Source organism: Mesorhizobium sp. M0018, from assembly GCF_040323955.1.
Lineage (GTDB): Bacteria > Pseudomonadota > Alphaproteobacteria > Rhizobiales > Rhizobiaceae > Mesorhizobium.
In genome coordinates this window covers 1-56749 of record NZ_JAMYVL010000026.1, presented here as the reverse complement: position 1 = coordinate 56749, position 56749 = coordinate 1, and the positions used below count along the sequence as shown (strand labels likewise).

50 protein-coding genes (1 of these 50 cut by a window edge) are annotated in these 56749 nt (G+C 63.2%); 19 read left to right on the top strand and 31 right to left on the bottom strand.

The annotated features are described in order from the left end of the window. The 3 genes from NKJ81_RS27645 to NKJ81_RS27635 all read left to right on the top strand — a co-directional run. Positions 1-674, top strand: the 3' portion of a protein-coding gene (locus NKJ81_RS27645) for a stage II sporulation protein M (protein ID WP_352473664.1). The gene continues 358 nt to the left of window position 1, outside the view; the window shows 674 of its 1032 coding nt (coding positions 359-1032); its start codon lies beyond the left edge, outside the window; it ends in the stop codon at positions 672-674. 64 nt (positions 675-738) lie between these two features. Next, positions 739-1527, top strand: a complete 789-nt coding sequence (locus NKJ81_RS27640) for an RDD family protein (protein WP_352457151.1) — start codon at positions 739-741, stop codon at positions 1525-1527. A gap of 244 nt (positions 1528-1771) precedes the next feature. Next, entirely contained in the window at positions 1772-2701 is a 930-nt protein-coding gene (locus tag NKJ81_RS27635; protein WP_352542369.1) for an IS110 family RNA-guided transposase, read from the top strand. Between the two features lie 220 nt (positions 2702-2921). Here NKJ81_RS27635 and NKJ81_RS27630 read toward each other — a convergent pair whose 3' ends face one another. Continuing rightward, a complete protein-coding gene (locus NKJ81_RS27630; protein ID WP_352457149.1) occupies positions 2922-3608 on the bottom strand; it encodes a D-lyxose/D-mannose family sugar isomerase in 687 nt (228 codons plus the stop codon). 245 nt (positions 3609-3853) lie between these two features. Here NKJ81_RS27630 and NKJ81_RS27625 point away from each other — a divergent pair, with 245 nt between their 5' ends. Further along, a complete protein-coding gene (locus tag NKJ81_RS27625) occupies positions 3854-4912 on the top strand; it encodes a D-TA family PLP-dependent enzyme (protein WP_352542368.1) in 1059 nt (352 codons plus the stop codon). 103 nt (positions 4913-5015) lie between these two features. Here the strand turns inward: NKJ81_RS27625 and NKJ81_RS27620 are convergent, their stop codons facing one another. The 8 genes from NKJ81_RS27620 to hutI form a co-directional block, all read right to left on the bottom strand. Then, a complete protein-coding gene (locus NKJ81_RS27620; protein ID WP_352465476.1) occupies positions 5016-5768 on the bottom strand; it encodes a heme ABC transporter permease in 753 nt (250 codons plus the stop codon). Between the two features lie 350 nt (positions 5769-6118). Then, positions 6119-7888, bottom strand: a complete 1770-nt coding sequence (locus NKJ81_RS27615) for a glucan ABC transporter ATP-binding protein/ permease (protein WP_352490123.1) — start codon at positions 7886-7888, stop codon at positions 6119-6121. 363 nt (positions 7889-8251) lie between these two features. After that, on the bottom strand, positions 8252-16822 hold the full coding sequence (locus tag NKJ81_RS27610; RefSeq protein ID WP_352542367.1) for a glycoside hydrolase family 94 protein: 8571 nt from the start codon (positions 16820-16822) through the stop codon (positions 8252-8254). 267 nt (positions 16823-17089) lie between these two features. After that, positions 17090-17677 carry a HutD/Ves family protein gene (locus tag NKJ81_RS27605; protein ID WP_352542366.1) on the bottom strand — a complete coding sequence of 196 codons (588 nt, stop codon included), beginning with the start codon at positions 17675-17677 and terminating at the stop codon, positions 17090-17092. An 8-nt stretch (positions 17678-17685) separates the two neighbouring features. Further along, on the bottom strand, positions 17686-19356 hold the full coding sequence (gene hutU / locus NKJ81_RS27600) for a urocanate hydratase (RefSeq protein ID WP_352542365.1): 1671 nt from the start codon (positions 19354-19356) through the stop codon (positions 17686-17688). 32 nt (positions 19357-19388) lie between these two features. Next, positions 19389-20207 (bottom strand): N-formylglutamate deformylase, encoded by an 819-nt coding sequence (hutG, locus tag NKJ81_RS27595; protein ID WP_352542364.1) that lies wholly within the window; start codon positions 20205-20207, stop codon positions 19389-19391. A gap of 409 nt (positions 20208-20616) precedes the next feature. Beyond that, positions 20617-22152, bottom strand: coding sequence for a histidine ammonia-lyase (gene hutH, locus NKJ81_RS27590; protein ID WP_352542363.1), 1536 nt, complete (start codon positions 22150-22152; stop codon positions 20617-20619). Beyond that, positions 22149-23399 (bottom strand): imidazolonepropionase, encoded by a 1251-nt coding sequence (gene hutI, locus NKJ81_RS27585; protein ID WP_352542362.1) that lies wholly within the window; start codon positions 23397-23399, stop codon positions 22149-22151. Before hutI ends, hutH begins: the two co-directional genes overlap by 4 nt. Before the next feature lie 98 nt (positions 23400-23497). Here hutI and NKJ81_RS27580 point away from each other — a divergent pair, with 98 nt between their 5' ends. Continuing rightward, positions 23498-24847, top strand: a complete 1350-nt coding sequence (locus NKJ81_RS27580) for a formimidoylglutamate deiminase (RefSeq protein ID WP_352542361.1) — start codon at positions 23498-23500, stop codon at positions 24845-24847. After that, positions 24844-25605 (top strand): histidine utilization transcriptional repressor HutC, encoded by a 762-nt coding sequence (gene hutC, locus NKJ81_RS27575; protein ID WP_352449230.1) that lies wholly within the window; start codon positions 24844-24846, stop codon positions 25603-25605. The genes NKJ81_RS27580 and hutC overlap by 4 nt, the downstream gene beginning before the upstream one ends. A gap of 406 nt (positions 25606-26011) precedes the next feature. Here hutC and NKJ81_RS27570 read toward each other — a convergent pair whose 3' ends face one another. Continuing rightward, on the bottom strand, positions 26012-26356 hold the full coding sequence (locus NKJ81_RS27570) for a RidA family protein (RefSeq protein WP_352542360.1): 345 nt from the start codon (positions 26354-26356) through the stop codon (positions 26012-26014). A 210-nt stretch (positions 26357-26566) separates the two neighbouring features. Here NKJ81_RS27570 and aztA point away from each other — a divergent pair, with 210 nt between their 5' ends. The 4 genes from aztA (at position 26567) to NKJ81_RS27550 (ending at position 29679) form a co-directional block, all read left to right on the top strand. Next, a complete protein-coding gene (aztA, locus tag NKJ81_RS27565; RefSeq protein ID WP_352542359.1) occupies positions 26567-27379 on the top strand; it encodes a zinc ABC transporter ATP-binding protein AztA in 813 nt (270 codons plus the stop codon). Continuing rightward, the gene (aztB, locus tag NKJ81_RS27560) at positions 27379-28254 is read left to right on the top strand and encodes a zinc ABC transporter permease AztB (protein ID WP_352542391.1); all 876 of its coding nucleotides are present in this window, start codon (positions 27379-27381) and stop codon (positions 28252-28254) included. The genes aztA and aztB overlap by 1 nt, the downstream gene beginning before the upstream one ends. Positions 28255-28276: 22 nt before the next feature. Continuing rightward, complete coding sequence (gene aztC / locus NKJ81_RS27555) at positions 28277-29218, top strand: zinc ABC transporter substrate-binding protein AztC (RefSeq protein ID WP_352473647.1); 942 nt, start codon at positions 28277-28279, stop codon at positions 29216-29218. 122 nt (positions 29219-29340) lie between these two features. Further along, entirely contained in the window at positions 29341-29679 is a 339-nt protein-coding gene (locus NKJ81_RS27550; protein ID WP_352473646.1) for a protein tyrosine phosphatase family protein, read from the top strand. A 93-nt stretch (positions 29680-29772) separates the two neighbouring features. On the opposite strand, the gene NKJ81_RS27545 is transcribed toward NKJ81_RS27550, so the two are convergent. Then, on the bottom strand, positions 29773-30240 hold the full coding sequence (locus NKJ81_RS27545; RefSeq protein WP_023674409.1) for an Lrp/AsnC family transcriptional regulator: 468 nt from the start codon (positions 30238-30240) through the stop codon (positions 29773-29775). Positions 30241-30381: 141 nt separating this feature from the next. On the opposite strand from NKJ81_RS27545, the gene hppD reads away from it, so the two are divergent. The 3 genes from hppD to NKJ81_RS27530 all read left to right on the top strand — a co-directional run bounded on the left by hppD (position 30382) and on the right by NKJ81_RS27530 (position 32165). Then, positions 30382-31497, top strand: coding sequence for a 4-hydroxyphenylpyruvate dioxygenase (hppD, locus tag NKJ81_RS27540; RefSeq protein WP_352542358.1), 1116 nt, complete (start codon positions 30382-30384; stop codon positions 31495-31497). 69 nt (positions 31498-31566) lie between these two features. Then, the gene (locus NKJ81_RS27535; protein ID WP_352542357.1) at positions 31567-31791 is read left to right on the top strand and encodes a type II toxin-antitoxin system Phd/YefM family antitoxin; all 225 of its coding nucleotides are present in this window, start codon (positions 31567-31569) and stop codon (positions 31789-31791) included. Then, positions 31788-32165: a type II toxin-antitoxin system VapC family toxin gene (locus tag NKJ81_RS27530; protein WP_352542356.1), complete on the top strand. Its 378-nt coding sequence runs from the start codon at positions 31788-31790 to the stop codon at positions 32163-32165. The genes NKJ81_RS27535 and NKJ81_RS27530 overlap by 4 nt, the downstream gene beginning before the upstream one ends. On the opposite strand, the gene NKJ81_RS27525 is transcribed toward NKJ81_RS27530, so the two are convergent. Genes NKJ81_RS27525 through hmgA form a run of 6 tightly spaced genes read right to left on the bottom strand, consistent with a single transcriptional unit; the run spans position 32166 to position 36592 of the window. Continuing rightward, complete coding sequence (locus NKJ81_RS27525; RefSeq protein ID WP_352542355.1) at positions 32166-32720, bottom strand: DinB family protein; 555 nt, start codon at positions 32718-32720, stop codon at positions 32166-32168. A gap of 4 nt (positions 32721-32724) precedes the next feature. Then, the gene (locus tag NKJ81_RS27520; protein ID WP_352542354.1) at positions 32725-33018 is read right to left on the bottom strand and encodes a hypothetical protein; all 294 of its coding nucleotides are present in this window, start codon (positions 33016-33018) and stop codon (positions 32725-32727) included. After that, positions 33015-34037 (bottom strand): fumarylacetoacetate hydrolase family protein, encoded by a 1023-nt coding sequence (locus NKJ81_RS27515; protein WP_352542353.1) that lies wholly within the window; start codon positions 34035-34037, stop codon positions 33015-33017. Before NKJ81_RS27515 ends, NKJ81_RS27520 begins: the two co-directional genes overlap by 4 nt. Positions 34038-34054: 17 nt before the next feature. Then, positions 34055-34408, bottom strand: a complete 354-nt coding sequence (locus NKJ81_RS27510; protein WP_352542352.1) for a DUF7660 family protein — start codon at positions 34406-34408, stop codon at positions 34055-34057. Between the two features lie 2 nt (positions 34409-34410). Continuing rightward, positions 34411-35268, bottom strand: coding sequence for an MBL fold metallo-hydrolase (locus tag NKJ81_RS27505; protein ID WP_352542351.1), 858 nt, complete (start codon positions 35266-35268; stop codon positions 34411-34413). A gap of 10 nt (positions 35269-35278) precedes the next feature. After that, complete coding sequence (hmgA, locus tag NKJ81_RS27500) at positions 35279-36592, bottom strand: homogentisate 1,2-dioxygenase (RefSeq protein WP_352542350.1); 1314 nt, start codon at positions 36590-36592, stop codon at positions 35279-35281. Positions 36593-36746: 154 nt separating this feature from the next. Here hmgA and NKJ81_RS27495 point away from each other — a divergent pair, with 154 nt between their 5' ends. Next, positions 36747-37184, top strand: a complete 438-nt coding sequence (locus tag NKJ81_RS27495; RefSeq protein ID WP_352473669.1) for a MarR family winged helix-turn-helix transcriptional regulator — start codon at positions 36747-36749, stop codon at positions 37182-37184. Positions 37185-37214: 30 nt separating this feature from the next. Here the strand turns inward: NKJ81_RS27495 and NKJ81_RS27490 are convergent, their stop codons facing one another. The 3 genes from NKJ81_RS27490 to NKJ81_RS27480 are packed head-to-tail and all read right to left on the bottom strand — an operon-like array spanning position 37215 to position 40127. Beyond that, positions 37215-37838, bottom strand: coding sequence for a DUF4304 domain-containing protein (locus NKJ81_RS27490; protein ID WP_352473634.1), 624 nt, complete (start codon positions 37836-37838; stop codon positions 37215-37217). A gap of 18 nt (positions 37839-37856) precedes the next feature. Further along, positions 37857-38891 carry an L-threonine 3-dehydrogenase gene (gene tdh, locus NKJ81_RS27485; RefSeq protein WP_352473633.1) on the bottom strand — a complete coding sequence of 345 codons (1035 nt, stop codon included), beginning with the start codon at positions 38889-38891 and terminating at the stop codon, positions 37857-37859. A 48-nt stretch (positions 38892-38939) separates the two neighbouring features. Then, positions 38940-40127, bottom strand: coding sequence for a glycine C-acetyltransferase (locus NKJ81_RS27480; protein WP_352542349.1), 1188 nt, complete (start codon positions 40125-40127; stop codon positions 38940-38942). A gap of 265 nt (positions 40128-40392) precedes the next feature. On the opposite strand from NKJ81_RS27480, the gene NKJ81_RS27475 reads away from it, so the two are divergent. Next, positions 40393-42465, top strand: coding sequence for a putative bifunctional diguanylate cyclase/phosphodiesterase (locus NKJ81_RS27475; RefSeq protein WP_352542348.1), 2073 nt, complete (start codon positions 40393-40395; stop codon positions 42463-42465). 11 nt (positions 42466-42476) lie between these two features. On the opposite strand, the gene NKJ81_RS27470 is transcribed toward NKJ81_RS27475, so the two are convergent. From NKJ81_RS27470 to NKJ81_RS27460, 3 genes are all read right to left on the bottom strand, one after another. After that, positions 42477-42914, bottom strand: coding sequence for a type II toxin-antitoxin system VapC family toxin (locus tag NKJ81_RS27470; RefSeq protein ID WP_352473630.1), 438 nt, complete (start codon positions 42912-42914; stop codon positions 42477-42479). Between the two features lie 17 nt (positions 42915-42931). Next, the gene (locus NKJ81_RS27465; RefSeq protein WP_352542390.1) at positions 42932-43174 is read right to left on the bottom strand and encodes a type II toxin-antitoxin system Phd/YefM family antitoxin; all 243 of its coding nucleotides are present in this window, start codon (positions 43172-43174) and stop codon (positions 42932-42934) included. A 79-nt stretch (positions 43175-43253) separates the two neighbouring features. Beyond that, positions 43254-43679, bottom strand: coding sequence for a MarR family winged helix-turn-helix transcriptional regulator (locus tag NKJ81_RS27460; protein ID WP_352542347.1), 426 nt, complete (start codon positions 43677-43679; stop codon positions 43254-43256). A 117-nt stretch (positions 43680-43796) separates the two neighbouring features. On the opposite strand from NKJ81_RS27460, the gene NKJ81_RS27455 reads away from it, so the two are divergent. After that, on the top strand, positions 43797-44204 hold the full coding sequence (locus tag NKJ81_RS27455; protein ID WP_023674396.1) for a hypothetical protein: 408 nt from the start codon (positions 43797-43799) through the stop codon (positions 44202-44204). 140 nt (positions 44205-44344) lie between these two features. On the opposite strand, the gene NKJ81_RS27450 is transcribed toward NKJ81_RS27455, so the two are convergent. Beyond that, a complete protein-coding gene (locus NKJ81_RS27450; protein ID WP_352473628.1) occupies positions 44345-46390 on the bottom strand; it encodes an oxidoreductase in 2046 nt (681 codons plus the stop codon). Between the two features lie 113 nt (positions 46391-46503). On the opposite strand from NKJ81_RS27450, the gene queF reads away from it, so the two are divergent. Next, on the top strand, positions 46504-46965 hold the full coding sequence (gene queF, locus NKJ81_RS27445) for a preQ(1) synthase (protein WP_023674394.1): 462 nt from the start codon (positions 46504-46506) through the stop codon (positions 46963-46965). A 14-nt stretch (positions 46966-46979) separates the two neighbouring features. Here queF and NKJ81_RS27440 read toward each other — a convergent pair whose 3' ends face one another. The 6 genes from NKJ81_RS27440 to NKJ81_RS27415 all read right to left on the bottom strand — a co-directional run bounded on the left by NKJ81_RS27440 (position 46980) and on the right by NKJ81_RS27415 (position 53460). After that, positions 46980-47852 (bottom strand): alpha/beta hydrolase, encoded by an 873-nt coding sequence (locus NKJ81_RS27440; protein WP_352542346.1) that lies wholly within the window; start codon positions 47850-47852, stop codon positions 46980-46982. Positions 47853-47875: 23 nt separating this feature from the next. Beyond that, positions 47876-49060, bottom strand: coding sequence for a mandelate racemase/muconate lactonizing enzyme family protein (locus tag NKJ81_RS27435; protein ID WP_352542345.1), 1185 nt, complete (start codon positions 49058-49060; stop codon positions 47876-47878). 11 nt (positions 49061-49071) lie between these two features. Beyond that, a complete protein-coding gene (locus NKJ81_RS27430; protein WP_352542344.1) occupies positions 49072-49629 on the bottom strand; it encodes a hypothetical protein in 558 nt (185 codons plus the stop codon). A gap of 4 nt (positions 49630-49633) precedes the next feature. After that, a complete protein-coding gene (locus NKJ81_RS27425; protein WP_352542343.1) occupies positions 49634-50113 on the bottom strand; it encodes a DUF3828 domain-containing protein in 480 nt (159 codons plus the stop codon). Between the two features lie 105 nt (positions 50114-50218). Next, positions 50219-51868 (bottom strand): ABC transporter substrate-binding protein, encoded by a 1650-nt coding sequence (locus NKJ81_RS27420; RefSeq protein WP_352542342.1) that lies wholly within the window; start codon positions 51866-51868, stop codon positions 50219-50221. Between the two features lie 41 nt (positions 51869-51909). Next, positions 51910-53460: a trimethylamine methyltransferase family protein gene (locus NKJ81_RS27415; protein WP_352542341.1), complete on the bottom strand. Its 1551-nt coding sequence runs from the start codon at positions 53458-53460 to the stop codon at positions 51910-51912. 92 nt (positions 53461-53552) lie between these two features. On the opposite strand from NKJ81_RS27415, the gene NKJ81_RS27410 reads away from it, so the two are divergent. Then, positions 53553-54455, top strand: coding sequence for a LysR substrate-binding domain-containing protein (locus NKJ81_RS27410; protein WP_352542340.1), 903 nt, complete (start codon positions 53553-53555; stop codon positions 54453-54455). 17 nt (positions 54456-54472) lie between these two features. On the opposite strand, the gene NKJ81_RS27405 is transcribed toward NKJ81_RS27410, so the two are convergent. Next, entirely contained in the window at positions 54473-55462 is a 990-nt protein-coding gene (locus NKJ81_RS27405; RefSeq protein WP_352542339.1) for a zinc-dependent alcohol dehydrogenase family protein, read from the bottom strand. 103 nt (positions 55463-55565) lie between these two features. Between NKJ81_RS27405 and NKJ81_RS27400 the strand changes: the two genes are divergently transcribed. Then, positions 55566-56468 (top strand): LysR family transcriptional regulator, encoded by a 903-nt coding sequence (locus NKJ81_RS27400; protein ID WP_352542338.1) that lies wholly within the window; start codon positions 55566-55568, stop codon positions 56466-56468. The last annotated feature ends 281 nt before the right edge of the window (positions 56469-56749 follow it).

Sequence of the window (56749 nt, the reverse complement as noted above, 5' to 3'; positions counted from 1 at the left end):
TGTGGCGCGAGACATTGGCGTCGGTCGCGCTGATGGTGATCGGCATTGGTGCAGGCGCCTGGCTGGTGGCATCCGACAAGAGCTGGTTCGACGCGATCATCCCGCCCGGCCTCGCAGGAGGCCGCGGCCCCGACACCTCGGCCGAGCTGCTGCGAGGCATGCTTTATGATGGCGACAATGGCTTTCTCTCAGGCTTTGCCGCCTATCTGTTCACGCACAACGTCCAGGTCGCAATCCTGGCCTTCGCCCTTGGCTTCGCCTTCGCGGTGCCGACGGTGCTGCTGATGCTGTACAACGGCTGCATGATCGGGGCGTTGTTCCAAGTCTATTGGTCCAAGGGGCTTGGCATGGAGCTCGGCGGCTGGCTGGCCATCCACGGCACCACCGAATTGTTCGCAATCTCTTTGGCCGGCGCGGCGGGCATGCGCATCGGCACCAGCATCGCCTTTCCCGGCGAATTGACACGCATGGCGGCAGCGGCTCGCGCCGGACGCATCGCCGCGAACGCCATGGTCGGGGTCTCGGTCATGCTGCTGTTTGCCGGGCTGCTCGAGGGCATTGGCAGGCAGACCATCACCAGCGACGTCACGCGCTACGGCATTGGCGGGGGCATGCTGGTGCTGTGGATCGGTTATTTCTACCTGTTCCGGGCGGTGCGGCATGGCGATCGTTAAACGCGCCGCCTTCGCGGCTGTACGGCCGCTGATCACGCCCGAAGGCGTCGATCTCCGGATAAAGTTGGCCGACGCCGGCACGCGGGCCTCCGCCTTCCTGCTCGACATCGTGTTCATCGCCGTGGCTGCAATCGTGATCACGATCGTCGCGCTATTCGGGGTGGGAGGCCTTGGCAGCGAGGGATTTCAGCCGCTCTTCGTCGTCTGGATCATCCTGATCTTCTTTCTGCGCAACGCCTACTTCATCGTCTTCGAAGCGGGCCGGCGCGCGGCTACGCCCGGCAAGCGGATCGTCGGCATCCGGGTCGCGTCGCGCAGCGGAGACGGCCTGTCGATCGACCAGGTCATCGCCCGCAACCTGATGCGCGAGATCGAGGTGTTCCTGCCGCTGTCGATCATCGTTGGACGCAGCGGGACCGACCTCGCCGACACGTTGACGACGGTGTTCGGACTGGTGTGGACGCTGCTGTTTGCCTTGTTCCCGCTGTTCAATCGCGACCGCATGCGGATCGGTGATCTGTTGGCGGGGACCTGGGTGGTAGAGGCGCCGAAGCGCGCCTTGCTTGAAGACCTGTCGGCACGGCAGGATCCAGCGGCCGGCGCCTTCCGGTTCAGCCACGCCCAGCTCGATGCCTACGGGATTGCCGAACTCCACAAGCTGGAAGAGGTGCTGCGCCGCGACGACTATTTCGCCCTGCGGACGGTGGCCGAAACGATCGGACGCAAGATCGGCGCGGCACCCCAAGCCCATGACGCACGCGCGTTCCTGACGGCTTACTACGGCGAGCTACGGGCGCATCTCGAACGCAAGCTGCTGCTCGGCAACCGCAGGGCCGACAAGCATGCGCGGTAGCAGTTGCCGAACAGGTGCAGCTAGCGAGAAGCATCGGTGCTGCCCCTCATCCGCCTGCCGGCACCTTTGTAACTTGTTTCTTGCCGACTCTGCTATGAAGGCAGGTGCGGTGGCGGACGGGAGACCGGAGCATCTTTGGGTGATCGAGCCCGTGGGAGAGCAAGGGTCTTCGTCCGCCGTTCCATCGAACCCGAACAGTCGCCTGGGCCGCAAGCGAAGCCCGATTAGGCAAGGATGGGACAGGATGGAAATCATTGTTGGCATCGACGTTTCCAAGGATCGGCTCGACGTGCATGTTTTGCCGTCGGGCGAGGCGTTCTCGGTGGAGAATGACCACGCCGGGGTGGAGGATCTGGTTCGGCGGCTGGCAGCCCTTTCGCCGGCCGTTGTCGGATTGGAGTCGACAGGCAGCTTCGAGAGACTGGCGGTCGCCGCCTTGGCAGGCGCCGGCCTGGCGATTGTCGTGGTCAATCCGGCGCAGGTGCGCGCCTATGCCAATGCACTCGGCAAGCGGGCCAAGACCGACCCGATCGATGCCGCCGTCATTGCCGCTTTCATCGCTGCGACCAAGCCGCAATTGCGGCCATTGCGCGACGCCGAAACCGAGGCCCTGGCCGAGCTCGTCGCCCGCCGGCGTCAGATCGTGCAGATGATCGTGGCGGAGGAGAACCGTGCTCGCACGGTCATCGCGAAACAGGCGCAAAAGAGCATCCACCGGCTGCTCGTCGCGCTTCGGCGTGAGCTGGCAAGCCTCGATGCGGGCATGGACGATCATATCCGCAAGTCCCCAGTCTGGCGGGTCAACGAAAAGCTGCTTTCCTCCGTGCCGGGTGTCGGTCCTGTCGTTGCCCGCAGCCTGATCGCCGAAATGCCGGAACTGGGCAGCCTCGACCGCCGCCAGATCGCCGCGCTCGCCGGCCTTGCGCCATGGACGAGGCAGTCCGGAAAATGGCGTGGCAAGAGCTTCATTGGCGGTGGCAGGAGCCACGTGCGCGCCGCCCTCTTCATGGCCGCCCTCGTCGCCATCAGGCACAACCCCGTGCTCAAGGCCTTCCGCGACCGCCTGGTCGAGGCCGGCAAGCCGAAGATCGTCGCCGTCGTCGCCACAATGCGCAAGCTTCTCACCATTTTCAACGCTATAGTCCGGGATCAAAAACCGTGGCAAACAACTTGACAGCCAAGACAGTCGCTCTCCCCGTATAGTGACGGGGAGAAGGGAGATAGACGCAATGTCGACCACTATTCCGCAACGCTGCCAGTTTGCGAAACCATCTGCGATAGCGTCTTTCTCCCCGTCACTATACGGGGAGAAATGCCCGGCAGGGCAATGAGGGGCGGCGCCGACGAACCTGATGAGCCCCTCTCATGAGCCCCGGTTCAAATGCCACCCTCCCCTATCCCACCCACTTCTCATAATCGGACACCAGCAGATGCAGCGGTGCCGTGTCCTCGTCGATGTCCGCGAAGCGGCCGATCGGCTCGCGGAAGACGTTGTCGGTGAGATCGTCGTTGACGGTCGAGACCTCGCCGATCAGCACGTCCTTGCCCTCGGCCCAGAAGGCATGCCAGACACCCGGCAGCAAAGTGACGCTCTGGCCTGGGTCGAGCTTCAGGAGCCCACCCGCAGGTAGTCTGTGGATGGTTCCGTCGACAGGCACCGATACTTCGGCCTTCGGATCGATGCCGCCATCGCGATCATGCATGAACAGCTCCAGCACCAGTTTGCCGCCGCCGCGGTTGATGATGTCCTCGGCCTTGATGTTGTGGCGATGCATCGGCGACAACTGGTCCTTGCGCGAGATCATGATCTTTTCGGCATAGAGCATGCCCATGCCCTTCTTCATGTCCTCGTAGCGGCCGTTGCGGACGGTGAACAGGAACAGGCCGAGCTCGTCGAATTTCTCCTGGCCGTAGTCGGTGATGTCCCAGCCGAGCCGGGAGGAGAAGATTGCCGACGAATCCTGCCGGCGCGCCTTCATCTCTTCGGGGGTCCAGTAGGCGAAGGGCGGCATGATGTAGCCGAAAGAGCGGATGAAGGCGTCGGCGTCGCGGATGATGTCGTTGATGGCGGAGCGTTTCATGGTCGTGGTTCCTTCCCGTCGCTTTGCGAGCGCTAGAACGATTCATCGTTTCACGGAACGCCGAACCGCTCTATCTTTTTTTGGACGCAATTCCGGACGGAAAACCGTTTCACACTTTTCCTGGAATTGCTCAAACCGCAATAGCCGAACGTCCATCCGGTGTCGATGCAAACTGCTGTCGCTGGCCCCATGACATGGGGTCCGATCAGGGCCATAAGGTCAACCAATTTTCCGATGGTGAGACCATGCGCAGCATAGACGACCTCGATACGCCGGCGATCCTGATCGATGCCGACCGCGCCGAAGCCAATATCGCGCGGGCGCAGGCCCATGCCGACCGGCACGGGCTGAAGCTCAGGCCGCACGTCAAGACCCACAAGCTGCCCTACTGGGCAAAGAAGCAGATCGCGGCGGGCGCCGTCGGCATCACCTGCCAGAAGATCGGCGAGGCCGAGGTCATGGCCGATGCCGGACTGACCGACATCTTTCTGCCCTACAATATCGTCGGGCGGGCCAAGCTGGAGCGCCTCAAGGCGCTGCACGGCCGCGTAACCCTGTCGGTGACAACGGACAGCATGGACACGCTGATGGGGCTTGCCGCCACCTTTGCCGATCCCGGCCACCGCCTGCCGGTGCTGGTCGAATGCGACACCGGCATGGGCCGCTGCGGTGTGCAGTCGGCCGGCGAGGCAGTCGCGCTGGCGAGCGAGATCAACAAGGTCCGGGGGCTCGTCTTCGGCGGCTTGATGACCTACCCGGGGGCCGGCCGCGCCGCCGAGACCGAGGCGTGGCTCGCCGATGCGCAACAAGCACTTGCCGCAGCCGGCCTTGCTTGCGAGCGCATCTCCAGCGGCGGCACACCCGATATGTGGCGTTCCGGCGAGCATAGCGTCGTTACCGAATACCGGCCCGGCACCTACATCTATCTCGACCGCTACCAGGTCGCCAAAGGCGTCGGCAGCCTCGACGATTGCGCACTGACGGTGCTGTCGACGGTGGTCAGCCACCCAACGCCGACACGCGCCATCCTCGACGCCGGCAGCAAGGCCCTGTCCAGCGATACGCTGGGGCTCGCCGATTTCGGCGAGCTGCTGGGCATTTCAGGCGCAAGAGTGACCAGCCTCAGCGAAGAGCACGGCAATGTCACGCTGTCAGGCGGCGCCGAGCTTCGCATCGGCGAGCGCGTGCGCGTCGTGCCCGATCATTGCTGCGTCGTCACCAACCTGTTCGACGAGGTGCATCTGGTCGAAGGCGAGACGGTGATCGAGACGCTGCCGGTCAAGGCGCGCGGGCGTATGGGGTGAACCAGGCCGGAGCGCGTGCGGAGGCTTTAGGCAACAGTCTTTGAACGCTGGAGGGACAGCGCCCCGGCAGGCCAGAGGAGGGCGCGAAGGAACTCGACGAAGATCAGCTAGCTTGCCTCGCCGCGACGCGGCGCATCGAAATGACGCGGCGGCGGCGGATCTCGGTACGCATTGCCATCAGGTGCAACGCGAAGAAAAGCACGGTGAAGCCGAGCGCCATCACCAGCAATGGCCACAACAGGCTTGGATCGATGGTCGGCCCGCCGAGACGGAACACCGACGCCGGCTGATGCAGCGTGTTCCACCAGTCGACCGAAAATTTGATGATCGGAATGTTGATGAAGCCGACCAGGGTGATGATGGCGGCGGCCCAGGCGGCGCGCCCGGCATCGTCGAGCGCGCGGGTCAGCGCGATGATGCCGAGATACATCAGGAACAGGATGAACACCGAGGTCAGCCGCGCGTCCCACACCCACCAGGTGCCCCACATCGGCTTGCCCCAGATCGAACCGGTGATCAGTGCAAGGGCGGTGAAGACGGCGCCGATGGGTGCCGCCGATTTCAGCGCCACGTCGGCCAGCGGATGGCGCCAGACCAGCGTGCCCAGTGCCGAGACCGCCATCAGCGTGTAGCACATCATGGCGAGCCAGGCGAAAGGCACGTGGATATACATGATGCGAACGGTGATGCCTTGCTGGAAGTCCTCGGGCGCCGTGAAGCTCATGTAGAGGCCGACAGCGAGGATGATGGCGGCAACGCTCGCCAGCCACGGCACGACCTTGTCGGCCAGCCCGACGAACCGCGTCGGGTTGGCAAGGTCCATCCAGCCGGAGAGGCGTGAAGTCGTGTCGCTCATGCCGCCTTACATAGACCGCCGGCGGAGTTGCGGCAACCGCAGCGGCGGTACGGCGTCTCCCGTTCTCCCCGTGACGGCGGGGCAATCGCATTTTGGATTCTTACGAAGATGGACCCCCACCCTAACCCTCCCCACAAGGGGGAGGGAACGCTGCCGCATGCCCTTACTTCCCCTTTTGGCGCCGAAAGGCAGGCAAATTTGCCGAGGTCAGCGCCAACGGAAGTCTCCCTCCCCCTTGTGGGGAGGGGTTAGGGGTGGGGGTACATCGTAGAGCGAAAGCCTCGGCTCTCCACCTGCGATGGCGCTGCCCCCCTTGTGGTTCCCATAGGGGAGAAGGCAAGCCGCGCTGCTCAAGCGGCTTCGTTCACCGGACGGCTGAGGCGGCGGACCTCCTCGTCGTTGAGCAGGCCGCCGGCGCGCAGCAGGCTGGCGAAGCGACCGTTGCGCAGCGACAGTTCGGTGAACCCGCCCATCTCGACCACCCGGCCCTTGTCCATGAACACGACCAGATCGGCATCGCGAACGGTGGTCAGGCGGTGGGCGATGATGAAGGTGGTGCGGCCGCGCCGCAATTCGTCGATGGCGTCCTTGACGCGGTCTTCCGTCTCGACGTCGAGCGCGCTGGTCGCCTCGTCGAGAACCAGGATGGGCGCGTCCTTCAGCACGGCGCGGGCGATCGCGATGCGCTGGCGCTCGCCGCCGGACAGCTGTCCGCCGCGTTCGCCGACGACCGTATCGTAGCCCTCGCTCTTCGACAGGATGAAATCCTGCGCGGCGGCGGCATTGGCCGCGGCATGAACCTCGTCATAGGTCGCCTCCGCGCGGCCGACGCGGATGTTGTCCTCGATCGAGCGGTTGAGCAGGCCGGCATCCTGGAAGACGGTGGCGATCGAATGGCGCAGCGACTTGCGGGTCACCGTGCGGGTGTCGACGCCGTCGATCAGGATACGGCCGCCGGACGGGGTGAAGACGCGCTGCAGAAGGTTGATGAGCGTCGTCTTGCCGGCGCCCGTCGGGCCGACGATGGCGACGGTCTGGCCGGCCTGGACCTCGAACGACGCGTCGTCGACGCCCTGCCCGGAATTGCCGAACTCGAAGCAGACATTCTCGAAACGCACATGACCCGTGACGTTGACGAGATCGCGCAGCCCATCGGGCTCGGCGGCGTCGGATGCAGAGTCCTCGAGATGATAGAATTCCTCGAGCTTGGCGCGCGCCTCGGAAATCTGGTTGGCGAAGGCGGACATCTGGTCGAGCCGGGCAATCAGCAGCGTGGCAAAGCCGGTAAAGGCGATGACGTCGCCGATGCGCAACTGGCCGTGCGTCACCAGATAGGCGCCGATCAAGAGCACCACCATCATCGAAATCGTCGACGACAGGCGGTGCAGCGCGTTGGCCATCGCCCACCAGTCGAGCACCGGATTCTGTGCGTCGAGCAGGTTCTTGACGTAGCACTTCAGCGCCTCGGTCTCATGGCCGATGCGGTTGTAGCTCTGCAGGACGGCGACGTTGCTGACCGAGTCGGTCACATGCGCAAATACCTTGTGGTAGTGCCGCTCCACGGCCGCCTGGCCTTCCTTGGTGCGCCGCATCACCAGCCGTCCGATGCCGACATAGAGCGCGCCAAGCGCCAGCAGCACCATCGACATGCGGATATCCATGCTGAGCGCGGTGGGCACCAGCAGGACCAACGCAACCGCGGTCGACAGATGCTGCCGCATGAATTCCAGCCAGAGGCTGAACAAGGTCTCGACCGCGCGCAGGAGCGTGTGCAGGGAATTGGAGGTGCCGCGCTGATGATGCCAGGCAAGCGGCATGGTGATCACGCGCTCGAACGACTGGCAAAGAACCTCGCTGCGCCGCTGGTGGGCAAAGCGGTCGGCGCCGCGCGCCACCAGCACGAAGGCGATGATGTTGAACGCGCCGAGGCCGGCCCACATTGCGAGTGTCGCGAATACCGAGCCGCGGTCCGAAATGGCATCGATCACCCGGCCGAACATGATCGGCTCGAGAATGGCGATAATGGCAAGCGCGACATTCGCCCCGCAGATAAACGCAACGCGTTTCCTGTCGGCAGCGAGATAACCAAGGGCTCGCCAGTAGATTTGCAGAAGTGACACTTCAGCTACTCCGCCAATTATTTATGGTGCAGTGCGTCATTTTTTGACTCGTATCGGTTGACGCGTCGCAAAACAATGCTCGTCTAGCTCTTCCGTTCCCATTCCGCGAACAAAAGATGACGACGCTTCGAAATTTGCCGTGATCGTCTAACAGTTTGAGATAAAAGGTGAAATGTCAGCGTTGCGGCAAAATCATGGCAGCTGGAAAGCACTGCCACAATTTTAATCAGCAAGACCCTGGGCACGACGTCTAAAGTCGTGTGCAGGCATTCAGCAAGGTCAAACGCAAATATAACCGGTAGAGGCACTTGGAGCGCCCGTGCGTGCCCTGGGAACGCTAAGCGACGCTCCAAGCCCTTGAATCTAGGCCGGTATTCTGACGACCACCTCGGCACTATCTCCGGCTTTTGGCTCGAAGGACGAAGATTTGGTCTTCGTGCCATTCACTTCAAGTGAGATGGCCCGGGCCTTTTTGTCGCGGACGACGCGTACCTTGATCTCGGCGCCCAGCATCTTCAGAGTTGCCGAATAGCCGTCCCAATGGCTGGGAAGTCTCGGCGTGAACTGGAGGCGCTGTCCGCGGCGCTCTATGCCGAGAATGCTCTCGACCGCGGCGCGATAAAGCCAGCCCGCCGACCCGGTATACCAGGTCCAGCCGCCGCGGCCGCCCTTGTCTTGCCCGGAATAAACATCGGCCGCGACGACATAAGGTTCCACGCGGTAGCGCTCCGCCGCGGCTTCATCGAGAGCATGGTAGACCGGATTGAGCATTGAAAGGCAGCGGTAGGCATCGTCGGTGCGACCCATCTCGGCCAGCGCAATGACGAACCATGTCGCCGCGTGCGTGTATTGGCCGCCGTTTTCACGGACCCCCGGCGGATAGCTCTTGATGTAGCCCGGGTCCTTTTCCGTCTTCGAGAAGGGCGGGGTGAACAGTTTGACGATGTTGAGGTCGTCGTCGACGAGCGCTTTCATCGCCTGCGCCATTGCCGTGGTCGACCGCGCAGGGTCGCCCTCGCCCGAAAGCACGCTCCAGGACTGGGCGATCGAATCGATCTTGCACTCGTCCGACTTGCGCGAGCCGAGCGGCGTGCCGTCGTCGAAGCTGCCGCGCCGATACCACTCGCCATCCCAGGCGGTGCTTTCCAGCGCCCGTTTCAGCACCTCGGCGTGCTTCGTCCAGGCCTGCACGCGCTTGGCATCGCGCTCAGCCTTGGCGACAGCGGCAAAGTCGCCCAGCGTCTTCAGCAGGAACCAGCCCAGCCACACGCTCTCGCCCTTGCCGAGCTCGCCGACGCGGTTCATGCCGTCGTTCCAGTCGCCGCCGAGGATCAGCGGCAGCCCGGCTGGGCTGCTGCGCTTGACGGCAAGATCGAGCGCCCGCGCGCAATGGTCGTAGAGCGAGGCTGTCTTCTTCGAGATTTCCGGGATGAAGAAAGCATCGTGCTCGCCTTCGCCCAGCGCCTGCCCTTCGATGAAGGGCAGTTGCTCCTTCAGGATCGCGGTGTCGCCGGTCACCAGCAGGTAGCGGGCCGTGGCGTGGGCCAGCCAGACCACGTCGTCCGAGATCATGGTGCGGACGCCGGCCTCGGTGCGCGGCAGCCACCAATGCTGCACGTCGCCTTCGGGGAATTGCCGCCGCGCCGCGTTGAGGATCTGATCGCGCGCCAGCTTGGGGTCATGCGCCAGCAAGGCCAAGGTGTCCTGCAACTGATCGCGGAAGCCGAAGGCACCGCTCGCCTGATAGAACGCCGAGCGGGCACGGATGCGGCAGGCCAGGCTCTGATAGGGCAGCCAGTGATTGACCATGGCGTCGAGGGCCTTGTCCGGCGTCTCGACCTGGATGGTGTCGAGAAAGCCGCGCCATGTGCGCTCGTTGTCGGCCAGCCGCTGATCGAAATCCCTGGAGCGATGGGTCTGCACCAGCGCGCTGGCCGCCTCGGGCGAGGCCGCGTCGCCGAGCAGCCAGAGCAGCGTGACGTCGCCGCCGGCAGCGATGTCGATGTCGCGTGCGAGGGCCGCGCAGGGATCGTCGCCGGCCTCTACACGGCCCGACAGGCCGGCGCCGCTCAGCACGGCATGCGGAAACTCGCTCGTGCCTTGCCTGCCGATGAACTCGCCGCGATCGGCGGTGACCGAATGCACAGCACCGTCGGCGGCCAGAAAGGCGATCCGCTCGCCGAAATCGAGCCCATAGGGATTTTGCGCCAGCAATGCACCGGTTGCGGCATCCCTCGACGGAACGATGCTTGCAGCGGTGCGCGAGCGATGGCCGCCAAGAACCCATTCCGCATAGGCGTAGACGCGCAGCCGCATCGGCACCGAACCCGAATTCTGGATGCGCAGCCGCGATATCTTCACCGGATCGACGGGATCGACGACATGGGTCAGGTCCATCGACAGCGGCCCGCGTTTTGAGCGGAACGTCGAAAAACCCTGCCCGTGCCAGGTTTCGTAGGTCATTGTCGGATCACGCACCACGGCAGCCATTGGCGAGAACGCCCTGCCACTGGCGTGATCGTAGATGTAGATGCCCTCGCCCGGCCGGTTGGTGACCGGATCGTTCGACCATGGCGTCAACTGATAGTCGCGGCTGTTGCGGCTCCAGGTGAAGGCAGCGCCTTCAGCCGAAATGTGGAACCCGAACGATGGGTTGGAGATGACGTTGATCCACGGCTGCGGCGTCGTGCGCCGGCCGGCAAGACGCACGACGTAGTGGCGTCCGCCGCCGTCGAAGCCGCCGAAACCGTTCCATTGGTCGAGCCCGCTGCCGTCGACGCGGCCCTCGATCAGTGCCTGGGCGGCAGATACTTGCGACGTCGGCACCGGCAAGGACGGCTCGCGAAGCGCTGCAAGGTCTGCCGGCTGGAGGGCGGCGTCCCGCGCCTGCAGTGCCGCGGCCTCGGCACGCTCGATCTGGTCGAAGATGGTGCCGTTGCGCGTATGCAGCACCACCCGAGCGACGGCGAGCAAGGTCCTGTAGGTCGTTTCCTCCATCAGATCGCGGCGCACCGCGAAGATGTGCTGGCGGGGTCCGAGCTCCTTGCCGCGCAATCGGCTGTTTTCGCACAGCGTCTCCACCGCGCGCTGCAGGTCCTGCACGTAGGATGACGCCTGCTCGTTGACGACGACAAAGTCGATCATCATGCCGCGGGCGCGCATGTATTCCTGGAAGCGAAGCGCCTGGGCGACGATCTCCAGATCGGCGACATCGGCGATCCTGACCAGGAAAATCGGAAAATCGCCGGATATGCTGGTCGGCCACAGGCTGGACTGCCTGCCGAGCCCGGAGACGATGGATTCGCCCGGAAGGCGCAGGAACGGATCGGGATAGATCAGATAGCGCGCCAGCTTCTGCACATTGGCGGCGTCGGACAGGCTGAGGCCAAGGTGCCGGGTCTGCACTTGCGAGCGCGTCCAGGCGAGCATCGCCTGGCGGGCGAAGCTTTCGGGATGGTCGAGCCGTGCGATGGCGGCATCCAATTCGGCGCGATGGGTACCGACGACGGTCCAGAACGTCAGCGAAATCTTCTTGTTGGCCGGCACGCGCACCTGCCGGCGAAGCGATGCGATCGGGTCCAGGGTGAAGCCGGAATGGCCGCCAAGCTTGGCGCCTGGATCAAAGGCCGCCGCTTCGGTGATGGTGCGGCCGCGGCCGATGAAGGCGCGCCTGTCGGTTTCCGCCTCGGCGTCTCGCGCCGATCCAGACGGGTCGGTGACGAAATGCACCATGGTGACGTCGGGTTCGTCCTTTTCGCGCTTGCGCCTGGTGGCGAAGATCGCGCCGTTGTTCGGCGCGATCTCGGTTTCCACGAACATCTTCGAAAAAGCCGGATGGGCATTATCCGAGGGCTCGGAGCCCAGCACCAGTTCGGCAAACGAGGTTACTTCGATATGCCGGTCGGCGGGGCCATCATTGTGGAGCGTCACCCGTCGGCCCTCACCATTGCCTTCCGAGATGACGATGCACTCGACTTCCGAACGCAGCGATCCAATCGATTTGACGAAGCTCGCCTTGTCGTCGGAGAACAGCGTCTGCGCACGCTCGCCGGCGGCGCGCTTCGGCTCGGCGGTGGCCGACCACCAGTCGCCGTTGCTGGCGTCGCGAAGGAAAATATAGGAACCAAGGCGGTCCTCGGTCGGATCCGGCTGCCAGCGCGTGACGGCAAGTTCGCCCCAGCGGCTGTACCCGGAGCCGGTGGCGGTCACCATGACCGAATAGCGGCCATTGGACATGACACTGGTCGAGCGCAGCGCCCTGAGCGGATCGAGCACGATGCGGGTATCCGGGCTTTCCAGCTCGGTCTCGTCCTTCGAGCGCTCGTCGGCCTCGGTCCGGACGGTCGCAGTCGGGATGTCGCGCGGCGCCCTTTCCTGCAGCAGCAATTCGGCCGACTCGATCACCGGATCGCTGTGGAAGCGGTCGCGCAGGCGCCCTTCGAAGATCGCATCGGCAACTGCGGCAATCGACATGCCGGAGTGGTGGGCCATGTAGTTGAGCACGACGGCGTGGTCGGTGCCCTCGGGGACGCGTTGCGGCGTGAAATCCACCGCGTCGTAGAAACCATGCCGGCCCAGTGCGCCCAGCCGCCTCAGCCTGGCCAGGTTCTGGACGGATTCATGCGGCGTGAACTGCGCTGCCAGCACGGTCGCGTAAGGCGCGATCACCGTGTTTTGGCCAAGGCCGCGCTTCAGGCCGAGCCCGGGCACGCCGAAATTGGTGTACTGATAGGTCAGCTCCCGGTCGCGGGCGTTGTAGGCCGCTTCCGAAATCCCCCAGGGAACGTTCTTCGAACGGCCATACTGGATCTGGCGCTTGATGATGAGCTTGCTGGTCTGGTTGAGAATGCTGCCTTGCGGCTCCTTCATCACCAGTGGCGGCATCAGATATTCGAACATCGAGCCGGACCAGGACATCAGTGCGCCCTGGAAGCCGATCTCGACGATCGGGCGGCCGAGCCGGAACCAGTGCTCGGTCGGCAAATCGCCCTTGGCGATGGCGAACAGGCTGGTCAGCCGCGCCTCGGAGGCCAAAAGGTCGTAGCAGCTTTCGTCGAGCTGATGTTCCTCGACCCGGTAACCGATCGACAGGAGCTTGCGCTCGGGCCGCATCAGGAACGAGAAATCCATCTCGAAGGCGAAGCGGCGCGTGCGCTCGCGCAAGGTCAGAAGCTTGGCCCGCAATGCCGCGACCGCGTTTTCGTCGCTGTGCGCGTCGTGCACATGCGCCTCGCAGGTGGCTTCGAGCCTGGCCGCCCAATCGGCGATGGTGTCGCTCTGGGTCGACGCGGCCTCGGTGTGGATGGCTGTCGCGAGCTTGCGTATCTCGCCGGCCAGGACGGCCAGGTTGATGGTACGGATCGACGCCATCTCCGGCTGTGCCTTGATCAATTCGACCGCCCGCCGCATGCCGTCGAGACGGTCGGCGAGCCGCTGGCGCAAGGGCCGCAATTGACGCCGGTCGTCGGGCAGTTCCTCAAGGCTTTCGTCGAGGATGGTGACGGTGTCGAGGATGCCTTCGAAGTCGCCCTGCACATGCACCGACGGCGCTTCGGCCCATTCGGCGCAGGCAGCGGCCACGGCCACCAGATGGCCGGCGAGATTGCCGCTGTCGACCGCCGAAATGTACAGCGGGTAGAGCGGCTTCAGGGTCGTCGTGTCATACCAGTTGAAGAGATGGCCGCGGTCGCGCGGCATGCTCTCGATGGTCGACATGGTCGCGTCGATGCGGTTGACGGCGTCGGAGAGGCTGATCCAGCCGAAATCGCGTGCCGAAATCACCGACAGCAGGTAGACGCCGATATTGGTCGGCGAGGTGCGGGGCGCCACAACGGGGGCCGGGCTTTCCTGGAAATTGTCCGGCGGCAGATGGTGATGCTCGGCCGTCACGAAGGTCTCGAAATAGTGCCATGTACGCCGCGCCACGGTGCGCAGCGCGTGGATGTCGGCGGCCGATATGCGCAGGCGGTCCTCGGTTTCGGCCGAACGGCTGATCCAGCAGGCGATGGCGGGCGAGCCAATCCAGAACAAGGCAAAGAAGAAGGCGACGAAGGCGCCGGTGGAATCGGCCAGCACCGGGACGGCGAGGCCGACGACGCCTATGATCACCGCGCCGTACATGATGCTGTAGTAGGAGCCGAGATCGTTGTCGCCGCCCTTGTGTGCCTGCGAGGCGGTGCGCCATTCGAGCAGGTTCTGGCGGCTGACGAACAGGCGGTAGAGCGTCCGGATGATCGCGTCGCCCATCATCCAGGCAAGATGCGCCATCAGCACGATCTTCAGCGCCACCAGGGCGGTGCCGAAGGCAACGTCGCGTGCCAGTGCCGAGAAATGGCCGCGCGGCGTCTGATCGCCGCTCTTCGGCAGGATGGCGTTGACGATGTCGAAAGTGGGCGCCATGAACAGCGTAAGGATCAGCAGCGCCTGCCATTGCGCGGCCTGCGTGAAGGGCAGCAACGTCCAGCCGGCGATCGCGGCCATCACCCAGAAGATCGGCGTCACCGAGCGGCGCAGATTGTCCACCATCTTCCAGCGCGACAGCGCCGGCACGTTTGAGCGTGGGCCAAGGATGAAGCCCAGAAGCTGCCAGTCGCCGCGTGCCCAGCGATGGTGGCGCGACGCATCGACCGAATAGCGGGTCGGATAGTCCTCGACCAGTTCGACGTCGGTGACCAAGGCCGAGCGCGCCAGGGCGCCTTCGAGCAGATCATGGCTGAGGATTGTGTTTTCCTCGATGCGACCCTTCAGCGCCGCCTCGAAGGCGTCGACATGGTAAAGACCCTTGCCGGTGAAGGAACCGTCGCCGAAGATGTCCTGGTAGAGGTCCGACACGGCAAAGACGTACGGATCGAGCCCGCGATTGGCGGAAAAGACACGCTGAAAGAACGATGCCTCGTCGCCACTGGTCAGCGACGCGGTGATACGCGGCTGCAGGATGGAATAACCTGCCGTAACCTCGCGCCGTGCGACATCGAAATGCGGACGGTTGAGCGGGTGGCAAAGCTTGCCGGCCAGCGCAGCGACGGCGTCGCGGGTGGTGCGGGTGTCGGCGTCCAGCGTCATCACGTGGACGACGCTCTCCGGCAATGGCACTTCCAGCGGCAGGAAGGTGGTGTCGCTGTCGCCGCGCAGCAGAAGGTTCAATTCGTGCAGCTTGCCGCGCTTGCGCTCCCAGCCCATCCAGACGCCTTGCGATGCGTTGTAGAGCCGGCGCCGATGCAGCAGATAAAAGCGCGGCGCCCCTTCCGAGGGATAGCGGGCGTTCAGCCTGGCGATTTCGGCGCGGGCGAATTCGAGGATTTCGACATCCGCCGTATCGATCTCGGTCTTCGAGTCCGGCCAGTCGGAAAGCAGCGCGAAATAGACTTCGCCCGCCGTGTTGGCGAGGTGATGCACCTCGATGTTGCGGATGTTCTCCTCGACATCGTCGCGCGAGCCGATCAGCGACGGCACCACCACCAGCGTGCGCGCCTCCGGCGGCACACCGTGCCTGAAATCATAGCCGATGAGACGCGTCGGCTTCAAAAACAGCGAGACGACGGTGTTGAAGAATGCGAGCGCGCCTTCGCTGGCCGGCACCGCGAACAGGGCCAGCATCAGGACGATCGACGGCACCGACAGGCCGAGATTGGCAAGCGCATTGCCGGAAACGACCAGAAGCAGGACCGTCAGCGCAAACACCGGCACGACAATGCCCAGCCATCCGGTCTTGCGGAAGGTCCGGTTGAGCGTCTTGCCGATGGTCGGCCGGTAGCCGATCGACCGCTCGAGCTCCTGCCGGCGCGGGCCGACCAGAAAGAAGCCGACGTCGGTGTGAGCGATCGGACCGTTTTCGGAGCCCGGTGCATCGGCAGCATGGCCGGCGAGCTCGATCGCCCTTTCGGCAACGCGAAATTCGGAGAGATCGGAACGGCGCGCCAGTTCCTCGATCGCAGTCCGGTATTGGTCGCGCGAAAAGAAATCGAGCGCGGCGAAATCGGTGCGTTCGCGCAGCAAGGTGTCGATGCGGCTGACGCCCTCGAACCACACCGTCCAGTCGATGTCGTTGATCAGGCGCAGGCCGCGGATGATGTTGCCGGTGGTCACGTTGCCGCTGGACAGCGTGTGGTGCTCGCTGAGGATGATCTCCTCGGCGTCGGAGCCGGTCCTTTCCAGCTCGCCCTCCAGCCATTCCAGCGCCCTGCCGGCATTTTGCGAGCCGTCACGCAGCCGGTAGAGCAACTGGGTGGCGAAGGTGGTGTCCTGCGCATGGGCGCTGTAGTGGGAAAGTATCGCCTGCCGGTCGGCGCTGTCGTCCGTCGCCAGCACACGGTCGGCGACCTCGTTGGCGATCTGGCGCAGTTCCCGCGTGCGATTGACGCGGACCGCGATCCGGCGAAGGTTCTCGATCAGGACGAAGCGCAGCAGCGACGGCAGCGCCCATAATTCACCGATCTTCAGCGGCTCGACGGACTGGAAGCCTTCGACAATCGCCTTGAACATGGCCGACGAGACGGAACTGTCGGAATGCGCGACATAGGTCCACGCGACCGCCAGTGCGCGCGGCACGCTGGATCCATCCGACAGTTTCAGCGTCGGCAACTGGCGGTAGAAGCGGCGCGGCAGGTCGCGCTTGACCTGAAAAATGGTCTCCTCGACCAGGTAGTTGTTATCGAGCAGCCACTGCGCCGCGGGCGTGATCGTTTCGCCCCTCGCCTGGGCAGCGTTGGTGGAACGGTAGACATCGAGAATTTTCCTGGCGCTGTCGCGGATGCGCGCCTGAAAATCGAAAGGCGTCAGACCGAACAAATCCTTGGCATCGCCATTGGCAAGGGCTGCGCCCAAAGCGCGCAGCCGATCTTCCGGCAGGAAATTGGAGCGTATCGGCTCGTCGGTGACAGCCGGGAAGCTGGCGCTCGTCTTTTCGATCTGTGCGAGATTGGCCTGGATATTCATCTAAGGTTCCGTGTTGGGGACGCAGTGCGGCGTCACCGCCACGGCAATGTCCCTAAAACCGGTCCAAATGCAATTGGTTGCATCGCAACACTTGGCCGAAAGTTTGTTTCCGCACCACGACAAGATGCCGTCTTTCGACAACTTCCAGGCGAGCACTATGAGCATCGTTTCGGCTTCTGATCGGCGGAAGATTCAGGCTTTTTCGTGATGCAGCGACCAGCTTACGCGATATTTGGCCGGCGTCACGATCATGTTTGGAAACAGACGTTAATCGTTGCCGGCAATGCGGTCGATGCGGATCACGAACAGCATGGCCGGCCGGACCGGATCGAGGCGCAGTTCCGGCACTTGCGCCCCGGGCAACAGCGCGTCGAGCGGCCCCAGTTGCATGGGCGCCGCGCCGGCCACGCTGAGTTCGCCGTCGACGCACAGGATGAGTGTTTCATCGGCTTCGGCCTGGATCTCCGTCGGAGCCGAAATCAGCAGGCGCTCGACAGTGTGGATCGCCCGGGCGCGGCGGGTCATGACGTTGAGGTCGGTGATCGGACCGGCGATCAGCGTGGCTTGCGTCGGCACATCGGCCGGAAAGGCAAGCGGTGCGGAAGCCTTGGTGATTTCGACCGGTAGCCGGCCGGCGATGTCGAGGATCATGCCCTCGCCTTCCAGCAGGGCCAAGGTCCGATCGACGCCGGCGAAGCCGGAGAACGGCCCGCCGCCCTCGACGCGCGCCATCGAGACGCGCCAGTCGAAATCGTCGAGCCCGGCACCTGGCGGCGAGACGGCAATCTCCGTCGTCACCCCGCCGCTGTTCTTCCACGGCATCGACCGGTATTCGGCTGCCCGAAGGATGTGCAAGGCGCGGCTCAGCCCAAAATGCCGGGCAGGTTGAGCTGGTTCTCCCGGGCGCACTCTATCGCGATCTCATAGCCGGCATCGGCGTGGCGCATGACGCCGGTCGCCGGATCGTTCCACAGAACCCGCTCCAGGCGCTTGGCCGCCTCGGGCGTGCCGTCGGCGACGATGACCATGCCGGCATGCTGCGAAAAGCCCATGCCGACGCCGCCGCCATGGTGCAGCGACACCCAGGTGGCGCCGGACGCGGTGTTGAGCAAGGCATTGAGCAACGGCCAGTCGGAGACGGCATCGGAGCCGTCCTTCATCGCCTCCGTCTCGCGGTTCGGCGAGGCGACCGAGCCGGAATCGAGGTGATCGCGGCCGATGACCACCGGCGCTTTCAGTTCGCCCCTGGCGACCATCTCGTTGAAGGCGAGGCCGAGCCGGTGGCGATCGCCAAGCCCAACCCAGCAGATGCGCGCCGGCAGGCCCTGGAAGGCGATGCGCTCACGCGCCATGTCGAGCCAGTTGTGCAGATGGGTGTTGCCGGGGGTCAGCTCGCGCACCTTGGCGTCGGTCTTGTAGATATCCTCGGGATCGCCGGAAAGCGCTGCCCAGCGGAACGGGCCGATGCCACGGCAAAACAGCGGACGGATGTAAGCCGGCACGAAACCCGGGAAGGCAAAAGCATTCTCGAACCCCTCCTCCTTCGCCACCTGGCGGATGTTGTTGCCGTAGTCGAGCGTCGGCACGCCGGCATTCCAGAACGCCACCATCGCCTCGACATGCTCGCGCATCGACGCGCGGGCAGCTTTTTCGACGGCCTTCGGATCGGAGGTGCGTTTCTCGCGCCACTCGGCCAGCGACCAGCCCTTGGGCAGATAGCCGTTGAGCGGGTCATGCGCCGAGGTCTGATCGGTGACGATGTCGGGGCGCACGCCGCGCCGCACCAGTTCCGGCAGGATGTCGGCGGTGTTGCCGACCAGGCCAACCGATTTCGCTTCACCGGCTTTGGTCCAGCGCTCGATCTTTTCGAGCGCCTCGTCGAGCGTGTCGGCGCGCTCATCGACATAGCGGGTGCGCAGTCGGAAATCGATGCGATCGGGATCGCATTCGACGCCCAGGCAGCAGGCGCCGGCCATCACCGCGGCGAGCGGCTGGGCACCGCCCATGCCGCCGAGGCCGCCGGTCAGGATCCATTTGCCCCTGAGATTGCCGCCATAATGCTGGCGGCCGGCTTCGACGAAGGTCTCGTAGGTGCCCTGCACGATGCCTTGCGTGCCGATGTAGATCCACGAGCCGGCCGTCATCTGGCCGTACATCATCAGGCCCTTTCTATCGAGCTCGTTGAATTTCTCCCATGTCGCCCAGTGCGGCACGAGATTCGAGTTGGCGATCAGCACACGCGGGGCGTCAGGATGAGTGCGGAACACGCCGACCGGCTTGCCCGATTGCACCAACAGCGTCTCGTCGTCGCCAAGCGTCTTCAGCGAGGCAACGATGCGGTCGAAATCGTTCCAGGTGCGCGCCGCCCGGCCGATGCCGCCATAGACGACCAACTCGTTGGGGTTTTCGGCGACGTCTGGGTCGAGATTGTTCATCAGCATGCGCAACGGCGCTTCCGTCAGCCAGGTGCGGGCGTTGAGCTCGCTGCCGCGCGGGCTGCGCACTTCACGGATGTTGTGGCGAGGATCGGTCATGATTGTCCCTTTCGAGTGAGGTCCACCGCGCGTCAGCGTTCGGCCCAGGCGATCGCGGTTTCCAGGATCTTCTTCAGCGTGACGCGGATCGGCGCCGCGAATTCGGCCTCGTAAGGCACCGGCCAGTTAGCCGGTTCGCCCTTGCCTTCGGGCTCGCGCATATAGCCGCGGTTGGAGAGTTCCATCTGCAGCGCGTGGACGCCGGCTTGCGGCTGGCCGAAATGGCGCGTGATCCAGCCGCCCTTGAAGCGGCCGTTGACGACGTAGCTCTCGCCGGTTTCGGCGAGGATCTGGCCAACCGTCGCCTGCAGCGTCGGATCGGCGCTCTTGCCGTCATTGGTGCCGAGATTGAAGACCGGCAATTTGCCTTCGAAAAGGCGCGGCAGCACCGAGCGGATCGAATGGCAGTCATAGACGACGACCTTCCCATGCAAAGCGTGCAGCCTGTCGACCTCAGCCTGCAGGGCGGCATGATAGGGTACGAAGAACTTCTCGCGGCGCTCGTCGATCTCAGACGGCCCCGGCTCTTCACCCTTGCGGTAGAGCTGATCGCCGTCAAAGGTCTCTGTCGGGCAGAGCCCGGTCGTCGTCTGGCCGGGGTAGAGCGAAACGCCGGACGGATCGCGGTTGACGTCGATAACGGTGCGCGAAATCGCCGTATGCACGACCGTCGCGCCGAGGCTCTCGGCGAAGTCATAAAGCTTGTCGATCCACCAGTCGGCGTCACGGCGGCCGAGCCAGGGCGAGACCAGCCGGCTGTCGAGGCCGGCGAGATCGATGCCGGTATGCGGGATCGAAACCAGCAGGGGTGCTGTGCCTTGGGTGACGGTGAGCCAGGAGGGTGAGGTCATCGGAAGTCTCCGCGCGAAGGAACGCGACTTTGCAATCGTCCTTGAACACCGACTTCGGTTTTTATCGCTCGCAACGCATTTTGTTCTTGCTTTGTGCCGGCAGCTATGCTACTAAATTCGGTATTGTGCTGATTCGGCCCGACGACCCGCCTTTGAGGCGGGTTTTTTGTTTCTGGATTTGAAAGTTTCGGTGTTGCCGGGGTGAGGTCGGCGGGACAGCGCCCCCCTCTGTCCTGCCGGACATCTCCCCCTCCAGGGGGGAGATTGGCAGCTTCGGCGCCTCGCTCAGTCCTGCAACGCTGGAGATTGGCGAAAGCCGAGACGACAGCCAATCTCCCCCCTTGAGGGGGAGATGTCCGGCAGGACAGAGGGGGGCGCGACAGAACGCGACCTGTCACGGTGAACCGTCTCACGACATCACCCCCGGCAGCTTTACCGCGCTTGCCGCTTCGACCGCCGCGCCGCTGCGTATCATGGCGATGGCCTTCTCCATGTCGGGGTGGAAGTGCCGGTCGTTGTCGAGATGCGGCACCTCTGCCCTGACCAGCCGGCGCACCGCCTCCAGTGCCGCGCTCGAGGCCAGCGGTGCGTGGAAATCGCAGCCTTGCGCGGCGGCCAGCAATTCGATGCCGATGACGGCCGTCGCATTCTCGACCATGCCGATGAGGCGGCGCGCGCCATGCGCCGCCATCGAGACGTGGTCTTCCTGGTTGGCCGAGGTCGGGATCGAATCGACGCTGGCCGGATAGGCCTTTTGCTTGTTTTCAGAAACCAGTGCTGCCGCCGTGACCTGAGGGATCATGAAACCGGAATTCAGACCCGGCTTGGGCGTGAGAAAGGCCGGCATGCCCGACAGCGCCGGGTCGACCAGCATGGCGATGCGCCGCTCCGACAGCGAGCCGATCTCGCAGACGGCGAGTGCGATCATGTCGGCGGCGAAGGCGACCGGCTCGGCATGGAAATTGCCGCCCGAAAGTGCGGAGTCGTCCTCGGCAAAGATCAGCGGATTGTCGGTGACGCCGTTGGCCTCGGTGCCGAGCGTCTCGGCGGCCTTGCGGAGCACGTCGAGTGCTGCGCCCATCACCTGCGGCTGGCAGCGCAGGCAATACGGATCCTGCACGCGCTCGTCGCCGACGCGGTGCGATTCACGGATGGCGCTGCCGGCCATCAAATTGCGCAACGCCTCGGCCGTCTCGATCTGGCCGCGATGCTTCCTGAGCAGATGGATGCGTGGATCGAACGGAGCGTCGGAGCCCTTGGCGGCATCGGTCGACAGCGCGCCGGCGACCAGTGCCGACTGGTAGAGCACTTCCGCCTCGAACAAAGCGGCAAGCGCATAGGCGGTCGAAAACTGGGTACCGTTGAGCAGCGCCAGGCCTTCCTTGGCGCCCAGTGTCACCGGCTCCAGGCCGTGCGAAACGAAGGCGACCTTGGCGGGAAAGCGGCCATGCGGGGTAAAGCACTCGCCGACGCCGATCATCACGGCGGTCATGTGCGACAGCGGCGCAAGGTCGCCGGAAGCGCCGACCGAGCCTTGCGCCGGCACCACGGGGATAACGTCGTTGGCCAGCATCGCCTCGAGCAGTTCGATCGTCCGCGGCCGCACGCCGGAGGCGCCCTGTGCCAGGCTGGCCAGCTTCAGCGCCATCATCAGCCGGCAGATTGCGACTGGCATCGGCTCGCCGACGCCGGCGGCATGAGACAGCACGATGTTTCGCTGCAACGTTTCCAGATCGGCGGCGGGGATGCGGACGCTGGCCAGCTTGCCAAAGCCGGTATTGATGCCATAGACCGGCTCGCCCTTGGCAACGATCCTGGCGACGGCCTCGGCGCTGGCCTTGATCTTCGGCCGGCAGGCATCGTCGAGCCTCAGTGCGGCGCCGCGATAGATGGCGCGCCAATCGGCCAGCGTGGCATTGCCCGGCCTTAGCTTGAGTTCGGTCATTGTCCCCTCCAGATGCGGGCATGCAGCGGGTTGAAGCCCATGCGGTAGACGAGTTCGGCCGGGCGCTCGACGTTCCAGATCGCCAGATCGGCGGATTTTCCGGCCTCCAGCGTGCCGGTCTGCCCAAGCAGCCCGAGCGCGCGGGCAGCCTCGCGGGTAACGCCGGCAAGGCATTCATCGACGGTCAGGCCGAACAACGTCGCGGCCATGTTCATGGTCAGCAGCAGCGAGGTCAGCGGCGACGTGCCGGGATTGTTGTCGGTGGCAACGGCCATCCTGACGCCATGCTGCCGAAACAAAGCGATCGGCGGCTTCTTGGTCTCGCGGATGAAGTAGTAGGCGCCGGGCAGGATGGTCGCCACGGTTCCGGCCTTCGCCATCGCCGCCGCACCGGCCTCGTCGGTGTATTCGAGGTGGTCGGCCGATAGCGCACCATAGCGCGCCGCAAGTTCGGCGCCGTGCAGATTGGACAGCTGGTCCGCATGGAGCTTGACCGGCAGGCCCGCCGCCTTTGCGGCATCGAACACGCGGGCGATCTGCTCCGGCCAAAAGGCAATGCCTTCGCAAAAACCGTCGACGGCATCGGCCAGGCCCTCGGCGGCGACGGCCGGCAAAATCTGCTTTGCAACAAGATCGATAAAGGCGTCCTTGTCGCCTTTTGCTTCGGGCGGCAGTGCATGAGCGCCGAGGAAAGTGGTCCTGACCGTCACCGGCCGCTCACCGCCCAGCCGTCGTGCGGCGCGCAGCGACTTCTTCTCGTTTTCGAGGTCGAGACCGTAGCCGGATTTGATCTCGACGGTGGTGACGCCTTCGGCGATCAGCGCATCGAGGCGCGGCAGCGACTGGGCGACCAGCTCGTCCTCGCCGGCGGCGCGCAGTGCCTTAACCGAGGAAACGATGCCGCCGCCGGCCTTGGCAACCTCTTCATAGGTAGCGCCGGCCAGCCGCATCTCGAATTCATTGGCCCGGTTGCCGGCGTGAACCAGATGGGTGTGGCAGTCGATCAGGCCGGGCGTAATCCAGCGGCCTTCGCAGTCGGTCGCCTCGGCGTCTTTGCCAAGTGCTCTGGGGCGGAGCGCTGCCGGCATGTCGGCTTCCGGCCCGGCATAGACGATCCGGCCATTGCGCACGGCGATTGCACCGTGCTCGACAACGCCTGACCCGGGGCTGCTTTCGGCCATGGTCGCGAGGCGCGCATTGCGCCAGAGGCGAAGCTCTCCTGCCCGGCTTTTGCTCTCTGCAGCCATCATCTTTTCCGTTTCAATAGGTGACGATTATGTATATACATATGAAAAGGCACTGCAAGCGCTATCATCGCACGGCAGACCGGGATTTGGAGAAAAACGTGACGGCAATCTTTGCGGAACAGGCGCTTCTGCCCGACGGCTGGCACAGCAATGTGCGGATCGTCATCTCCGACGGCAGGATCGCCACGGTCGAGGCGAATACCTCGCTCCTGCCCGGCGACGAGCGCCGTGCCATCCTTTTGTCCGGCATGCCGAACCTGCACAGCCATGCCTTCCAGCGCGGCATGGCCGGCCTTGCTGAATTGCGCGGCCCTTCCGCCGACAGTTTCTGGAGCTGGCGCGAGGTGATGTACCGTTTCGCGCTGTCGATGACGCCGGACCAGGTCGAGGCGGTCGCGGCCCAGCTTTATGTCGAGATGCTGGAGGCCGGGTTCTCGCGCGTCGGCGAGTTTCACTATCTCCACCACGACCGTGACGGCCGGCCCTATGCTGACATCGCCGAGATGGCGCAGCGCATTGTTGCCGCAGCGTCCGAGACAGGCATCGGGCTGACTTTGCTGCCCGTGTTCTACGCGCATTCCTCTTTCGGCGGCGCTGCGCCAAGTGAAGGCCAGCGCCGGTTCATCAACGATGTGAACCAGTTCTCGCGGCTTGTTGAGAAATGCCGAGAATCCATTCGCGCGCTGAATCAAGGCGTCGTCGGCGTCGCCCCGCACAGCCTGCGTGCCGTGACACCGGAGGAACTGGAAGACATCACGGTGATGGCGCCGGAGGGGCCTATCCACATCCACATCGCCGAGCAGAGGAAGGAGGTCGAGGACTGCCTTGCCTGGTCCGGGGCGCGGCCGGTCGAATGGCTGCTTGCCAACGCCAAGGTCGACCGGCGCTGGTGTCTCGTCCACGCCACCCACATGACCGACACCGAGACGACCGATTTGGCGAAAAGCGGCGCCGTTGCCGGTCTCTGCCCGATCACCGAGGCCAATCTCGGCGACGGCACCTTTGCCGCGTCCTTGTTCATGCAGCATGGCGGCCGCTTCGGCATCGGCTCGGATTCAAACGTACTGATCGGCCTGCCGGACGAGTTGCGGCAGCTCGAATATTCGCAGCGCCTCGCCCACCGCGCCCGCAACGTGCTGGCGGTGGCCGGCGGCTCGACCGGCCGTGCTTTGTTCGATGCCGCGCTCGATGGCGGCAGTGCCGCGCTGGGCGCCGGCCTCTCGCAGATCGCAGCAGGTGCCTCGGCCGATTTCGTCTCGCTCGACGGCAAGCATCCATCGCTGGCCGGCAAGACGGGCGATGCAATCCTCGACGCCTGGATTTTTGCCAACGGAAAGATCGATTGCGTCTGGGTGCATGGCAAGAAACTGGTCAGCGGCGGCAGGCATGCCAGGCGCGATGCCATCGCCGAGCGGTTCCGCAAGGTGATGACGGCGCTTTCGGCATGAGCATGATCGGGACAATAAGCGCGGATTCTGGAAGCGCGGACGGCGGCGAGGTTCTTTCGCTGCACCAGCGCATCCTGTCGGACATCAGCGACCGGATCCTGTCGGGTGCCTGGGCGCCCGGCCACCGCATTCCGTTCGAGCATGAACTGACGGCCGAATACAATTGTTCGCGCATGACAGTGAACAAGGCGCTGTCGCAACTGGCCAAGGCCGGGCTGATCGAGCGCCGGCGTCGTTCGGGCAGTTTTGTCCGCCGGCCGCAGTCGCAGGCAGCCGTTCTCGAAATCCACGACATCCGGATCGAGGTCGAGGCACTTGGCCTGCCCTACCGCTACGAGCGCATGGCGCGAGACAGAAGGCGCAGCAGCGCCGACGACCGCGCCCTGCTGGAACTCGACGTCGCCGGGCCGGTGCTGGTGCTGGAATGCCGGCATTTCGCCGGCAAGAGGCCGTTCGCCCACGAGCAGCGGCTGATCAACCTGGCTGCCGTGCCGGAGGCCGCCGAAGAGGCGTTTTTCGACACCGCGCCCGGTCCGTGGCTGATCGGGCGCGTGCCGTGGAGTGCCGCCGAGCATCGCATTCGCGCCGTTGCCGCCGAAAAGCACATCGCGGCGGCGCTCGACATCGAGACCGGTGCGCCGTGCCTGGTGATCGAGCGGCGGACATGGAGCGCCGAGCACCCCGTCACCCACGTCCGGTTCACCTATGCGGCAGAGAACCACACGCTGGTGGCGCGGTTCACGCCGTCAACGGGGTAAACCCTCCCCCTTGAGGGGAGGGTCGCGGAGCAAATTGCCGCATGGCGGCATTTTGTGACGCGGGGTGGGGTCGGTGCGACCTCGCCGACCCCACCCCGTCTCGCAGTCTCCGCTTCGCTTCGACTACTCGCCGACCCTCCCCTCGAGAGCAGGGCTATCGCAGATGGAAAGCCGAGGCTTTCGCTCTACGACGTACCCCCACCCCTAGCCCCTCCCCACAAGAGGGAGGGAGACTTTCGTTGGCGCTGACCTCGGCAAATTGCCTGCCTTTCGGCGCCAAAAGGGGAAGTAAGGGCGCGCGGCAGCGTTCCCTCCCCCTTGTGGGGAGGGTTAGGGTGGGGGTCCATCTTCGTAAGAATCCAAATGCGATTGCCCTGCCCTCGAGGGGGAGGTTAGGAGCCGCCTCTCAAATCGCCGCGGTAACAATAATCTCGACCAGATATTCCGGTCCGGCAAGTTTCGCTTCGCCGGTGGCGCGGGCCGGCGTGTTGCCTTGCGGCACCCATTTGTCCCACTCCGCGTTCATCTCGGCAAAGGTGCTCATGTCGGCCAGCCAGATGATCGCCTGCAGGATCTTGGTTTTGTCGGTGCCGGCCTTGGCCAGCAATTCGTCGATCGCCGCCAGAATGTCCCTGGTCTGGGCACCGACGTTTCCGCCCGGCTTGCCGACCTGACCGGCCAGATAGACGGTGTTGCCGTGGATGACGATCTGGCTCATGCGCTGGCCTACATCGATACGACGAATGCTCATTGGATATTCCTTCTCCTCTTGTCGCTGCGCCTGTTTAGGGGCCGGGTTCGTCGGGGGCAAGGCCGCTCGAGCGGAACTTCTTGAGCAAGCCAAAGCACACAACAAGACGGCCCGGCCGCAATTCCGCCCGATTGGCTTGTTGACTAATGTAATAACATCACATATCGAATCCGCCCCTGCAGCACCGATCATCGCCCCATGGATCGTCACATGAGCCAAACCTGCCTGACCTTCCGCGACCTGACGCTGGGCTACAATAGCCATCCTGCGGTCCACCACCTCAATGGAACAATCCGCAAGGGATCGCTGACGGCGGTCGTCGGCGCCAACGGCTCCGGCAAGTCGACGCTGATGAAGGGCATTGTCGGCGTCCTGAAGCCGATGGCCGGCACGGTGATCCGGGCGCCCGGCGTACGCGCCGCCTATCTGCCGCAGCAATCGGAACTCGACCGCTCCTTTCCGGCCCGGGTCGTCGACCTGGTTTCGCTTGGCCTGTGGCCGCGGCGCGGCATGCTCGGCCGCTATACAAGGGAAGACCGCGACTCGGTCAGCAAGGCGCTGATGGCCGTCGGCCTAGGCGGTTTCGAGAAGCGCCCGATCGACACACTGTCGGGCGGCCAGCTGCAGCGCACGCTGTTTGCCCGCGTGCTGTTGCAGGATGCCGAGCTCATCCTGCTCGACGAGCCGTTCAACGCCGTCGATGCCAAGACGGTCGGCGACCTGATCGCGCTGATCAAGCGCTGGCACGGCGAGGAACGCACGATCATGGTTGTGGTCCACGATCTCGATCTGGTGCGGCAGAATTTCCCCGAAACACTGCTCCTGGCGCGCCAGCCGATCGCCTGGGGCGAGACCAAAGAGACGCTGCGGCCTGAGAATCTGTTGCGCGCGCGCCGCTTCCACGAAGCCTGGGAGGACAACGCGCCATGGTGTGAGCCCGGCGAGCATGATCACGAGCACGGTGGCCACGAGCACAGCCATGACCACGAGCATTATCACGGCTCCGGGCCGAGGGCAGCATGATGGAGGTGCTTTACGGTCTGTTCGTCGCTCCTTTCGCCGACTACGCCTTCATGCAGCGGGCGCTTGCCGGTTCGATGATGCTGTCGCTCGGCGCCTGCCCGGTCGGCGTGTTCCTGATGCTGCGGCGCATGAGCCTGTCCGGCGATGCCATGGCGCATGCCATCCTGCCGGGTGCCGCCGCCGGCTTCCTGTTCTATGGCCTGGAGATCCTGCCGATGACGATCGGCGGACTGATCGCCGGCATCATCGTGGCGCTCGGCGCCGGCGCCGTCTCGCGCTTCACCATCCAGCGCGAGGACGCCTCGATGGCGGCCTTCTACCTGATTTCGCTGGCCATCGGCGTGCTCATGGTGTCGATCCGCGGCTCCAGCGTCGATCTCATGCATGTGCTGTTCGGCACCGTGCTGGCGCTCAACAACGAGGCGCTGACGCTGATCGGCGGCATCGTCGTGGTGACGCTGGTCAGCCTCGCCACCTTCTGGCGGGCGCTGGTCGCCGAATGCCTCGACCCTTTGTTCCTGCGCTCGGTCAGCCGGATGGGCAGCCCGGTGCATTTCATCTTTCTCGGCCTCGTCGTGCTCAACCTCGTCGGCGGCTTCCAGGCGCTCGGCACCTTGCTGTCGGTCGGACTGATGATGCTGCCGGCAGCGGCGGCCCGCTTCTGGACCTCGCGCGTCGAGCCGATGTGCGTGCTGGCCACAGTAATCGGCTTTGCCTCCTGCATTGCCGGGCTGCTGTTGTCCTACCATGCGTCATTGCCCTCCGGCCCGGCCATCATCCTGTCCGCCGGCGTCGTCTATTTCGCCTCGATCCTGTTCGGCACGCGCGGCATCCTGCGCGCCCGCATCGTCCATCACCGCCACAGAACTGCCTGATCCCAACAAGGAGAAACTGTCCATGCTGAAATCGATCCGCGCCGCTTTGGCCGTGAGCGTTATAACATTAACCGCCTTTGGCGCATCTTCGGCCTTCGCAGAGCCGTTGAAAGTGGTCGCCAGCTTCACGATCATCGCCGATTTCGCCAAGAATGTCGGCGGCGACCGCATCGATCTGACCACCATCGTCGGGCCGGACGGCGACGCCCACGTCTACGAGCCGAGCCCCGCCGATGCTGTGACGATGGCCAAGGCCGACATCGTGCTGGTCAACGGCCTGCATTTCGAAGGTTTTCTGCAGCGCCTGGTCGACGCCAGCGCCACCAAGGCTTCGATTGCCGTGCTGACCAAGGGGGTCACGCCGATCAATTTCAAACCCGAATTCGCCGAGGCCGATGCCGCCGAAGGCGCGGAAACCGATGGCGGCAAGACGGTCACCGATCCGCATGCCTTCCAGTCGATCGCCAATGCCAAGATCTATGTGAAGAACATCGCCGACGCCTTTTGCACGGCCGACGCTGCGGGTTGCGACAGCTACAAGGCCAATGCAGCCGCTTATACGCAAAAGCTCGAGGCGCTTGAGGGCGAAGTGCAGGCGGCGATCCAGTCGATCCCGCAGGAGAAGCGCGTCGTCATCACCTCGCATGACGCCTTCGGCTATTTCGAGCAGGCCTACGGCTTGACGTTCCTGGCCCCGGAAGGCGTGTCGACCGAGTCGGAGCCCTCCGCCGCCGACGTCGCCAAGCTGGTCAGCCAGGTGAAGCAGGACAAGGCGGCGGCGATCTTCGTCGAGAACATCACCAACCCGCGGCTGATCGAGCAGATCGCCAGCGAGACCGGCATCAAGGTGGGCGGCACGCTCTATTCCGATGCGTTGTCGCAGCCCGACGGCCCGGCCGCGACCTATATCGACCTGATGCACAACAACATCGCCCAGATCAAAGGCGCGATCCTCGGCAGCTGAGCTGTCTAGTCACTCCATCCGGTCGGGCTGAAATTGCCCGGCCGGATTTCTATCTAATGGCTGTTGCCGACCGGGTCCGGGAGTGGCAAGACTGCCGCTAGCCAGATTGTGAGGACACTGCCATGGAATACCGTCAGATCAGCGAGGACTATTCGGTCTCGGGCCAGATCCAGCCCGAGGATGTCGCGACCATCAAGGCCGCCGGCTTCAAGAGCGTGATCTGCAACCGGCCGGACGACGAGCAGCCCGGCCAGCCATCGGCCGACACCGTCAAAGCGGCGGTCGAGGGCGCCGGGCTCGCCTTCCGCTACATCCCTGTCATCAGCGGCCAGATCACGGCCGAGAATGTCGAAGACCAGGCCGAGGCGCTTGACGAACTCGAAAGCCCGGTCTTCGCCTATTGCCGCTCCGGCGCCCGCTGCACCAATCTCTATGGGCTGATCAAGCAGTCGAAGGGGTGAGAGGCCTCACGTTCCGAGCGGAGGAAGTCAAGTTCCGCACTGTGGCGATCCTTCATACCCCCCTCCGCCATATCTAACGAAAAGCCGTCTGGGCTAAATCGGCAGCGCGCCGGTTTCCTTCAATGTCTCAAGCACGATCGCCGTCTTCACGTGCTGCACCGATTCGTGCGGCAGCAGCACGCCGTTGACGAACTCCGACAATGATTTGAGATCGGGCGTCACCACTTTCAATATATAATCCATCTCGCCGGTCAGCGCGTGCGCTTCCTGCACTTGCGGCAGCCGCGCCACCAATTCGCCGAAGCGCCGCGCATTGTCGCGGTTGTGGGTGGCGAGCGTCACCGAGATGACATTGACCAGGGAAAAACCGAGCTTGTCGCGGTCGAGCACCGCCCGGTAACCCTTGATATAGCCGTCCTCCTCCAGCCGCTGGCGACGACGCGAGCACTGCGACGCGGACAGGTTCACCCGTTCCGACAGATCGTTGTTGGTCAGCCGTGCATCGCCCTGCAATAGAGCCATTATCTTGCGGTCAAACTGGTCGATGCGCGCCTCATCCATGGATTTTTCCAAACATATGCACAATTCACGCATTATCTGATCATTTCAAGCGTTTGAATGCAAGCACCATGCACCGCGTCCGCGTTATCATTGTGTTGAGATGGCTTTTCCCGGCCAACAACAGCTTTGGAGGACACTGCCATGGGTCCCTTCCCGCACGACGCACCGCCCGCCACGATCAGCAAAACCAATCCCGCCGGTACCGACGGCTTCGAGTTCGTCGAATTCGCGCATGCCAAGCCGGAAAAGCTCGCCGAGTTGTTCACCCGCATGGGCTATGTGCCGGTGGCCAAGCACCGCAGCAAGGACATCACCGTCTGGCGGCAGGGCGACATCAACTATGTCGTCAATGCCGAACCCGGCTCGCATGCCATGAAATTCGTCGACAAGCACGGCCCTTGCGCCGCCTCGATGGCGTGGCGGGTGGTCGATGCAAGGCATGCCTTCGATCACGCGGTGGCCAAGGGCGCGACGCCCTATGAAGGCAACGACAAGACGCTCGATGTGCCGGCGATCGTCGGTATCGGCGGGTCTCTGCTCTATTTCATCGAAACCTACGGCGAGAAGGGCTCGGCCTATGATGCCGAGTTCGACTGGCTGGGCGAGCGTGACCCGAAGCCGGAAGGCGTCGGCTTCTATTACCTCGACCACCTCACCCACAATGTCTATCGCGGCCAGATGGACAAATGGTGGGATTTCTATCGCGACCTGTTCGGCTTCAAACAGATCCATTTCTTCGACATCGACGGCAAGATCACCGGCCTGGTCAGCCGCGCCATCACCTCGCCCTGCGGCAAGATCCGCATTCCGCTCAACGAGTCCAAGGACGAGACCAGCCAGATCGCCGAATATCTGAAGAAGTATAATGGCGAGGGCATCCAGCACATCGCCGTCGGCACCGACGACATCTACGGCGGCACCGACAGGCTCGCCGCCAACGGCCTGAAGTTCATGCCGGGCCCGCCGGAGACCTATTACGACATGTCTTATGCCCGCGTGAACGGCCATGAAGAGCCGATCGAGCGCATGAAGAAGCACGGTATCCTGATCGACGGCGAAGGCGTCGTCGACGGCGGCACGACCAAGATCCTGCTGCAGATCTTTTCCAGGACAGTGATCGGCCCGATCTTCTTCGAGTTCATCCAGAGGAAGGGCGACGAAGGCTTTGGCGAGGGCAATTTCCGCGCCTTGTTCGAATCGATCGAGCAGGACCAGATCAAGCGCGGCGTGCTGAAGGTGGACGGCAAGGCAGCGTAGCCAACTCGGCCGAGGTGCCTTGTGGTTTGATCAATTATGACCTAAATTCTGGTCATAAGAGGTCTGACCATGAATGTTTCAATTGCCGAAGCCAAGGCCAAATTGTCGGAACTCGTCAGCCGCGCGGAAGCCGGCGAGGAGATCGTGCTCACACGCCACGGCAAGGCGGCGGCGCGTATCGTACCTCCGGCAGTGGCCGAACCCCTGCCGCGTATAGGCGCGTTGAAGGGCAAGATCCGGATTGCGGACGATTTTGATGAACTCGGTCCCGAGTGGGATGAGTACGTGAAATGACGGTCGGCCCGTTTCTCGCCGACACACACATCATCCTCTGGTCGATTTCGGACGATCGACGTCTTAGCGAGCACCACCGCGTCATTCTGGCTTCGGAAGCGGTGGTGTTCGCGAGCGCGGCAAGCGTCTGGGAAATTGCCATCAAACGTTCGATCAGAAAACTTAATGCGCCGGACGATCTGCCAGCGCTGCTTCCAAGGATGCAATTTCAGCCGCTCGCCGTAACCTTCCAGCACGCGAACGCCGTCGGCGGCCTACCCCACCACCATGGTGATCCGTTCGACAGACTTCTGATTGCGCAGGCGCAAGTGGAGAACCTCACCATCCTGACATCCGACCCGCATTTCGCTCGTTACGATGTGGCTTTGGCATGATTATCCAAGCAGTTGGTCTCGCAAGCCCAGCCGCTCAACCTCCGCTTTCCTGAGTTTCAGATCATAGCCGAGCAAGAACTCGTCGAGTTGCGGCGGTTTCACCGAGGTGCCGGATAGCATCGCGTGCACCTGGCCGCGATGATGGATGTCGTGGATGAAGAGATGGGCGAGCAGGTCACCGATCCGTTCCGGTATCATGCCGTCCTCGCGCCGGTCGGTGAGAACGCGGCGCTCGAGATCGTCCGCCGACAGGCGGCCGCAAAAGGCGATCAGCCGCCGATCGGCCTCCGCCTGTGCAACAAAAAGCGCCTTGGCATCATTGAACGGCACAAAATCGTCATGGGCGGCGGCGCCGACGCCGCCCTCTTCGAGAAAATCGAGATAGAGGTGATCGACCGCCAGGATGTGGTTCAGCGTTGCCTTGATCGACGGAAAGAAGCTCGTCCGTTCGGCTTCGAATTCGCCGGGCTCAAGCTGCAGCACGGCGCGGTAGAGCCGGTCGTTGGACCACAGATTGTTGGCTGCCATGCGCCGGAAATGGTTCAGCAGGTCCATGACTTCACGGCGCGACCCGGAATAGCGACACACCCGCCCATAGAAGCGCAAACCCAGCCAAAACAGTCAGCAGCAGCCCGATCATGCGCCGCCGCATGGCTTGCGTTTCCTGGTCCAGCGCGACATTCGTGTTGGTGACGGTGTGGAACATCATCGCCTTGCGCGGAAAGCCGCTGCGGTTGGTCAGGCCGGGCGAGCGCGCCTCGATGCGATAGCTCAGCCGGATCGCCAGGATGAAGATCGCCAGCATGACAAGGGCCCAGACACCGCACAGCAGATAGAATGTCTCGCCCGTCATTCTCTTGCCCCCTCGTACTTCTCGACCTTCTGCTCGATGGCGCCGAAGATCGAATGCCCGCCCCTGTCCTTCATCTCGATGCGCACGCTATCACCAAAGCGCAGGAACGGCGTTTTCGGTCCGCCGGTTTCGATGGTCTCGATCATACGCAGCTCGGCGACGCAGGAATAGCCGGCACCGCCCGCCGAGACAGGCTTGCCCGGCCCGCCGTCGAGCTTGTTGGAGACGGTGCCCGAACCGATAATGGTGCCGGCGGCCAGCGGCCGCGTTTTTGCGGCGTGAACAATCAGCGCCGGAAAGTCGAAGGTCATGTCGATGCCGGCGTTCGCCCGGCCGAACGGTTTGCCGTTGAGATCGACCAGCAGCGGCAGGCTGACCTTGCCGCCGTCCCAGGCATCGCCCAGCTCGTCCGGCGTCACCGCAACCGGCGAAAAGGCCGATGACGGTTTCGACTGGTAGAAGCCGAACCCCTTGGCGAGCTCGGGTCCGGTCAGGCCGCGCAGCGTTACATCGTTGACCAGCATGACGAGCCGGATCGCCGCCCGCGCCTCATCGAGGCTTGCGCCTATCGACACATCGTCGACGATGACGGCGACCTCTCCTTCCATATCGATGCCCAAGGCCTCGTCGGCCATCCGGATCGGGTCGCGCGGTGCGAGAAAGGAGTCTGAGCCGCCCTGGTAGATCAGCGGGTCGGTCCAGAAGCTTGGCGGCATCTCGACGCCGCGCGCCTTTCGCACCAGCTCGACATGGTTCACATAGGCCGAGCCGTCGGCCCATTGATAGGCGCGCGGCAGCGGCGAATGGGCGTCATGCTCGTGAAAGCGGACAGACGGCACCGCATTATTCTCAAGCGATTCGGCCATGGCAGCGAGATGCGGCGCGATGCGATGCCAGTCGTCGAGTGCGGCCTGCAGCGTCCGCACCAGGAACGAAGCGTCGGTAAACCGCGTCAGGTCGCGCGAGACGACGACGAGCTTTCCATCGCGCGTCCCGTCCTTCAATGTGGCAAGCTTCATGCGTCCTCCCTATGCGTTTATTCGTAGTATTTGCCGGCATAGATAATTCTGGCCGCGGCTTTCCAAGGATTTTCATCCGCTAGAAACGCCGGGTCGCCGCGCCGACTGTCTTTGCTCCAGGTGACGGCCCAAGCGACAGCCGACTCAAGAAAAGTGGCTAACGAATTGTTTTCCCAGCCATTCCAGCTGATGTCAGGTCCTGCCGACCGCAACGCCTCCTTACGGTCGGCGTCCTCACGGTCGTTTCGCAGCGCATCGAGGAACCGGACGAAAGACGGCAGGTCTTCCACCCTGTCGAGAAACAAGGAGAGCTGCGCCCAGGATGTCTCCTCGGATTTTCGCACCTCTTCCGAAAGCTTGTCGTTGGCCATCTTCACTCCCCAAGCCCCACAACAAGGCCGTCGCGGGCGATCGTCAAGTCGCCGGCCCATGTTTTCCTGACGGCGGCAATCCAGTCGGCCTCGCCGATCTCGGGATCGTCGGCCGGAATGAGGTGGTTGACGACTAGCCTTTTGACTTTGGCATCACTAGCAATGCGGCCCGCCTCTTCGGCAAAGCTATGGCTGGCAAGCAGGTGTTCCCTCAGCCTTGCGCCGTTGCCGGTCTTCGCGACCAGCCGCTCGATGCCTTCTTCCAGCATGGCCTCGTGGACCAGAATGTCGGCGCCCTCGGCGAAATCCGCCAATGGCGGAAAGAACGCCGTATCCGACGAAAAGACGATGCCTTGCCCCGCATGATCGAAGCGCAGCGCAAAGCAGTCCGTCACCGGCGGGTGGTCGACACGCAGCGCCGATATTTTGAGACCGCGCTCTGCGGCCACCTGGCCTTCACCAAATTCGACGATCGAGACCAGGTCGCGGAGATCCGGCCTGCCTTCATCGGCGATGCGGATCTCGATGTCGAACTCCATCGCCTGGCAAAAGCGCTGCCAATAATGGCCGATGCCGGGCGGGCCGAACAAAGTGACGGGCGCCGCCAGGCCGGCGGTCCAGGCGGTGTGGATGAGAGGTCCGAGTTCCAGAACATGGTCGGAGTGCAAATGCGTGATGAAGATCAGGTCGAGCGCCTTCAGGCTGATGCCGGCATCGGTCAGCCCGCGCGTTACGCCCAGCCCGCAATCGACGACGATGGTGCGGCCGCCAATCTCCAGCAGCGACGAACTCGGCCACGGGCCGCCGGGTCGCAGCGCCGGGCCACCCTTCGAACCCAGAAGCACCAGACGATCCGTCACGCGACGGCGCTCAAGACCAGTCGCCCTCTGGCGTGCCGTTGAAGCGCTTCTTCAGGCCGGCCCAGCAGTCGATGTAATTGTCCTGCCGGGTTTCGAGCTCGGCGCCATAGCGGGTCACCATCTGCGGAAAGCGTGTCTCGAACATGAAGGCCATGGTGTTGTCGAGCTTGACCGGTTTCAGCTCCGCTCGCGAGGCTTTTTCGAAGCCAGACGCATCGGGTCCGTGAGCCAGCATCATGTTGTGCAGGCTGATGCCGCCGGGCACGAAGCCCTCTTCCTTGGCATCGTACTGACCATGAATCAGGCCCATGAACTCGCTCATGATGTTGCGGTGATACCAGGGCGGGCGGAAAGTGTTTTCCGCCACAAGCCAGCGCGGCGGGAAGATGACGAAATCGATATTGGCGGTGCCTTCCTCGCCGCTCGGCGCGGTCAGCACGGTGAAGATCGACGGATCGGGGTGGTCGAACAGGATTGCGCCGACCGGCGAAAAGGTCGCAAGATCATATTTGTAGGGCGAATAATTGCCGTGCCACGCCACTACATCCAGCGGCGAATGGTCGATTTCGGTGACATGGAACTGGCCACACCATTTCGCGATCAGCCGACAGGGCGTGTCCTTGTCCTCGAACCAGGCGCAGGGCGTCTTGAAATCGCGCGGATTGGCCAGGCAATTGGCGCCGATCGGGCCGCGATCCGGCAGCGTCAGCTTGGCGCCGTAATTTTCGCAGACATAGCCGCGCACTTGCGGATCGACCAGTTCGACCTTGAACACCAGGCCGCGCGGCAGCACGGCAATCTCGCCCGGCCTGAGTTCGATAACACCCATCTCGGTGACGAAGCGCAAGGCTCCAGCCTGGGGCACGACCAGCAACTCGCCGTCGGCGTTGAAGAAATGATCGTCGACCATCGAGCGATTGGCGACATAGACGTGTGCCGCCATGCCGGTCTGGCCGAGCACGTCGCCGGCGGTGGTGATCGAGCGCATGCCGGCGATGAAATCGGTCGGTTCCTTCGGCATCGGCACGGGGCTCCAGCGATACTGGCCGAGTGCGAGCTGATGGTCGCCGACGTTCGGCGCGCTTTTCCAAAGCGGATAATTCGCCGCTTTGAAGCGACCGGTGTGCCTGACGCTCGGCCTTATCCGATAAAGCCAGGAGCGCTCATTGGTGCCGCGCGGCGCGGTGAAAGGAGAGCCCGAAAGCTGCTCGGCATAGAGGCCGTAGGCCGGCCGCTGCGGCGAGTTTCGCCCTTGCGGCAGCGAGCCCGGCAGAGTCTCGGTCTCGAAGTCGTTGCCGAAACCCGGCATGTAGGAATAGGCCATGGAATCCTCCCGAATTCATGGTCTCGGAGCATCGTTTGCGCATCCGCAAAGATGCTCCGAGTTGACCATACCGGTTTCATTTGTAACCATTGAAAATGTAACCATCAACGGTGATTTCGGCATGAGCCGCCAGCATGCCCAGTCAGGGCCAACCATGGAAATTCTCGAGCTGGAATCCTTCCTGCCTTACCGGCTCTATCGGCTTGCCGATGCCGTCAGCCGCGAATTCTCAAGGATATACAAGGACCGCCACGGCCTGACCCGGCCCGAATGGCGCACGCTTGCGGGACTTGGACAGCACGGCACGATGACGGCGACGGCGCTCGGCGAGCAATCGGCCATGCACAAGACCAAGGTTTCGCGCGCGGTCGCCGAACTCGAGCGGCGCCGCTGGCTGACCCGCACGCCAGACGAGAAAGACCGTCGCGTCGAGCATCTGACGCTGACCAAAGCGGGGCTTGCCGCCTATCGCGAAATGGTGCCGCTGGCGAAGGAGTTCGAGCGGGAGCTGCTGGAGAGGCTTGGTGCGGAAGAGCGGGCGGCGATTGTCAGTGGGGTAGCGGCGCTGGAGGCAAAACTCACAGTGGGTTGAAATCCTCCATGGGTTTGACCGTCGTAGAAATCAGATCGCTATTGCGGCAGGTAACGCTCCTAGACCGTAGTAGGCGCGTTCGGCTACAATGAAGCCTCTGACACGGCTTCGAAATGCTATCGGATCATCGATGTAGCCCAAGAGAAGCTGCGCCTGCGAAGCCGCATGTCTCTGAGCGCTTTCAAACAGCCGCCTTGCCGTTTCAAAATCACCAGCCAAACCGGCCGCCACCCCGGCGTGGAAGGCCGCCCACTCGCCGTAGGCGCCCGGCTGCAATTCATTCACGAGGATTGTCGCTGTCGCCTGCACGGAAGGGAACATTGATCGGTGAACCCGATCGATTTCGACGGCCTTCTTGGCCATTTGATCAACCGCGAGCAGAAACTGTGCCGGGCTCTCGAACGGAACGAACTGTCCAATGCGCTGAGGACGATCGAAGGTTACTGTTTCAGGGAGCGAACCCCAGAGCCAGTGGACTGCTACGTTAAGGTAAGTGCCTTTGGACCAAGAGCTGGGCTGGAACTCGACTACACTTAGCCAGAAGCCGCGATCGGCGATCCAGATTCGAGACTTCCCTTTGCGTTGAAATCCGGCGGGCTTCAGTCCGATCTTTGCCTGCGAGGCAATGATGCGACCGTGCTCACTATCCGCCATCTTGCACCGCTATATGCCTCACCAATCCATCACCACCTTGCCGGAATTGCCGCTCTTCATCGCTTCGAAGCCGGAAATATAGTCGTCGATGCCGATGCGGTGGGTGATCAGGCCGCTGACGTCGAGAGGACCCTGCACCAGCGCGATCATCTTGTACCAGGTCTCGAACATCTCGCGGCCGTAGATGCCTTTCAGATGCAGCATCTTGAAGATGACCTTGTTCCAGTCGATCTCGAAGCCGGTCGGCGCGATGCCGAGAATGGCGATCTTGCCGCCATTGTTCATGGTGTCGATCATGTCGCGGAAGGCAGGTGCGGCGCCCGACATTTCAAGGCCGACGTCAAAACCCTCGGTCATGCCGAGCGCCGGCATCACGTCGCGCAGCTTTTCCTTCGACGCATCGACGACATGCTGGACGCCGAGCTTTTTCGCCAGTGCCAGGCGCACCGGGTTGATGTCGGTGATGACCACTTTTCGCGCGCCAACGCACTGCGCCACCAGTGCACCCATGATGCCGATCGGCCCGGCGCCGGTGACCAGCACGTCCTCGCCGACGAGATCAAAGGACAATGCGGTGTGAACCGCATTGCCCAAAGGATCGAAGATTGCCGCGATCTCGTCCGGCACATCGTCGGGGATGGGCACGACATTGTGCTGCGGGATCGCAAGGTATTCGCCAAAGGCGCCCGGCCGGTTGACGCCGACGCCGAGCGTGTTGCGGCACAGATGCCCCCTGCCCGCCCGGCAGTTGCGGCAATGGCCGCAGACGATATGGCCTTCTCCGGAAACCCGCTGGCCGAGTTTGTACTCGGTCACCGCCGTGCCGAAATCGGCGACGGTGCCGACAAACTCGTGACCGGTTACCATCGGCACCGGCACGGTCTTTTGCGCCCACTTGTCCCAATTGTAGATGTGTACGTCGGTGCCGCAGATCGCCGTCTTCCTGATCTTGATCAGCACGTCGTTCGGACCGATTTCCGGCACCGGCACTTCTTCCATCCAGATGCCCGGCTCGGCCTTGGCCTTGACCAGCGCCTTCATCATGTTCGACATTCTTTTGTCCCCAGAACCTTAGTCGCTTGAATCTCTTGATCCGGCCGCTCAGGAAATCACGCCGAGTTCGCGACCGACTGCGGCGAACGCCTCAACCGCGCGTTCGATGTCGGCGCCGGAATGGGCGGCCGACATCTGCGTGCGGATGCGCGCCTGGCCCTTCGGCACCACCGGGAACGAGAAGCCGATGACATAGATGCCGCGCTTCAGCATCCGCGCCGCCACTTCCTGCGCCAGCGTCGCGTCGCCCAGCATCACCGGGATGATCGGATGGTCGGCGCCGGCCAGAGTAAAACCGAGCTTGCCCATCTCGGAGCGAAACCGCGCCGCATTGGCATATAGGCGCTGGCGCAACGCATCGCCATTGCGGATCATCTCGAAAACCCGGATCGAAGCGCCAGCGATCGCCGGCATCAGCGTGTTGGAAAACAGATAGGGGCGCGAGCGCTGGCGCAGCCAGTCGACCACCTGCTTCCTGCCCGACGTGTAGCCGCCGGACGCGCCACCCAATGCCTTGCCCAGCGTACCGGTGATGATGTCCACCCTGCCCTCGACGCCGCAATGTTCGGCCGAGCCACGGCCGTTCCTGCCGACGAAGCCAACAGCATGGCTGTCGTCGACCATGACCATCGCATCGTATTTGTCGGCGAGGTCGCAGGCGCCTTTCAGATTGGCGATGATGCCATCCATCGAGAACACGCCGTCGGTGGCGATCAGCCGGAACCGACAGTCGCGCGCCTCTTTCAACCGCGCTTCCAGATCGGCCATGTCGTTGTTGGCGTAGCGGAAGCGCTTTGCCTTCGACAGCCGTACCCCGTCGATGATCGAGGCGTGGTTCAGCGCATCGGAGATGACCGCATCCTCCTCGCCGAGCAGCGTCTCGAACAGGCCGCCATTGGCGTCGAAGCAGGAGCCGTAGAGGATGGTGTCCTCCATGCCGAGGAAGTCAGAAATGGTCGCCTCGAGCTGCTTGTGTTCTTCCTGCGTGCCGCAGATGAAGCGCACCGATGCCATGCCGTAGCCGTACCGGTCGAGCGCCTGCTTGGCCACCTCGCGCAGTTCGGCGCTGTCGGCGAGGCCGAGATAATTGTTGGCGCAGAAATTCAGCACCTTCTCGCCGCCGACCTCGATCTCGGCCGATTGGGTCGAGGTTATCACCCGTTCGGATTTGTAAAGGCCGGCCGATTTCAGTCCTTCAAGCTCGCTGTCGATGTGGGAAAGGAATGCTTCGGTCATGATCAGGCCCTGTTGAGATCGATGAGGACTGTCGCGCCGCGCGGACGAAAAATCCATCGCAAAAGCGACCGCTTCGGTGGCGGCAATGGCACGGCAGAGGCCACGATGTTCAAATGCGGAGGCGCCGCGAAAGATTGCAATAACCACTTTGCGGGTTTCTCGCCACGGTCGCCGCCGCCGGCATGCTGCCGTCCCAAACCTGTTAACACTTTGAAGCCAAAGGTTGTCGCACAAGAATTCGTTGGCGAGAGGGCCGCCTCAGAAAATGTCACAGCAGCCGGTGCACGCCGTTTCGGGCAGGCTCATACTCCTGATCAAATCCGGCTACTGGCTGGCTCTGCTGATCATCGCCGCCATGGTCGTGGCCTCCTTCATCCTGCTGCAGCAGATGATGGCGGCCCAGCAGCACAACCAGGCACTGCTCGATGTGGTCAGCACACAAAAAGCCCTATCGCAGCGCATCGTCTTCCTTGCCGGCGCCACCGGTACCGCCTCACGCGACCAGCAGCCGGCCCTGGTTAGCGCGCTCAAGCAAGCGACGGTGGAGTTCGAGGAGAACTACGATCTGCTGCTCGAACGGACCGCCGCCGATCCGGCGTCGCCGGCAAGGTTCGATCCGAGATCGATCGAGAGCGTACTTTTCGCCAAGCCGTACCATCTCGACTATTTCTCGGTCGGGCTTATCGCCAACGGCGAACGCCTGATCTCGTCATTCGAATCGCGGCTCAACATGGCCGGCAATGGTGGCTACAAGGGCGGAGAGGAGCGCGTCAACCTGAACGCTTCCGTTGCCAACGCAACATTGTCGGGCTATGCCGCACTTGGCCAGCGCATCAGCGCCTTTGCAGACCAGCGATCCGAAACACTTCTCGATCTTAACCGCACATTGTTCTACTCGACCATCGGCGTCATCGTGCTGGTGGCGCTTTTCATTTTCAGGCCAATGTCGAATGCCATCCTGCGCAGGACGCGCGAGCTGGTCGATGCGCGCAATTCCATGGCCTTTATCGCCGTGCATGACGGGCTGACCGGCCTGCACAACCGCACCTTCTTGACCGAGCATTTCGATACGCTGATCAATGCTGCGCAGCGACGGCGTGAACGGGTTGCCGTGGTGCAGTTCGATCTCGACCGGTTCAAGCAGATCAACGACACGTTCGGCCACGCCGCCGGCGATTATGTGCTGGTGGCGGCTGCGCAGCGCATGCGTGATTCGTGCCGTACGTCGGATCTCAACGTGCGTCTCGGCGGCGACGAATTCGTTGTGGTCCTCAACGACGCCGGCAGCACCGAGGACATCGATATCGTCGCCAGGCGCATGCTGGCCAAACTCAATGAGCCGATCATTTTCCGGGGAACGACGATCCATCCGGGCGTAAGTGCCGGGATTGCGGTCTACCCGATCGATGCCGACAATGCTCAGGACCTGCTCGTCCATGCCGATCTGGCGCTGTATTCCGCCAAGAAGCAGGGCGGCGGCAGCTTGTCGTTCTTCTCCGAGGAGCTGAGACGCGAACTCGATTATCGCAAGCAGCTCGAGCTCGACATCAGGACCGCAATCTCCGAGAAGGCGTTCGAAGTCTATTTCCAGCCGCAGGTGTCGCTGTCGAACGGCGCCATCAGCGGCATCGAGGCTCTGGTTCGCTGGAGACACGCCGAGCGCGGCATGATCGCGCCGGGCGAGTTCATTCCGATCGCGGAAAAATGCGGCTTGATGTCCGAGATCGGCCGCATCGTCATTGCCAAGGCGATCAACGAAGCAGCCGAATGGAACCGCGCAGGCATCGCCTTCGGACGGATCGCCGTCAATGTATCCGGCTCGGAGCTGCGCGAGACAGATTTCGAAGTCTTCCTGTTCGACATGCTGGAGAGGGCTGGCCTGCCAGCGCACAAACTATCACTGGAGATCGTCGAATCCGTCATTCTCGACGATGAGAAGACCGGTATCGCGGCAAAGCTGCGGCACATTCGCGCCGCCGGCATCCATCTTGAGCTCGATGATTTCGGCACCGGCTACGCATCGCTCAGCCATGTCAATCCAAACGAGATCGATCGGCTCAAGATCGACCGCCGTTTCGTCCAGAACATCAACGAGAACAGCGGCAACACCAAGATCGTGCGTGCCCTCACCGAGCTCGCCCGCGGTCTCGGCATCTCGATCGTCGCCGAGGGCGCCGAAACCGAAGCCGAGCTCGACTCGCTGATGGCGATCGGCTGCGACCAGGTGCAAGGCTATTCCATCGCTTTCCCGATGCCGCCGGACAGCGTGCGCGAATGGCTGGTGGCGCGAACGCCCAAGAAGGCCAGGCTGACAGTGCTGCAGGGCTGCCGGGCGTAGGAAAGTCGGAACTACTGCAATGGCGGCAGGTTTCTCAGCGGATTGAGCATCGGCACCCCAAGTGGTGCGAAATGACGCTCGTTATCCGTCAGTATCACCAGGCCGTGAACCTCGGCCGTAGCAGCAATCGCTATATCTTCAAATCCCGGTCGATGAGCCCTTGCGCGATCAAGAATAGAACCCGCGGCATGCGCGGCTCGCAAATCGAAGGGCAGAATCCTTGCCCCGTAAAGGTGCTCGACTGCCTGCCACCAGTCGCGTAGCAGCGCGGCCTTTGTGGTCGCGCCGTCGCGCTCCGCCTTCGCTATCCCCGCCGCGATTTCGGACGCAGTCACAACGGATAGGAACAGGTATTCGCTCGCCATATCGAGCCATGCCATCAGCGCCGCCCGATCAACCTTCCTGGCTGGAGCCATTGCCGAGATGATGTTGGTGTCCAGCAGAAACATCAGGGCTGGTCGCCGCGCTACAACGCAACCTTGCGAGCCGGCTTACGGGAACGAGGCGGAATGTCGTCCTTGTCCCCGGGAAAAGCCGCCAGCAGCCGCCCGAAGCTCGGCACCCGAGACAGCCGCTGATAATCTTCGAACGACAGGATGACGGCCTGCTTCCGACCGTGGCGTGTGATAATGGCAGGCTCTCCTGCAATTGCCTGATCGACGACTGCCGAAAGCGTCGCCTTGGCGTCTTTCAACTGAATTTCGCGCATGTTGCCACCCTCGCATATGACTACCATGGTCATATAACATTGCAGACGGCTTGGAACAAGGGTTGCGGTCCAATCGGTATCAACTGACATTGGCCCGCAACGCGGCCAGCACCTGTGCAAACTCTGCCAGCCTGTCGTCGGACAGTCCTTTCCGCAGCCGCTTGTCGAAGGCTAACGCGGCGGTGCGCAATTTCAGGAACAGCGCTTCTCCGGCTTGGGTCAGCTCCACCTGGTGAACCCGGCGGTTCTCGGGATCGCGGCGGCGCATCAGCAGGCCTTGCGTCTCCATAGCGTTGAGGTGGTGGGTCAGCGTTGCGCCCCGGATGCCGATCATGCCGGCGAGCTCGCGTTGATTGGCCAGCTCCCGCGACTTGACCGACAGCAACGTGACCCAGACCGGCAGCGTGCCGCCTGCCTCGACCAAGGCAGCGTCGAAAGCCTGCGCAACCAGCTTGGCGGTGCGCGCGAGATTCATCCCGATCGGCGGGCGGTCAAAGGGCGTCATGATCCGACACTAGAACAAGGGCAAAGCCTATGGAACCGGCTCGAGCTTATGCGTTGACATCTAATCATTTGATATCTATCAATATGCCTGACGGTGGGCAAGAGAGGAAATGCGGTCATGCAATATGTCTACATCATCGTCCTCGGCCTTCACGTCATGGCGGGTGTGTTCTGGGCCGGCACCACTATCGCGGTTGCGCGCGAACCGGAGATCAGGGCGGAACGTTTCTTCCGGCCGCAAATGGGCGCAGCCGGCGTGGTTTTCCTCACCGGCTTGCTGCTGTGGTATTTCTTCCACAACGGCTCTTTCGGCTCGATGGAGAAGGTCTTGGCGCTCGGCATCTTGACGGCGTTAATCGCCGCCGGGGTTCAGGGCGCGCTGGTGGGTTCCGCCAGCAGGCAGTTGGCCGGCGCTGATGCGGCGAAGCAAACCCAGTTGCGCGCCAAGATGACAAAGGGCGAACGCATCGCCGGCGGCCTGCTGGTCATCACCGTGTTCTGCATGGCCACCGCCAGGATGTTTTGAACGTCCTGCCGCAATCGCAAGATCGTACGGTGCCCGGCGATGGCCGGCGGCGTGCGCGGCGCGCAGACCGGACCGACGTACCGTGGTGGCTCTCCGTACGGAGGTTCGGCTGCGCGCCACCAATCAATCCAAAATATTCCTCAGATTCGCAAGCCGAACCTGATGCCGTCATAGATCGCAGCGTGGATATTGCGTGAAGCTACCGCGTCGCCGATGCGAAAGACGACGAAACCGCCTTGCGGATTGCGCGCAGGAAAGATGTCGCCGCCATTGATCAGTTTTTCGTAATCGATCGCGCCGGCGTTCTTCGACAGCGGCTTCAGCGCCAGGTAGAGATCGTCGAGCGGCAGCGTGCCGTGCTCGACCACCACCTGGTCGACCCGCCGCTCGCCGCGCCAGCCATCGGCGAAGTCGGAGGCGAGCTCGGCGATCAGCTGGTTGCCTTCACGCCGCACAGAACGTAGCCGTGTGTTGATGGTCACCGTGACACCCTTTTCCTGGAAGGCGCGCATGTAGGGCACATGATTCATGCCGCCCATTTCCGGGGCGAAGAAGCGCTCTGGTGAAACCAGCTCCAGCCTGGCGCCGCTATTGGCGATCAGTTCGGCGGCACCCATGCCCTGATGGCCGCCATTGTCGTCATAGAGCAGCACGTTCTCGGCCGGCTTGACGCTGCCGGCCATGATGTCCCAGCTCGAGGTGACGAGATCGTCGCCCGCCGTCAGAGGCGGGTTCTGCGGCAGGCCGCCGGTGGCGACCACCACCACGTCCGGCGACAGCGCCAGCACGTCGTCCGTCTCCGCCCATTTGTCGTAGCGGATCTCGACGCCCAGCCGGTCGAGTTCGGCCAGGCGCCAGTCGATGATGCCGATCAATTCCTTGCGGCGCGGGTTTTGCGTTGCCAGCCGCACCTGGCCGCCGGCCTGGCTCGATGCTTCCAGCACCGTCACCTGGTGCCCGCGCTCGGCGGCGACGCGCGCCGCCTCCAGCCCGCCGGCGCCGGCACCGACGACGACCACCTTCCGCTTCGGTCCCTCGGTTTTCGGAATAATATGGGGGATATCAGCCTCGCGGCCCGTCGCCGCATTGTGGATGCACAGCGCCTCGCCGCCCTCATAGATGCGGTCGAGGCAATAGGTGGCGCCGACGCAAGGGCGGATCTCGTGCTCGCGGCCCTCCATCACTTTTTTGACGATATGCGGGTCGGCAATGTGGGCGCGCGTCATGCCGACCATGTCCAGCTTGCCGGTGGCGATGGCGTGACGCGCGGTGGCGACGTCGGAAATCCGCGCCGCATGGAAGGTCGGGAATTTCGTCGCTGCCCTGATCTCGCCGGCAAAGTCGAGATGCGGCGACGACCGCATGCCGGTCACCGGGATGACCTTGGTCAGCGCCGCATCGGTCTCGATCGAGCCACGGATGATGTTGAGGAAATCGACCTTGCCGGAGCCGGCCAGCCGCCTGGCGATTTCGACGCCCTCCTGTTTCGACAGGCCTTTCTCGAAATCCTCGTCGGCGACCATGCGGATGCCGACGACGAACTTTTCGCCGACCGCGGCACGCACCGCGTCGAGCACCATTCCGGTGAAGCGCAGCCGGTTGTCGAGCGAGCCGCCGAAATCGTCGTCGCGCTGGTTGGTGGCCGGCGACCAGAAACCGTCCATCAGATGGCCGTAGGCTTCGAACTCGATGCCGTCGAGGCCGGCAGCCTGGCAGCGCTGCGCGGCCGCCGCATAGTCGGCTACGATGCGCTCGATATCCCAGTCCTCGATAGTCTTGGGAAAGGCGCGATGGGCCGGTTCGCGCACCGGCGAAGCCGACAGCACGGGCAGCCAGTCGGCCTTGTTCCAACCGGTGCGGCGGCCGAGATGGGTGATCTGTATCATCACCTTGCAATCGTGCTCGTGGCAGGCATCGGTAAGCTCGGCGAGCCACGGCACGATGCGGTCGTCATAGACATGCAGATTGCCAAAAGCGGCCGGGCTGTCGCGCGAGACGATCGCCGAACCGGCGGTCATGGTCAGCGCCATGCCGCCCTTGGCCTTTTCGGCATGGTAGAGCCGGTAGCGTTCCTTCGGCATGCCGTCCTCGGAATAGGCCGGCTCATGGCTGGTCGACATCACCCGGTTCTTCAGCATCAGATGCTTGAGCTGATAGGGCTGGAGGAGCGGGTCGTTGCTGGTCATCGTCTTCCTGCTGTTTCAAATTGTGCTAATGAGCGGCAAATTTTGTTTTTACGCATGTCGCTGTCCCAAAATCGCTGCGCAGTTTTGGGCGACATGCAGCAAGGAACCTGCTCATGACCGATACGAAAAACCTCACCCAGCTCGGCACCAACGTCGAGGCGCCACAGAGCCCTGAAGCGGCAGTCCTGGAAACCGTGCCGTTTTCGCGCGGCGACGGCCCGCCGGCCATCGTTCGCTTCACCTGCCCGGAATTCACTTCGCTCTGCCCGGTCACCGGCCAGCCGGACTTCGCCCATATCGTCATCGACTACGCACCCGATGCGCTGCTGGTGGAATCGAAGTCGCTCAAGCTGTTCATGACCTCGTTTCGCAACCATGGCGCCTTCCACGAAGAATGCACCGTCATGATCGGCCGCCGCATCATCGCCGCGACCAAGCCATTGTGGTTGCGCATCGGCGGCTACTGGTATCCGCGCGGTGGCATTCCGATCGACGTGTTCTGGCAAACCGGCGCGCCGCCGGAAGGTGTGTGGCTGCCCGACACCGGCGTCGCCCCCTATCGCGGGCGCGGCTGATCGGACGGAGCGGCTCACCTGATCCCGGTCCGGCACAGGTTGGTCTCCAGGAAAGGCATCACCGCGTCGCGGTACCGCTGTTGGTCATAGCGATAGAGATCAACATGCCGCGCGCCGTCGAACCAGACCAGCTTTGCGTCAGCGCCTGCCGCATCTTTCAACGCCAGTGTCTGGCTGCGAGCGACAAACGGATCCGAATTGCCTGCTAGCAGCAATATCGGCCGATCAATCGCGCCGATGCGATCGACCGGCCTGACATCATCTACCCCGAAGCCAAGGCGGAGCTGCATCTGCGCCAAGAGGATGGTCGCCTGTACGTCGCGCAACATAGGCAAGGGCGCTCGCAACGCCGTGGTTTCCAGCAAAGTCGCGTAGAGCTGCTCCAGGACATAGGCGTCGGCATGCTCCTGCTGAGCGCCAAATACAAAAGCAGCCGCACCGAGCGACGAGCCGATGGCCGCCACCTTGCGACCGGCGAAGCGTTGCCGCGCAAAGGCGAGGATGCGGCTGGCGTCCTGCCGTTCGATGTAACCAAAGCCTCTGATATCGCCGCCGCTTTCGCCATGTCCCGACAGATCGAACAGCACGATCGAGTAGCCGCTTTCGAAAAGCAGCTTCGCTCTTGGAACCATGGCCAGCTTGTTTGAACCACGTCCGTGTAACAGCACGATTGTTCCGCAACTGTCCTGCCGATCCGCCACCCAACCGGCAAGGTCGGGCGCGCCCTCCCGCTTCAGAACGATGCGCTCCACCGGTAACCCCACAGGCAGCGTGAAGCTTTGCTGAGGCACGCGGGCCACCGCGTGGCTTCCTGCCTCCCAGGTGACAGCGCAGGCCAGGACGCAAACCGCCGCGAATAAAGCAACCACGACAGGACCTCTTCTCATCGATCGGTCACGTGCACTTCGCATCAGTTGAGCGGCAGCCGCCGGTAGCGGCTGGGGCTGTTCGGGTCGCTGAAATGGTGCATCGGCCCGTGTTCGGCAAAGTGCGCTGACCAGCGTTTCATTGCCGCCGGATCGAGTTCGACGCCCAGCCCGTCACCCTCCGGCACGCGCACCGTATTGCCCGTCTGGCGAAAAGGACCGTCCTTGATGACATCGCCGATCTGCCAGCGAAACAACGACTGCGACGCCTCGGTGATCCACGGTGTCGCCGCCACGACGTGCAGATAAGCCGATGTCATGATGCCGAGATCGTTCGAATAGCACCAGAACCCCTTGCCCATCGCCTCACAGGCGGCGATGAATTTCAGAGTTTTCGACAATCCGCCGAGTGCTGCGAAATTGCAGACGAAGTAATCCGGCGCACCGAGCGCGACTGCCCGTCTGAGATCCGGGATGTGCGTCGAGAACGGAATGCGCGAATGCTGGCGCAGCGCAGCCATCTCCTCGAAGGTCGCGACCGGATCCTCGTAGTTGCGGATGTTGAACGGCTCGATCTCGCGCAGCACCCAGCGCGCTGTGGTCAGCGACCACTGCATGTTGGAATCGAGTTTGATCTGCGCTTTATCGCCAAGCGCCTCGCGCAGCATGCGCACTGTCCTGATCTCGAGCTCGGGATCGCCCATGATCAGCTTGCCCTCGAAAATCGTCGAGCCGTGCTGTTCTCGCATGCCGAGACAGTAGTCGACGATCGCTTCGGCGGTCATCTCGCCGCCGGCTCCGCCGTGAGCGGGGCGAAAGGCGAAATATTCCGAAAACGGAATGTCCTTGCGCACCGCGCCGCCGAGCAGCTTGTAGAGCGGCATGCCGAAGACCTTGCCTCTTATATCCCACAGCGCCAGTTCGACGGCGCCGAACGCCACCGTGGCTGCATTCTCGCCGGTGTTGGCGGTAATCTGCCAGGGCGGCACGCAGCGCGCCTCGCAGTCGGCGATGTCGAGCGGATCGGCGCCAATCAGCGCCGGCGCGATCTCGGCCTTGATCACCTCGCCGAAATGCCACCATGGCGCCTCGCCCAGTCCGACCACGCCTTCGTCCGTCTCGACCTCGATGATCGATTTCGAGGCGCCGCCGTAGAGACCAGCCGTCCACCAGAACGGAGCATCGAGCGGGACGTTGACGTGGGTGACGCGGATGTTGGTGATCTTCATCGGTTCCGTTCTCACTCACACTGGTATTGGCTTAGCGCCCATTCGCCGGTCACCGAGAGCAGGTCCGATATCTTCCAGTCGCCATCGATCTTTTTGAACTTCCATTCCAGCCGGTGCGGATTGCCGTAGACGACAAAAGCGACGACGACCTTGGCCTCGTCGCCCTTGATCGCTTCGATGGTCTTCAGGCTCTTGTCGATCTCCGCCTTTTCGTATTCGGAATTGTCGAGCGCCATGTTGGGATCGAGGCACTCGCCCTGCCCCGACTTCCGCAGCGCGTCGCTCTTGTCCAGCACCGACTTTGCCGGGTCGGTGAAATGGCCCCGCTGAGCCGGATCGACCTCGAGCCCGGCATGCTCGTAGAACGGCTTCACTACCGCGGTCGGCGAGCCCGGCTGCACGGGTGCGGCCGGCGCGTTTTCTGCCGGCGGCAAAACTGCCGGCGGAGGTGCCGCACTGTCGGCCGGCGCGTTTGCGGGCGGCGCGCCGAATAGGCCCTGAGCGGCGGCGCTGCTCAATCCGGCCAGCAGGCACGCAGTCGCCAAAATCCAGGGACGGCAGCGAAGCACGGCATCACTCCGGCGACTGTCCGGCCAGGCATTCGAGCGCACTCAGGGTCCAGCCGCTGGTCTTCGAGGTAATGTCGGCGACCTTCCACTGGCCGTCGATCTTCTTCAACGACCAGACCATTTCGCGTTTGGAACCATCGCCTTCCGGAAAAAGGTTGAACGTCGCCGTCACCTCGGCGCTGTCGCCATCCAGCGTTTCGGCCAGCGTCAGCGTCTTGGCCACGGTCTTCTCGTCATAGTCCTGCGCATCGAGACCAGGGGCGAAGTCGATGCAGGGAACTTCATCCGGATGGTTCTTTGCGGCATTGTCGTTCAGTTCGAACAGTTTCGTCACCGGTGCGGTGAAGCGGTCGCGATATTGCGCATCGGCCTCGAATTTGACCGACGGGACATAAAAGAACTTCACGGCGTTGGCAGCAGGGCCGGCAAACGCGGCCGCCGGCACGGCCATCGAAAGCGCGGCAACAAAAAGTGGCAGTTTCATGGGTGTCCCCGATTGTTCACTGACGGAAGCTATCAGTACCACGCATCTTGCCCGTCGGCTTTCTTGCGGTCCATGAAATCCTGCAACGTCTCGTCTGCTGGCAACTCAGGCGTTCAGCCAGACATCCTGGAGATCCATCTCGAAGGTTTGGTGGACACCGTAGTTCTTCACCTTCTCATTCATGTGGCTGAACAGCTTCTGCCAAAACGGCTGAATGATGACGCCCGAATCCTGCAGGATCTGCTCGATGTCCTTCATGACCTCGCGGCGCTTTTCCACGTCGATGAGCGAAAGAGCCTGCTTGAGCTTGGCGTCGAAATCAGGGTTCGAGTAGCCGGTTTCGTTCCAGGCCTCGCCGGTGCGATAGCCGAGCGCCAACACCTGTACGCCAAGCGGGCGCATGTACCAGATGGTCATCGAATAGGGGTATTTCGTCCAGTCGTTCCAGAAGGTCGACCCCGGCAGCACGGTGCGCTTCACCTTGATCCCGGCATCGCGCAACTGGCCGGCAATAGCGTCGCCGGTGTTCTTTTGCCAATCGTCCTCGACGGTGATCAGTTCATGCTCGAAGTCGTCCTGCCCGGCATCGGCCATAAGCTTCCTGGCGCCCGCGGCGTCGCGTGTCTTCTTGGGCAGCGCGTAGTATTCCGGATGAATCGGGCTGACGTGGTGGTTTTCACCAACAGTGCCTCGCCCGGCGTAGCCAAGTTCGAGCACCGCTTTGTTGTCGACGGCCATCTGGAGGGCGTTGCGAACCCGCTTGTCGTCATAGGGCTTGTTCGTGATGTTGGTCCGGGCGACGAGCGTGGTCGCTGTCGCGACCTCCGATTTGACCAGCCCCATCTTGTCGAGGATGTCTATGAAGTCGGCCGGCGTCTCGAAGTTGAGGTCGATTTCGCCGGAGTCGAATGCATTTATCGAGGCGTTGAAATCGGTTCCGTAGTCGATGAATTCGACGCCGTCGAGAAGCGCTTCACCGCCCCACCATTTGCCATTCTCACGACGCTTGACGACCGCTTTCTGGCCGACCGCATAAGACACCAGTTCGAACGGCCCGGTGCCAATCGGCTTCTCGATCGGATTGGCGCCGTCGGCGTCGAAGTTGCGATGGACCACCAGCGCCGGATAGTCGGTGAAGTTCGGGATCAGCGAGACGTCCGGCTCGTTCAGCTTCAGCTTCACCGTGTTGTCGTCGACCTTGGTGATCGCCCCTTCCCTGGCCTTGCCGGTCTTTGCATCGATCAGCGCACCGACGCGCGCGGCCATCGAATTGCCGGCGGCAGCCTTCTCGCACCAGCGCGTCAGATTGTAGGCCACGTCATCGGCGTTGAAAGCATCGCCGTTGTTCCAGGCGATGCCCTTGCGAACATGCAGCACATATTCGGTGGCGTCGTCGTTGACCTCCCAGCTTTCGAGCAGAACCGGCTCGAATGTAAACTGGCGGGTGTAGCGGACAAGCGGCTCGAGCCAGCAGCGTGAAATGTTCGCAAGTTCCACCCAGTCGTAGGTGCGCGGGTCCTTTTGCGCCTTCACCGACATCGAAACGTGCAGCGTTCCGCCTTTCTTCGGCTCTTCAGCCAAAGCCCGCTCCGGCACGGCAAGTCCAATCATGCCGTAGGCAAGGGCCGTCGATGCGCCGAAGGCGCTTGCCAGGGCCAGAAACTCCCGCCGGTCGACGCGACCGGCGCGCGCCTCGCTGGCCATTGCTTCGATGGCGCTCGGTACGCGATCGGCGTTGCTTCTGAAGAGTGTCATTTTTTCCTCCCTTATGGTTCGCATCGGGTCTTCGCCCGTGATCAACTAACGCTGTCCGGCAGTTTCTCCTCGCGCCGCGCAATCAAATCTTTGAGACCCTCGGCGATGCCCTCATCGAGCTTCGGCTCCTCATAATCGGCGAGCATGTTGCGCGCTTTCTCGCGGCCGCGGGTGTCGTGGTCCTTTGCTCCTTCCGCCTTCCACTGTTCGAACGAATTGAAGTCCATGATGCTCGGTATGAAGAAGGCGGACTCGAAATGTTCAAGCGTGTGCTGGGTGCCGAGGAAATGGCCCTGCGGTCCGACCTCGCGGATAGCCGCCATCGCCTCCTTGAAATCGTCGAATGGCAGCCCGCCAGCATATTTGTACCAGCCGACAAGCTGCTCGCAGTCGGTGGCAAATTTCGAATAGCCGCAGGTCAGGCCGGCCTCGAGCCAACCGGCGGAGTGCCAGATGTAGTTGGCGCCGGCAAGGATGGCGGCATGCATCAGCATGTTCGCCTCGTAGCCCGCCTGGGCGTCGTTCAGCTTCGAGCCGACGTGGAAACCTGACGTGCGCCACGGCAGACGATACTTCCGCGCCAGCGCGCCCATCAGATACATCATCTGGGCCGCCTCCGGCGTGCCGCCCATGGGAGCGCCGGTCTTCATGTCGACCGTCACCATGAACTGTCCGTAGATCTGCGGCGAACCCGGACGCAGGAGCTGTGTGAACGCGACGCCCGCCAGCGCTTCGGCATTGACCTGCGCGACGGCACCGACGGCAGAGGCCGAAGTCGAGGCGCCGCAAAGGGCGAAGGGGGCGAGGATCAGCGGCTGGTTGTGGCGCGCGTAGACTTTCATCGCGTCCAGCATGGTGGCGTCCCACACCAGCGGCGAATTGCAGTTGGTGATCGACACCAGGACCGGGTTGTCGCGGACAAAATCCTCGCCAAACACGATGCCTGCCATCGCCATCGTGTCTTCGGCTCGATCCCTGGAGGTCACGATGCCCATGAACGGCTTGTCGGAGTGCTTCAGCGCCGAATGGATGATGTGGAGGTGACGTTTCGGCACCGCGATTTCCATCGGCTCGCAGATGATCGAGCTCGACGAGTGCAGCGCCGGCGCCATGTAGGCGAGCTTGTGGAAATTGTTGAGGTCGGCGAGTGTGCCGTAGCGCCTGTTGTTGTCGAGGTCGCGCACGTAAGGCGCTCCGTACATCGGCACGAAGATGGAGTTGTTGCCACCCACACGTACGGAACGCTGGGGGTTCCTCGCATTGAGCGTGAACTCCGACGGGACCTTCGAGATGAGCTCCATCAGCAGGGCGCGGTCGATCCGGACCCTTGTCTCCGAGACATCGGCGCCCGCCGCCTTCCACATTGCGATCGCCTCGTCGTCGCGGAACTCACATCCGACTTCTTCGAGGATGGAGAGCGACTCCTGGTGGATCAGCTCAACCGCTTCGTCCGGAACCATCTGATAGACGGGAATCTGGCGGACCAGGGTTGGAAACGACGCTATGGGTGCGCCCCGCAGCGCCTTGCGCCCCAGGCGGCCGCCGCTGCGGCGGTTGGTGTGTTCGCTCACTTCAACGGCCGGTGCGTTCATGAAGTCTCCATATTCCTGTTGGTGACCAATCTAGCCAGACAAAATGCGGCTGTGACGCTGGAAAATCCTGATCTCTTGTATAAGCTCAGCTTATGCGAAGCTTGCGCCACCTGCTGCCGTCGGCCGGCAGCCTGATCGTTTTCGAGGCTGCCGGGAGGCTGTCGAGCTTTACCGCCGCCGGGCGCGAGCTCGGCATGACGCAGGCTGCCGTCTCCTATGCGATCCGTGGGCTCGAAGAGCAGCTCGGCGCCAAACTCTTCCAGCGCCGCCACCGGCAAGTCAGCCTGACCGAGGCTGGCGACCGCTTCCATGCCGACGTCTCGCTCGGGCTGTCGCACATTCGCAAGTCGGCGGAGGATCTGCGCCAGATCGCGGTCGGCGCGCATGTGACACTCGCCGCCTCGACCGCCTTTGCCTCGTTCTGGATGATGCCGCGCCTGCAGCAGTTTCGCGACGAATTGCCGGGCATCGACCTGCGCATCCAGACCGCCGACCGCGATCTCGACATCATCGCCGAAGACATCCCGCTCGGCGTCCGCGGCGGCGAGCCCAGGGAATGGCCGGATTATCATTCGCTGCCGCTGGCCGATGAGGTGATATTCCCCGTTGCCGGTGTTAGTTATGTGGCACGGTTCGGGCTGCCGGAGGGTGTCGCGGACCTTCAATCGCACCGTCTCATCCATCTCGAAGAGCCGTTTCGCGAGGCCGCGAGCTGGGACGAATGGTTCGCCTCGGCCGGTGTCGACATCGCCGATGCCGGGCGCGGCTTGCGCATCAACGACTATGCGCTGGTGATCCAGGCAGTCATGGAAGGGCAAGGCATCGCGCTCGGCTGGGGTCACCTCGCCGAGCGGCTGCTGGCATCAGGGCTGCTGGTGCGCGTCACCGGCCACACGATGACGACCGGCAAGGGCTTTCATGTCATCTGGTCGAAGAACCGCGAACTCAGCGACAACGCCCGCAAGGTGCGGGACTGGCTGGCGGCGCAGGCGTGAGGCCGATGAATGCCCGGTCAAACGGTCACGACGATCTTGCCGAATTGCTCGTTCGATTCGAGATATCGGTGCGCCTCGACGATCTGGTCGAACGGAAAGGTTCTGGCGATTGCCGGCTTCAGCGAACCCGAGCTCAGTCCGTCAAGGATGAACGCCTTCGCGGCCTGCAGCCGGACCGGATCGCGCACGATCTCATGGACGAGATAACCGCGCAGCGTCAGTGTCTTTGCCAGCACTGCAGGTAGCGGAAAGGGTGTCGGGTCGAGGCTCAAGCCGCCATATTCGATGAGAATGCCACCCGGTGCCATCGCTGCCGTCAGAGGCTTGAAAATCGGGCCGCCGACGGCATCGAACACCACGCGCACGCCGTCCGGGCCGGCGATTCGCTTCAACCTGGCTTCCAGGTCCTCCTCTGCCGAGGCGATGACGTGGGCCGCGCCGAACTCAAGCAAAGCCCGCTTCTTGGCGGACGTCCGTGTGACCGCGATCGGGGTCGCGCCAATCATGTTGGCGATCTGGATCGCGGCAAGTCCGACGCTGCTCGAGGCCGCGGTAATGACAATAAAGTCCTCGCTTTGGAGGTTGGCAATGTCGATCAGCGCACCGTAGGCGGTGAGATATTGCATCCACGCTGCGGCGGCTTCTTCCCAACTCAGCGATGGTGGATGCTTGACGACGAGCTCGGCGGGATATGTGGCAATCTCACCATAGGCAGGCCAGCGGATCATCGACAATGGCGGCACGATGCTGACGGCATCGCCAGGCGCAAACCCGTCCACGCCTTCGCCGACCATCTCGACGATACCCGCGGCCTCGAGCCCAAGACCGGAAGGCAACGGCGCGGTCTGGATGTAGGTCCCCGAACGCAGCAGCGCCTCGGCGCGGTTTATACCCAACGCCTTGACGCGGATCTGAATCTCACCGCTCGCGGGCGCAGGCGTGTCAACATTCTCGATGCGCAGGACCTCGGGACCACCGAGCTCATGAAAGCGAACGAAACGTGCCATCGGTCACAACTCCAAAATATTTGAACTGAATCGGCTATGCCAGCGCTCATCAGGCGGATAAATAGCCGCTTGAGTAGATCAGCAGAAACTGTGGGTTTTGAATATGGATCGCCTTACGAGCATGGCCGTGTTCGTCAAAGCCGTCGACCTGGGCTCGTTCGCAGCCGCGGCGGCGGCTCTCGATCTGTCCGGGCCGATGGTCGGCAAGCATGTCCGGTTTCTCGAGGAGCGCCTGAGCGTGCGCCTCATCAACCGGACCACGCGCCGCCAAAGCCTGACCGATTTCGGGCGCGCCTATTATGAACGCTGCCGGCTGGTGCTTGCCGAAGCGGAGGCCGCGGATGCACTCGCCGCCGACCAGCTTGCCGAACCGCGCGGAAAGCTGCGTGTCCTCATGCCGGTGCATTTCGGCCGGCGCTGCGTTGCCCCGATCCTGTTCGGGTTTGCGCAGCAATATCCGGCGCTGGAACTTGACCTGTCGTTCAGCGATGCCATCGCCGACCTCGCCGAGGACGGCTGCGATCTTGCCATTAGAACGGGCGACCTGGAGGACCAGGCCGGGGTGATGGCGCGTCGCATCGCGCGCCAGCACATGGTCGTCTGCGCGTCGCCGTCCTATCTCGACCGGCACGGCCAGCCGCAGGAAATAGATGACCTTGGCAGCCGTCACGCGATCATCTACCGCCGTTCCGGGCGTGCCGTTCAGCCGTGGCTGTTTCCGCGCAATGGCCACCCCGCGATTGAGGTCAGGCCAGTCAGCAGATTGCGGCTCGACGACCTCGATGCCATCGCCGATGCCGCGGCCGCCGGCATGGGGCTCGCTTGGCTGCCATACTGGCTGGTTCGCCAGCGCATTCAAGCCGGCGTACTTGTCCCGCTGTTGTCGGAACAATCCTGGTTTCTCTACGACGTTCATGCCCTGTGGTTGCAGACGCCTCATCTGCCGATGAAAGTCCGCCTTGCCGTCGATGCACTGTCGGCAGCGCTGCCCAAGCTCATGACTTGAATGCACGGTCGCGGTTATCTGCGTGGATTTCCTCGAGAACGACTCGACGCAAGCACAAGCCGTTCGAGGCGAGGCTTCGTCGATCGGCTCGGCAGCGCCGCTATCGATCCGCTCGCGCCTCGCATTGGGCGACAGTAGTTGTGTGCGTCAAGTTCTGCAAAATGGCGTGGCATTGCAGTGACGTCGGCGTGTCCGCCGCGCAGCCCCCGTGTTTAGCGGAGCGGCGGACACATGACGGTGCTCAGGCGGCCAAGGCCCTCAGGCTCTCCTTCTTGTGCTCG

What these genes read in the sequence shown, in the direction of transcription:
- NKJ81_RS27515 (WP_352542353.1), bottom strand. Translation starts at nt 34,037, where the DNA reads ATGAAGCTTGCCACATTGAAGGACGGGACGCGCGATGGAAAGCTCGTC.
- NKJ81_RS27530 (WP_352542356.1), top strand. Translation starts at nt 31,788, where the DNA reads ATGACGGTCGGCCCGTTTCTCGCCGACACACACATCATCCTCTGGTCG.
- NKJ81_RS27420 (WP_352542342.1), bottom strand. Translation starts at nt 51,868, where the DNA reads ATGACACTCTTCAGAAGCAACGCCGATCGCGTACCGAGCGCCATCGAA.
- NKJ81_RS27525 (WP_352542355.1), bottom strand. Translation starts at nt 32,720, where the DNA reads ATGGACCTGCTGAACCATTTCCGGCGCATGGCAGCCAACAATCTGTGG.
- NKJ81_RS27630 (WP_352457149.1), bottom strand. Translation starts at nt 3,608, where the DNA reads ATGAAACGCTCCGCCATCAACGACATCATCCGCGACGCCGACGCCTTC.
- NKJ81_RS27535 (WP_352542357.1), top strand. Translation starts at nt 31,567, where the DNA reads ATGAATGTTTCAATTGCCGAAGCCAAGGCCAAATTGTCGGAACTCGTC.
- NKJ81_RS27625 (WP_352542368.1), top strand. Translation starts at nt 3,854, where the DNA reads ATGCGCAGCATAGACGACCTCGATACGCCGGCGATCCTGATCGATGCC.
- NKJ81_RS27620 (WP_352465476.1), bottom strand. Translation starts at nt 5,768, where the DNA reads ATGAGCGACACGACTTCACGCCTCTCCGGCTGGATGGACCTTGCCAAC.
- hutG (WP_352542364.1), bottom strand. Translation starts at nt 20,207, where the DNA reads ATGACCTCACCCTCCTGGCTCACCGTCACCCAAGGCACAGCACCCCTG.
- NKJ81_RS27465 (WP_352542390.1), bottom strand. Translation starts at nt 43,174, where the DNA reads ATGCGCGAAATTCAGTTGAAAGACGCCAAGGCGACGCTTTCGGCAGTC.
- tdh (WP_352473633.1), bottom strand. Translation starts at nt 38,891, where the DNA reads ATGTCGAACATGATGAAGGCGCTGGTCAAGGCCAAGGCCGAGCCGGGC.
- NKJ81_RS27405 (WP_352542339.1), bottom strand. Translation starts at nt 55,462, where the DNA reads ATGGCACGTTTCGTTCGCTTTCATGAGCTCGGTGGTCCCGAGGTCCTG.
- NKJ81_RS27425 (WP_352542343.1), bottom strand. Translation starts at nt 50,113, where the DNA reads ATGAAACTGCCACTTTTTGTTGCCGCGCTTTCGATGGCCGTGCCGGCG.
- queF (WP_023674394.1), top strand. Translation starts at nt 46,504, where the DNA reads ATGACCGATACGAAAAACCTCACCCAGCTCGGCACCAACGTCGAGGCG.
- hmgA (WP_352542350.1), bottom strand. Translation starts at nt 36,592, where the DNA reads ATGGCCTATTCCTACATGCCGGGTTTCGGCAACGACTTCGAGACCGAG.
- NKJ81_RS27480 (WP_352542349.1), bottom strand. Translation starts at nt 40,127, where the DNA reads ATGACCGAAGCATTCCTTTCCCACATCGACAGCGAGCTTGAAGGACTG.
- aztC (WP_352473647.1), top strand. Translation starts at nt 28,277, where the DNA reads ATGCTGAAATCGATCCGCGCCGCTTTGGCCGTGAGCGTTATAACATTA.
- NKJ81_RS27470 (WP_352473630.1), bottom strand. Translation starts at nt 42,914, where the DNA reads ATGTTTCTGCTGGACACCAACATCATCTCGGCAATGGCTCCAGCCAGG.
- NKJ81_RS27475 (WP_352542348.1), top strand. Translation starts at nt 40,393, where the DNA reads ATGTCACAGCAGCCGGTGCACGCCGTTTCGGGCAGGCTCATACTCCTG.
- NKJ81_RS27440 (WP_352542346.1), bottom strand. Translation starts at nt 47,852, where the DNA reads ATGAGAAGAGGTCCTGTCGTGGTTGCTTTATTCGCGGCGGTTTGCGTC.
- hutU (WP_352542365.1), bottom strand. Translation starts at nt 19,356, where the DNA reads ATGACCGATCCTCGCCACAACATCCGTGAAGTGCGCAGCCCGCGCGGC.
- NKJ81_RS27610 (WP_352542367.1), bottom strand. Translation starts at nt 16,822, where the DNA reads ATGAATATCCAGGCCAATCTCGCACAGATCGAAAAGACGAGCGCCAGC.
- NKJ81_RS27490 (WP_352473634.1), bottom strand. Translation starts at nt 37,838, where the DNA reads ATGGCGGATAGTGAGCACGGTCGCATCATTGCCTCGCAGGCAAAGATC.
- NKJ81_RS27450 (WP_352473628.1), bottom strand. Translation starts at nt 46,390, where the DNA reads ATGACCAGCAACGACCCGCTCCTCCAGCCCTATCAGCTCAAGCATCTG.
- NKJ81_RS27520 (WP_352542354.1), bottom strand. Translation starts at nt 33,018, where the DNA reads ATGACGGGCGAGACATTCTATCTGCTGTGCGGTGTCTGGGCCCTTGTC.
- aztA (WP_352542359.1), top strand. Translation starts at nt 26,567, where the DNA reads ATGAGCCAAACCTGCCTGACCTTCCGCGACCTGACGCTGGGCTACAAT.
- hppD (WP_352542358.1), top strand. Translation starts at nt 30,382, where the DNA reads ATGGGTCCCTTCCCGCACGACGCACCGCCCGCCACGATCAGCAAAACC.
- NKJ81_RS27460 (WP_352542347.1), bottom strand. Translation starts at nt 43,679, where the DNA reads ATGACGCCCTTTGACCGCCCGCCGATCGGGATGAATCTCGCGCGCACC.
- hutH (WP_352542363.1), bottom strand. Translation starts at nt 22,152, where the DNA reads ATGACCGAACTCAAGCTAAGGCCGGGCAATGCCACGCTGGCCGATTGG.
- NKJ81_RS27570 (WP_352542360.1), bottom strand. Translation starts at nt 26,356, where the DNA reads ATGAGCATTCGTCGTATCGATGTAGGCCAGCGCATGAGCCAGATCGTC.
- hutC (WP_352449230.1), top strand. Translation starts at nt 24,844, where the DNA reads ATGAGCATGATCGGGACAATAAGCGCGGATTCTGGAAGCGCGGACGGC.
- aztB (WP_352542391.1), top strand. Translation starts at nt 27,379, where the DNA reads ATGGAGGTGCTTTACGGTCTGTTCGTCGCTCCTTTCGCCGACTACGCC.
- NKJ81_RS27635 (WP_352542369.1), top strand. Translation starts at nt 1,772, where the DNA reads ATGGAAATCATTGTTGGCATCGACGTTTCCAAGGATCGGCTCGACGTG.
- NKJ81_RS27545 (WP_023674409.1), bottom strand. Translation starts at nt 30,240, where the DNA reads ATGGATGAGGCGCGCATCGACCAGTTTGACCGCAAGATAATGGCTCTA.
- NKJ81_RS27510 (WP_352542352.1), bottom strand. Translation starts at nt 34,408, where the DNA reads ATGGCCAACGACAAGCTTTCGGAAGAGGTGCGAAAATCCGAGGAGACA.
- NKJ81_RS27435 (WP_352542345.1), bottom strand. Translation starts at nt 49,060, where the DNA reads ATGAAGATCACCAACATCCGCGTCACCCACGTCAACGTCCCGCTCGAT.
- hutI (WP_352542362.1), bottom strand. Translation starts at nt 23,399, where the DNA reads ATGGCTGCAGAGAGCAAAAGCCGGGCAGGAGAGCTTCGCCTCTGGCGC.
- NKJ81_RS27495 (WP_352473669.1), top strand. Translation starts at nt 36,747, where the DNA reads ATGGAAATTCTCGAGCTGGAATCCTTCCTGCCTTACCGGCTCTATCGG.
- NKJ81_RS27410 (WP_352542340.1), top strand. Translation starts at nt 53,553, where the DNA reads ATGCGAAGCTTGCGCCACCTGCTGCCGTCGGCCGGCAGCCTGATCGTT.
- NKJ81_RS27400 (WP_352542338.1), top strand. Translation starts at nt 55,566, where the DNA reads ATGGATCGCCTTACGAGCATGGCCGTGTTCGTCAAAGCCGTCGACCTG.
- NKJ81_RS27455 (WP_023674396.1), top strand. Translation starts at nt 43,797, where the DNA reads ATGCAATATGTCTACATCATCGTCCTCGGCCTTCACGTCATGGCGGGT.
- NKJ81_RS27550 (WP_352473646.1), top strand. Translation starts at nt 29,341, where the DNA reads ATGGAATACCGTCAGATCAGCGAGGACTATTCGGTCTCGGGCCAGATC.
- NKJ81_RS27415 (WP_352542341.1), bottom strand. Translation starts at nt 53,460, where the DNA reads ATGAACGCACCGGCCGTTGAAGTGAGCGAACACACCAACCGCCGCAGC.